The sequence below is a fragment of the Mediterraneibacter catenae genome, from assembly GCF_008691045.1.
Classification (GTDB): Bacteria; Bacillota; Clostridia; order Lachnospirales; family Lachnospiraceae; genus Mediterraneibacter; species Mediterraneibacter ornithocaccae.
Genome location: NZ_VMSO01000019.1, coordinates 1 through 48,847 on the forward strand (window position 1 = coordinate 1; position 48,847 = coordinate 48,847).

Here is a 48,847-nt window from a genome sequence, read left to right on the forward strand (position 1 = left end):
CATCTACTCCATAAAGTTCATCGGATCGACTGGTTCGCCGTCTTTCAATACTTCAAAATACAGATTTGGTCCTTCTACGCTGTAGTATTTTGTCGGTTCGCCGAGTGTACCGATCGTCTCTCCTGCACCGACGTAATCGCCGATTGCAAGCGGCACATCACTGAGCTGTCCGTACACGGCGCTGTAACCGTTGCCCATGTCAAGTGTGACAGTTGTTCCTGTCTGAGCTGTCTCTTCTATATTTGTCACGATCCCTGCGGCGGATGCGCCGATCGTCTCTCCTACTTCTCCGCTGACGATCATCGCCGGATTATACTGATACTGTTCCAGTGTCTGGAAAAATACTGTCTGATCCATGCTGTATCCCATGATCACTGCGCCGCTGGCAGGCCATGCAAGGACGCTGTCCTCGCTGAACCATACGCCTGATGTATCTCCTGTTGATACTGCCGAGCCTTCATCCGTTCCGGTCTCGCCTTCCGATTCGCCGGTGGCGTTTTCCGTGCTGCTCTCTTCCTCTGACTGTCCCTGCAGTCCTTCTTCTGTCTCTTCCACCAGATCATCATCTGCTTCCGGCAGGACGATATCGTCCGTTGTTGTCTCTTCTGTACTATCTGCACTGTCTGTGCCCATATCTTCTGTAAGTTCTTCTGCCTGTTGCCCGGCTTTTGCTGTCTGCTCGTCAATATCACTCTGATAGTTGCTGAACGTATATGCCCCAACCAGTGCAATGACAGCCACAAAGCAGATCACAATACCGACAGCAGCGCCCTTTCCTTTGAGGAAAGACGGTCTTTCATTCTTATTCATTCTCATCACCTCTGGCTATATTTTTGCCAGATAATGACCGTATTATTCCGTGTATTTCAAAAGAATGCAATAAAAATCCAGCTTTAATAAATGAGCTGCCGGTGCGGCAAAACTGTTCCGTTCTGGTCAGAGCAGTTCCGTCTCCTGAATATCATTTCTCAGCTCTGTCCCCTCAAAAAAGAAAGCGATGATCTCTTCATAAGTCTTCCCCTCTTCTGCCATCCGGTCTGCAGTCCAGATACTCATCCCCATGCCGTGACCTTTCCCGGTAGTCGTTATCTTGATCCTGTCTTCTCCATCCTCAGTCAGGGAAAACGCACTCGACGGAAGTGAGAGTGCATCACGGAACTGATCGCCGGTACAGACTGTATTTCCGATTCTGAGCTCTTTCACATAGCCGGCAGAATCGCAGGACTTTATTTCAAAGTCTTTGAAACCATATCCCTGAGCTGCTTTCTCGCCGTCCTCTTCCGCCACGAGGAAATCCCGGCACAGTTTCTGTATCTCCGTATAGGAATATGAAAATGTACCGATCTCATCATCTGCTTCTTTATCCAACGGGCACTCTCTTACTGCGATATACGGATATTCCTCACTCCCGAGCACCTCGGCGGCACTCCGCGTCTTTCCATTGCTTGACTGATGAAACGGTGTCCAGGCGTATGCACCGTTATACATGATGACTGTATCATCCGTCTCCTCTACGGCTCGTATGTACTTCTCATGGTACTCCCGATAATTTTCAGCTCCCCATTTTTCTTCCATCTCATCGCGTGAAAGCCAGCTCTCTGTAAGGATCTTGTCCTCTGAGTTCTCAAGCTTACTGTATATCTGAGTGCGGATCAGGACGGCCTGTGCCTTCATAGTCTCTGCTTCACACTCCTCGGATATTTCGTCTGCCAATATACCTGCGAGATAATCGGTCCATCGGATCTCTGCCAGTCCGTCTGCTTCTTCTGTATCGGGCACTTTCACCTTCACATAAAGATCTCCGCTGTCCACATCCCCTGCATCCGCCCCATTTACAAATACGGTAATGATATAAGGCAGCAATATCAGTATTATGAGGAAAGCAGCAACGGACTTAAATTTCTGTTCTATAGCATATCGGTTCATAAAAAACAGCCCTCCATATATCTAATATATGAAGAGCTGTTCTTACTTTATTCAGTTTTATTGTCCTGCTGACCTGTCATGGTATCCTGTGCCGGATCTGCCGGTACCTGATTTACAGGTGTCGTTCCCCCGGAAACCGGGTCTCCCGGATATACCGGAGGAACCGGCGGCGGTGTAATCCTCGGCTCCATGCCCGGATTAAACTCTCTGTTTCTCATCACAAAGAAGCAGATCGCCTCGTAAAGAGGAACGATTGCCGAGAGTACAGAGTGAACTACCGCCATATTGTGAGTAGTAAATCTTTCATAAATCCGGATGTCTATCAGTATCCGCAGAACAGAATATATAGCGGAATATGCAACAGCCAGAATGATAAATATTATATATATCCCGAGTGATGTCGTCAGGACTGTCATAGCACCCCCGACTCCGCTGCCGTTTATATTGGTGGTTACCGCAGTTCCGATCACTGCCACAATAAGGAATACAAGCAGTACGCCTGCAACAGCATTGTAAATGATAGGCACAACCAGCTTCCATATTCCGGGATTCTTAATACTCTTATTTTTCAGCGGAATTTCACCTGCAAGTTCACCGTGAAAATAATCTCTCGCAAAGGGGATAAAAGCAAGCCATGGATGCTCTCTTCCCATACGTTTTCCGATAGTATACATACCTATTGAATGAAAGATGTAACTTGCCAGCGCTGCAGCAAGGATCAGTGCGATCACGACCAGATAGACTGTCATAAACAATGCAAACAAAGAACTTCCTGTATTGCCGTAGCTGATCGGATAATCGTACTCATAATTATAATTGTACCCAAAATCCATAAAATGCCTCCTATTCTTCCTGGCCGGACGGAACCTCTACTTTCTCAAGATGCCAGATATCCGCCACATACTCTTCGATCGTTCTGTCTGAAGAGAACTTGCCGCAGCATGCAGTCTGCATCATCGCCATCCTTGACCATCTCTGCTGGTCTCTGTATGCCTCCTCCACTCTCTTCTGCGCATCTGCGTAAGAACGGAAATCTTTCAGGATGAAATACATATCCGCTTTGTCCGTAGACTGTGTATTAAGAAGCGAGTTATAAAGGTTCTTGTACATGTTGTGATCGCCGTGTGAGTAAGTGCCGTCCATAAGCTGATCTACGACGCGCTTGAGCTCCCAGTCGTTGAAGTAGATATCCTGCGGGTTGTAGCCGCCGTTGTTCTCGTAGTTGATGACCTCCTCTGAGCTTAAGCCGAAGATGAAAGCGTTCTCCGCTCCGACTTCCTGTACGATCTCCACATTCGCGCCGTCCATGGTTCCCAGTGTCGGGGCTCCGTTGAGCATGAACTTCATGTTTCCTGTACCGGACGCCTCCTTGGAAGCTGTGGAGATCTGCTCGCTGACGTCCGCCGCCGCGAAGATGAGCTCTGCATTGGATACACGGTAATCTTCGATAAATACGACTTTCAGCTTGCCGTTGATGCTGCGGTCATTGTTTACAACCTCTGCAACAGAGTTGATCAGCTTGATCGTCTCTTTCGCCCTTAAATATCCTGCCGCGGCTTTCGCTCCGAAGATGAATGTTCTCGGATAGAAACTCATCTCCGGGTGCTCCTTGATCTGATTGTACAGATACATGATATGCAGGATGTTGAGGAACTGTCTCTTGTACTCGTGGAGACGTTTTACCTGCACGTCGAAGATGGAGCGCGGATCAACGTCGATGCCGTTGTGCTCTTTGATGTATTTCGCAAGACGGACTTTGTTCTTGTATTTGATCTCCATGAACTCGCGTCTCGCCGTCTCATCCTCTACATACGGCTTGAGCTTCGCGATCTGGGAGAGATCCGTGATCCAGCCGTCGCCGATCTTGTCTGTGATCCAGTCTGCAAGCAGCGGGTTGCCGTGAGCAAGGAAACGTCTCTGGGTGATGCCGTTCGTCTTATTGTTGAACTTCTCCGGCATCATCTCGTAGAAGTCTCTGAGCTGCTGTGTCTTGAGGATATCCGTGTGAAGTCTTGCAACTCCGTTTACGGAGAATCCGGCGATGATCGCCATATTTGCCATGCGCACCTGGCCGTCCATGAGGATCGCCATCTTCTTCACCTTGTGCTCGTTGCCCGGATACATCTCGCGGACTTTGATGAGGAAACGGCGGTCGATCTCCTGCACGATCTGGTAGATACGCGGAAGCAGTCTGGAGAACAGGTCGATCGGCCATTTTTCAAGAGCCTCCGCCATGATCGTATGGTTCGTATACGCACAGGTCTTCGTGGTCACATCCCATGCCTCTTCCCAGTTCAGTCCTTCCTGGTCGATGAGAAGTCTCATCAGCTCAGGTACTGCAACTGTCGGGTGAGTATCGTTCATCTGGATCACGACTTTCTCGTAAAGTTTGCGGACGTCGTCGTGTTTCTTCTTATATTTTGCGATCAGCGCCTGAAGGCTTGCAGAGATGAAGAAATACTGCTGTTTCAGACGGAGCTCTTTTCCTGAATAGTGGTTGTCATTCGGATAGAGGACATCGACGATCAGTTTTGCAAGATTCTCCTGCTCCACTGCCTTGTGATAATTACCTCTGTCGAACTCATCCAGCTTAAAGTCCGTAATTGCTTTTGCATCCCACACGCGCAGTGTATTCACCACATGGTTGCCGTATCCTACGATCGGCATGTCATACGGGATAGCCAGAACAGACTCATAATTTTCCTGGATAAAGATGTCCTTTCCCGTTGCAGGATCTTTCTCAAAACGGATATTTCCGCCGAAACGTACTTCTTTCGCATACTCTTCCCTGCGCAGCTCAAACGGATTTCCCTCTCTTAACCAGTCGTCCGGCACTTCCTTCTGGTAACCGTTCTCGATCTTCTGTTTGAACATACCATAACGGTAGCGGATACCGCATCCGTATGCCGGGTAGTTCAGGGTAGCCAGTGAATCCAGGAAACATGCCGCCAGTCTTCCCAGACCCCCGTTTCCGAGAGCTGCGTCTGGTTCCTGATCCTCGATCACGTTCAGATCGATACCCATCTCGTCGAGCGCTTCCTTGACATCCTTGTACACTGTCATGTTGATGAGGTTATTGCCAAGGGCACGACCCATCAGGAATTCCATTGACATGTAATACACTGTCTTGGCGTCTGCTTCATCGTATGCTTTCTGTGTTGCGAACCAGTCATCAAAAATGACGTCCTTCACCGCATAGGAGACAGCCTGAAAAAGCTGCTGCGGCGTTGCTTCTTCGATTGTTTTTCTGTAAAGGGTTCTGATATTGTCCTTTACCGTCTGCTTAAATGTTTCTTTCTCAAATCTTTTGCTGAACATAGCTTTATTATCCTTCCTTTTCCACACCCATTGTAACTGCTTCACCGTTGATCTTCCACTCCTTTACATAGCCTGCCGGCCCGGCTTTCACAACCTCGTTTGCGAGCACTTCTCCGGCAATCTGATCTGCGTATTTTTCGAAGATCGTTTCTGCCTTCTCTGTTCCGTTATAAGTTACGCGGATACGGTCCATGACTTCAAAGTCTGCTTCTTTTCTCATAGTCTGTACTTTACTGATGATCTCACGTACGAAACCTTCTTCCAGAAGATCTTCTGTCAGATTCGTATCAAGGACAACAGTAATGCCGTTATCGTTTTCTGATACATAGCCTTCGATCTGGGCGGTCTCGATTAGCAGGTCTTCGCGGAACAGAGTGATCTCCTGTCCGTTTACATCCAGTTTAAGAGCGCCTGTCTCATTGACCTCATCCATTGCGGCATTGCCGTCAACACTGTCGAGTGCTGCTTTAATACCACCTAACATTTTACCATATTTCGGTCCCACTGTCTTCAACTGTGGTTTAAAATTGTATGAAGTGAAGTCTCTAACATCTTCCGTAAATTTAACATTCTTGACATTCAGCTCGTCTGCAACGATATCCTGATAGAATTCCGGCAGGGTAAATCCGGCCTTCACGAACATCTGCCCGATCGGCTGGCGGTTCTTGATATTGGATGCATTTCTGCATGCACGTCCCATGACGACAAGCTTCAGGACATTGTCCATGTTCTGCTCCAGTTCCGGATCAATCTGCTCTTCGTTCACTTCCGGGAACAGACACAGATGGATACTCTCCGGTGCGTCTTTATCGATGCTTCGCACGAGATTCTGGTAAATCTCTTCTGTCATGAACGGGATCATCGGAGCGGCAGCCTTGGATACTGTCACAAGTGCTGTATACAGTGTCATGTATGCATTAATCTTATCCTGCTCCATTCCTTTTGCCCAAAAACGCTCACGGCTTCTTCTTACATACCAGTTGCTCATGTCATCTACAAACTCCTGGAGCACACGCGCCGCCTCTGGGATGCGGTAATTGCCCAGATTATCATCGACAGCTTTTACCATCGTGTTCATCTTGGAAAGGAGCCATTTATCCATTACGGAAAGTTTTTCATATTCCAGCGTATATTTTGTCGCGTCGAACTCGTCGATATTCGCATAGAGAACAAAGAATGCATAAGTATTCCACAGTGTACCCATGAATTTTCTCTGTCCTTCTGTCACGGCCTTTCCGTGGAAGCGGTTCGGCAGCCACGGAGCGCTGTTGACATAGAAGTACCAGCGGATTGCGTCGGCTCCGTATTTCTCAAGGGCATCGAACGGATCTACCGCATTTCCCTTGGACTTGCTCATCTTCTGGCCGTTCTCGTCCTGCACATGTCCGAGGACGATGACATTCTTGTACGGCGCCTTATTGAAGATCAGTGTGGAGATCGCCAGCAGGGAATAGAACCATCCTCTTGTCTGGTCTACCGCCTCGGAAATGAAGTCTGCCGGGAACTGTTTCTCAAACAGCTCCTGATTCTCGAACGGATAGTGGTGCTGAGCAAAAGGCATGGATCCGCTGTCGAACCAGCAGTCAATAACTTCCGGAACACGGTGCATCTCTTTGCCGCACTTCGGGCACTTGATCGTCACGGCATCGATGTACGGACGGTGCAGTTCGATATCGTCCGGACAGTTGTCGGACATTTCTTTCAGTTCTGCGATGCTTCCGATGGAGTGCATGTGTCCGCACTCACATTCCCAGATATTGAGCGGGGTTCCCCAGTAACGGTTACGGCTGATGCCCCAGTCCTGAACATTCTCGATCCAATCGCCGAAACGTCCTTTACCGATGCTCTCCGGAATCCAGTTAATCGTGTTATTATTCGCGATCAGGTCGTCCCTTACTGCTGTCATCTTGATGAACCAGGACTCGCGCGCATAGTAGATCAGCGGCGTGTCACATCTCCAGCAGTGCGGATAGCTGTGCTCGAACTTCGGCGCATCAAAGAGAAGGCCTCTCGCATCCAGATCTTTTAATACTTCCGGATCTGCCTTCTTCACAAACAGACCTGCGAACGGAGTGGACTCTGCCATATTTCCTTTTTCATCTACAAGCTGTACGAACGGAAGACCGTATTTTCTTCCTACATTCGCATCATCTTCACCGAATGCCGGCGCAATGTGAACGACTCCCGTACCGTCTGTCAGTGTAACATATGTGTCGCATGTCACATAAAATGCCTTTTTGTTCTGCTTTGCAGCAGCGTCGGCCGCGCACTGGTACAGCGGCTCGTACTCTTTGCCCTCAAGATCTGTCCCTTTGTATGTCTCGAGAATCTCGTATGCCGGCTTACCTTCCTCAGCCAGTCTTCCCAGTACTGTGTCAAGAAGAGCACATGCCATATAATAGATATGACCGTCTGCTGCCTTTACTTTTGCATAGTCCTCATTCGGATTCACGCAGAGCGCAAGGTTGGACGGAAGCGTCCACGGTGTGGTCGTCCATGCAAGGATGTAAGCATCCTCCTCTTTCACTTTGAAGCGCACAATCGCGGAGCGCTCCTTTACGTCTTTGTAGCCCTGAGCCACTTCCTGGGCGGACAGCGGCGTACCGCATCTAGGACAGTAGGGAACGATCTTGAACCCTTTGTAGAGAAGGTCTTTCTCCCAGATCTTTTTCAATGCCCACCACTCGGACTCGATAAAGCTGTTGTGATATGTTACATAGGGGTGCTCCATATCAGCCCAGAAGCCGACCGTGCCGGAGAAATCCTCCCACATTCCCTTGTATTTCCATACACTTTCCTTACATTTGTCGATAAACGGCTCCAGGCCATACTCCTCGATCTGATCTTTTCCGTCCAGTCCGAGGGCCTTCTCTACCTCAAGCTCGACCGGCAGTCCGTGGGTATCCCATCCTGCCTTTCTCGGGACCATGTATCCCTTCATCGTGCGGTAACGCGGGATCATGTCCTTGATGACACGTGTGAGCACGTGTCCGATGTGCGGTTTGCCATTTGCAGTCGGCGGACCGTCGTAGAAGATGTAGTCCGGGCATCCCTCACGCTCTTCGATACTCTTCTCAAAGATGTGGTTCTCATCCCAGAACTTCTCGACTTCCTTTTCCCTGCCGACAAAATTCATATCTGTGGGAACTTTCTTGTACATGTTGATTTTCCTTTCTGTCTCCGGTCCGCCGCAGCCATGTATCGATTGCGGACACGCTCTCGCTCGGGACGGAACGCAGCGGACACATATGGCTGCAAAGGACGCAGCCTTAGTGCCGGCGTTCCTTTACGGTCCTTAATCGACACATGGCTGCGTCAGACCTGTCCAGAACGGGGCTTTGAATCAAAACCGGGAGAGATGGGAGCTTTCTGCCTTTTATCGGTGCTTTATCTTTTCTGAAAACATATTTCTGAAAGCATATGTGTTTTCAGCGGATATGAAACACCTGCCGGTATGAGCCGGCTTCCCGGGAGTCCTTTTTATCTGGGGAATTAGGAAACGTTCCGGTTTGCTGGAGCCTGAATGAACAATATATTCGTTAAGGACCGTAGAGTAACGCCGGCACTTAGATCGCGTCTGTTGCGATCTTATGTGTCCGCTGCGTTACGGCCCGAGCGAAAGCGCGTCCGCAACGGATATATTGTTCATTCAGGCTCTGTAAAACGTTATCGTTTCTGATTTAGCAGAAAAAAAGGCTCCCGCCCTGTAAAAGGACGAAAGCCATCTCTCTCGTTTTAACCACCTGTTACAACATACTTGAACTTCTTTGTCCGCATATTCTGTCTTAAATGGGGAGCAATTCTGTTCGCATATGGTATCCTCTAACGCGGGATCCGCGTCAGCCCTTACTGCTCGTGCTGCCTTGTATCTCCGGTGTATTTTGGGGGCTGCGGCTCGGAAGTGATATTCGGAAATATTCTACTTATACCGGGCTCTCACCTCTCCCGGCTCGCTGGAATGTTCGGATAAGACCTACTGTCTCCGTCATAGCCTTTGCTGTTGAAATTCATACAAGGGTAATTATAAGAAGAAAATACCGGTTCGTCAAGACTTTTATATGAATCGCGGTTCTTTCATTTATACAATAGCCTATTTTCTTAAAATGCTTACACATTGATATTTTCGCTTATCCAACTCCGCCCGAATTGCCGGATGTTTTTTATCCAGATTATAAGGGATCAGAATGATAATTGCCAAAATGGTCAGCAGGCAGAATTATACTTGTATTTCCTTATTACAGTTTCTTGTAAATAAAATCTATTAAAGCATGCAGAAAAATGTTATATTACACATATGCAAAAAGGCAGGTGAATTTACTTTGGATCAACAAAAGAAAAAACCATTCCGCCCGATCCCGGGGCTGACCCGTGAAGCAGAGGAACAGCAGCTTTGCGAGATTACGAGAATCGCACAGGACAATCTGGAAAAAACAGAAAAATACAGCGGTCAGCTATCTGATGAACTGCATGAGCTGATGGAGACTTACGGGACAAAAGATAAGGAGGCGCTCGCCCTCTTTCACAATACCCAGGCCCAGCTGCAGGAAACCCGCCGTGATCTGCTGCGCTGTCGGAAAGCGCGGCACAAACCGTATTTCGGCCGGATTGATTTTCGCGATCAGAAGATTCCCTATGCAGAGTCATACTATGTCGGACGCGTCGGCATTTCCAGAAATGGATCTGAACCGGTAGTCATAGACTGGAGGGCGCCCATCGCTTCTGTCTACTATGAAAATACGATAGGAAAATGCAGATATACTGTAAAAAATGAAGGTTCCTGTGAAATCGACCTGAAACGGAAACGGACCTACGAAATCGCAGATGACCGGCTGATCGATTTCTTTGACTCGGACGTGGTGGCAAATGACGAGCTGCTGACAAAATACCTTGCCAAAAATAAAAGCGCCGTACTCGGCGAGATTATTTCCACAGTCCAAAAAGAACAAAATACGGTGATCCGCAGGTCGCCTAAGATGAACCTGATCGTACAGGGGGTCGCCGGATCGGGAAAAACAACAGTAGCAATGCACCGCATATCTTATATTTTATATAATTATGAAGACGATTTCCGTCCGGAGGATTTCTACATCATAGGAAGCAACCGCATTCTTCTGAACTATATTACCAGTGTACTGCCGGATCTCGACGTATACGGAGTCTCCCAAATGACGATGGAACAGCTCTTCGTTCGCCTTCTCTACGAGGACTGGAATCCTGAGATTCACCACATCCGTCACATCGGGAAAAATGAAGAGGCGGTCCGGATCAAAGGAAGCTATAAGTGGTTTCATGACCTGGAAGATTTCTGCCGGGATCTGGAGAGAAGATCCATCCCGGAACAGGAAGTAACCCTGGATAACGGAGTCCGGATCATGCGGAAATCCACAGTCCGGAACTGTCTTAATGACAATCCTCTTGTCTCCATGCAGGGCAAGATCAATATGCTGAACGCGATTCTTCTGTCCCGTCTGGAGAATGAAATAACCGGAAAAGATATCGCCTATCCTCCTGCCCTGCAAAAGGAGCTTTATAAAAAATACAGACGGTATTTCGGCGGGGATGTCTGGAAAGGATCTATATATCAGGTCTACAGTGATTTTCTAAAATCACAGGAATCAAAAGGGATGGCAGTTCCCCTTCCGGACCGTGACTTTGACCTCTATGACCTCGCTGCACTTGCCTATATTTACAAACGAATCAAGGAGACTGACGGAATCCGGGAGGCAAGCCACGTGATCATTGACGAGGCACAGGATTTTGGCATGACGGCATACGGCGCTCTCTACTACTGTCTCCGCGGCTGTACCTATACAATCATGGGCGATGTCTCCCAGAATATTCACTACGGATATGGACTGAACGACTGGGAGGATCTGAAATCCCTGATCCTGAAAAGTACTCCCGGCGGTTTCGGAGTTCTTAAGAAGAGCTACCGCAATACTGTAGAGATCTCAGAATTCGCCACCGGGATATTGCGGCACGGGAGCTTCCCCGTCTATCCGGTCGATCCGATCCGCCGCCACGGCAGCCCTGTCCGTATTACACAGTGCCGTGATGATGAGGACATGATCAGGGAAAGTATAAATACAATCCGCAGATGGCAGACAGACGGCAGGGAGACGATTGCCGTGATCTGCCGGGACGAGGAAGAAGCTTCTGCGGTAAGCGCATTGCTCAGCAAAGAACTGGATCTCGCCGACACTGATCCGGAGACAGCCGAATTCACCGAAGGAATCATGGTACTGCCCGTCGAGTATACAAAAGGACTGGAGTTCGATGCCGTTCTCATCTACCATCCTTCTGCCGAAAGCTATCCGGATAACGATGCTTACGTGAAACTGTTGTATGTTGCCGCCACGCGTGCCCTCCACGAGCTCGCCGCGGTACATACAGGTGATCTGACTGACCTGATCGCCTGTCCTGCTCCGGACCGAAAACAGAAGAGTCTTCCGGAAGAAGAGAAAAATCCAAAAGGGATACTGCCAGAAGACAGCAAAAAGGGACAGACTTCATCCAGTGTTCATAAATCTGACAGACACAATACGCAGGACTCTCCAACCTCCGGCAAAGAGCAGCCTGCATCGAAACGTGCTGCACATCCATACAACAGCGTTCCTGTCAACCCGTCATCCTATCGTTTCGGTTCCGTTCCGGACACGAAACTTCTGAATCTTGGAAAGGAAGTGGCTGTCCATACTGCCGATCTATCAATCCGGGATATAAAACGCACCAGACATTCACTCGAGCTGAGCAGCAACGAAGGGATCCTGCGTCTGACGCCGGTGCATGCATCTGTAATACGGGTACAGTTTATGGGCAGAGATGTGCCCGAACCGCCTCACAGCTTCTGGCACTTTCCTCCCGAACAGGCGCCTGCCTGGTCGGCGCGGGCCGGAAAATCTCTCGCGGAGCTTGCTTCGGGACAAATTAAAATACAGATTGATAAAAGGAGCGGAGCAATCCGCTTCCTGGACCATGAGGGACGGAAACTCCTGACCGAGTCAAGAGTCCTGCCAAGGAAAGTGAAAAACGGGCAGAAGATATGCACATGGAATTATTTTGACTGGGCAAGAGAAGAAAAACTTATGGTAAAAGGAATCCTGAACGAAGATCTGGAGCGCCTAAACAATAAAGCTCGTTATATCAGTTTCGGCGGAAAAATCATGCGAATGCCTCTTATTGTATCTGAATACGGATATGGCCTTGGAATTGCCTCGGAAGAAACCGTCATGTGCTGTGATATCCCGCTGTATGGCACTTATCTTTATACAGAAGGTACCGGGCAGATTGATTATTATTTTATATATGGCAGAGATTATGAAGAAATCCTTGGTCTTTATAAAGTCTTGAAATAAAAACACGGATTGGGGACAGGGTGAAACCTGATTGGGGACGTAGTAAAATTGAATTTTACTACGTCCCCAATCAGGTTTCACCCTGTCCCGTTTATAAATTCTTCACAAAAAGTGCTCTGATTGCATTAAGCACTGCGATGATCATTACACCCACATCTGCGAAGATAGCGAGCCACATATTGGCGATGCCGACTGCTCCGAGCACGAGACAGATCAGCTTGATGCCAATGGCGAACCAGATATTTTCATACACGATACGGAGACATTTTCTTGAGATTCGGATAGCTTTGGATATCTTGATCGGATCATCATCCATCAGCACAATATCTGCCGCCTCTATCGCTGCGTCTGATCCCATGGCTCCCATGGCGATACCTATATCCGCTCGAGAGAGCACCGGTGCGTCATTGATGCCGTCTCCCACAAATGCCAGTTTTCCTTTACCGGTATTTCTTTTCATCAATGCTTCCACCTGGGACACCTTATCCGCCGGCAGAAGCTCTGCATGCACTTCGTCAATCCCCAGATCTGCTGCCACATGTTCTGCTGCCTTTCCGGAATCTCCGGTAAGCATGACCGTCTTCTCTACACCAGCTTTCTTCAGTAACTGTATCGCCTCTTTTGCATGAGGTTTCTCTATATCCGAGATCACGATATGCCCAGCATAACGCCCATCTACCGCCATATGGATGATCGTCCCCGCCCGATGGCAGTCAATCCATTTCACTCCCAATCTGTCCATGAGCTTTGAATTTCCTGCTGCTACATCTATGCCGTCCACTTTTGCCATCACACCGTTTCCGCTGATTTCCTGAATATCTGTCACGCGGCTTCTGTCGATTTGTTTTCCATAAGCTCTCTGCAGGCTCTTACTGATCGGATGGGAGGATGCACTCTCAGCCAGCGCTGCGTATTCCAGCAGATCATCTCTGTCCATCTCGTTGTGGTGTACCTCATTTACCTCGAATACACCCTGTGTCAGTGTACCGGTCTTGTCAAATACGACACATTTCGTCTGAGACAATGTTTCCAGATAATTTGATCCTTTTACAAGTACTCCTGCATTGCTGGCTCCTCCGATACCTGCAAAGAAGCTGAGCGGAATACTGATGACCAGAGCACAGGGACAGCTAATAACAAGAAATGTAAGCGCACGGTAAATCCATATCCCCCATTCTGCCGGGATACCCATTACGAACATCCTTACGATCGGCGGGAGAACTGCAAGAGCAATAGCACTGTAGACCACTGCCGGAGTATAGACCCGTGCAAATTTGGTAATAAAATCTTCAGATTTTGATTTTCTGGAACTTGCATTTTCCACCAAATCCAGAATTTTTGACACTGTAGACTCTCCGAACTCTTTGGTCGTCCTTATCTTCAGCACCCCCGTCATATTGATACATCCACTAATAATCTCATCCCCCTCCTGTGCATCTCTCGGCAGGCTCTCCCCCGTCAGCGCACTCGTATTAAGAGTAGACTCCCCTTCTATGACAATACCATCAATAGGAACTTTCTCCCCGGGCTGCACTATAATCACAGAGCCTATCTCAACTTCATCCGGGTCGATCTGCTCAAGTTTGCCTCCTATTTCAATATTTGCATAATCAGGACGTATGTCCATCAGATCACTGATATTTCTACGGCTTTTTCCCACTGCATAGCTCTGGAACCACTCGCCGATCTGATAGAACAACATAACTGCTATAGCCTCCACATAATCTCCGTTTTCGTGATCGGCCACTTCACTGTATATCGCAATAGCGATCGCGCCGATCGTGGCCACCGCCATCAACAGGCTCTCATCAAATGGTTGACGGTTCTTGATTCCCTTAAATGCTTTGATCAGAATATCATAGCCAATCACCAGATATGGAATCAGATAGAGAATGAATCTCAGAGGCCCGCCGAATGGCAGAAAATTAAATCCGATCAGCAGAGCTGCAGAAATCAGGATTCTGATCAGCATTTTTTTCTGTTTTTTATTCATATGTCATTCCTTCCTCTTGCAATATATTTATAATTAAACAGATGCTTAATTATTTATTTGTATCTTATATTTAATCCCGGAACCGCATTGGACTCCGGGACAATCTTATCCTAGAAAAAGATCTCGCAGTCATCTTCCACTTTCTTGCAGTTTTTAAGCACCTCCTGCATGACTGTCTTTGCATCATGCCCCTCTTCAAACTCTACATTCATCTTCAGTGTCATGAAGTTTACAACCGCATCCTTTACTCCTGCCGTCTCCTTTGCAGCCTGCTCCATCTTATTTGCACAGTTCGCACAGTCAACATCAATCTTATAGCTCTTTTTCATTTTCGTTATCTCCTTTAATTAAACAATTATTTAATCGTTGACTATAATGTACTTCTGATTTTATAATAAGTCAAGAGCTGTACGGATGTTATTTCCGTTTGGGCGAAATATATTTCTGATTGGAGCAATGACTTATGAAAGAACAGAATCTGCCCCACGATCACGGGCATAATAATGAAGAATTAATAAGGAAACATCTCCCGGGCGAGGCGGAGATTGCCGGAGTATCCGAAGCTATGAAACAACTCGGGGATCCCAGCAGGCTGCGTATCTTCTGGCTTTTGTGCCACTGCGAGGAATGCGTACTCAATATTGCTGCTATTGTAAATATGACAAGTCCTGCAGTCTCTCATCATCTGAGAATTTTAAAGAGCAGCGGACTCATCGTCAGCCGCCGGGAAGGAAAGGAAATGTATTACAGAACGGCAGATACCGAGCTGGCACAGATGCTTCATCACATGATAGAAAAGCTGGGAAAGATAACCTGCCCGGAGGAATACATCTGATATGGGAAAAGAACTGTATACAATTATTGAAAAACTGAAAGATGTACCGGAGGGAATCTGCGTTAATATCCGGCATTCCCTCGGAACATCTGACATTGTAAAGACAGCATCCTCAGAAGGTATGACTGACAGTTCCAGGCTGAAGTCGGAAACTTACGAACTGTATCCCGGAATTGAACTGTCTTTTCACTGCTATCTGGCAGATCATTTTCATATCCGGCACTGCCATGGTATCTCTGTCTTGTCCATTGACCACTGTCGTGCCGGAAGAATCGGATGGGAAATGAAAGGAGGCTTAAGCCTGTATTTCGGAAGTGGCGACCTGTCTTTCCACTATACGGATAAATGCTCCGACTCTGAAATCACGCTTCCTCTCGGATATTATGAAGGACTTTCCATTGCCCTCGACCTGCCGGTACTTCAGGATAGCCTTCCTGAGCTTCTTAACGATGCGGGTGTGGATGTCAGGGACCTCTGCCTGAAATTCTGCGGAGACAGGGAGACTGCCGCGCTTCCTGCAAGCAGCCGGATCGAGCACATCTTTTCCGAAGTATATGACCTTCCGGAACAGACGAAACTACCTTACCTGAAGCTGAAATGCCAGGAGCTTCTTATGTTCCTTAACATGGCGGAACCTGCAATGGAAAACGCACTTGATGCCCACTACTCCGAACAGGTCAGCCTTATCCGCCAGATCCATGACCAGATGACAGAGCATCCGGAAAAGAGATACACGATCGATGAACTGGCAAAGGAATATCTGATCAATACTGCCGCGCTGAAAAGCATATTTAAGTCCGTATACGGGATGCCGGTTGCCGCGTATATGAAGCACTACCGCATCATGAAAGCGGCCGGGCTGCTCCGGAACAGCAACGAAAGTATCGCCTCCGTTGCCCGTGCAGTGGGGTACGAAAGCCAGAGCAAGTTTTCGGCTGCTTTTAAGGATATCATGAAAATACTGCCCACGGATTACCGCAGACAGTATACGCATGTATAAATTATCGGTCTCGTTTAGTCTTCTGTCTCATATATACTCTCTGCCTTCTACGTGCTGATCCTCTATGGCGTCTGCGGCGTCTAACAGCCCTGCGCCTGACTATGATGACAGAAAAGATGATCAGCAGCAGAACAGCTCCTGCCACTGATCCGGCTGCGATGCGCACCGGCATTGGCAGGGATGCAATCATTTGCAGAAGATTTGTCTCTTTGCTATCTGTTCCTGAAGCAGTATCAGGTTCGACGAGTTTAAGTTTTGTCGAGTATCCGGTTGTATCCTCCACGTATTCCGCAGTCAGCGTGGCCTGGACATTCCCTACTGGTTGTCCGTTATAAAGAAATGTAATACTGCCTTCCGCATGTTTTTCGTCAGTAATTGTAATCTCATAATCCAGGTCGTCCGCACCGGCATTGTCCGGCAGAAGCACGTACGGATCATCTTCCGTATATGACTTAATCTCCTCCGGCTTGTCGGCTTCGCTCAGCGGCACTTTGGAAAAATTATCAAACGAATAATCAAAAATTGCCTTTGTGTCTGCATATGCGTCTCCGTCATCTTTGAGCACTACTGCGACAAGCTGTAACTTCCCGTTATCTGCCGTTGTCACAAGAGTTGTCCTCGACTCATCCGTATATCCCGTCTTTCCTCCAGTACAATATTTATAATAATTCTGGTTATCGCTCCAGAGCATTTTATGATGCTGCTGGAACGTCCTCGTCTCATTTACCAGATTCGTAGTACCTATCGTGTAATTCAGTGTCTGGGCAATCGTGCGGAACTCTTCGTGCTGATACAGTTCAGAAGTAATCAGTGCCATATCATGCGCCGTTGTATAATGGTGTTCGTCATGCAGCCCATTGGCATTCACCCAGTTGGAACCTGTACATCCAAGCTCGGCACTTCGGTCATTCATCGTCTGGATAAACGTATTATAATCACCGCCCATCTGCTTTCCGACATTCTCTGCCACCGCATAAGAGACTTCATTGGCAGATGCAAGCAGAATTGCATATAAGGCATCCTTCATACTTATAATTTCATTCGGACGCATCCCGATGCTTGCATAATCAGATCTCAATATATCGATACTGTCCTGAGAAAAAAGTACCTCGTCATCAGGGTCAGAGTTCTCGAGGGCTATAAGGACAGTGAGCAGTTTGGTTATACTGGCAGGATAGTGCTTCTCGTCTATCTTTTTTCCATAAAGAATAGCCCCGCTGTTCATATCCATTACTATGGCCGAATTCCCATAGACTTTCGGTCCTTCAGGCCACCCGGCAATATTATTCGTCTCCGGAACTGTTTCATAAGAAGCCTGCTTCTGCTTCTCAAAATCCGAAAGTTCCGTCTCTTGCGCCGCATGCCCCATTTCTGCTGTCTGACCTGCCTGTGGTTCTGCATATACATCAGATACGGGAATTATTATCATCATGATCAGCAGCAGCACTGCGGTCATACGTTTTAAGGCTATCCCCATCTCATTCCTCCGACATAAAATGTAAATTTTTCTTAATTATAGTCAATTTGACATGGGGTTGCAAGGAGTGTTTAGCATCAGTCCTCTATCTGGATATATTTAGTTCATAGACCTGGATCAGCGCACCCTCCGCTTCTATCCTGATTCCCGGCTCTTCCGGATAATATCTTGTGCTGAATACATACTCTCCGTCATTCACGAATACTTCCACGGACGACTCGTCTGCCAGTATCCTGACATCAGTTACAGTATTCATATCCGCATATCTCACTCGACGTCCGCATGAAACTTTGTTGTTTCTATTATTTATAAATTCAATTACCAATCTTTTATTTTTATATTCGATCACTAATTCATCGGACAACACCGCCCGGAACTGATCCTTCTGAATATTAAATATAACCGCCTCATAGACAGTATATTTTTTTGTTTCCAGATAGTTTTCTGTTTCTTCAGATAATATTTTTATTTCTTCAACTTCTCTTATCGGTCTTTGTCTGATGATCCCGTCTTTTACGAATACTTCTCTCGGGAACGTAAAGCAGTGCTGCCATCCATCATCTGTTGTCCTGTTGGAATACTCCTCACAGTCAGGCATTCCCATCCATCCGATCTGAACCCTTCTGCCGTCCTCTGTCTCAAAGCTCTGAGGAGCGTAATAGTCAAATCCGTAATCCCACAGTCTGTAATCTGACAGGCTGTACTTCCCGTGGATATCTCCGTCCACAAGAAAGTATCCCGACTGGTAGACATTACGGTCTTTCCATTCTTCTCCCTCGAGTCCCTGCACGGACGCGGAGAATACCTTTACTCCGTCCACTTCAAAGTAATCCGGACACTCCCACATATATCCGAATTTCTCCTCCGTCTCCACACGACTGTCGAGCTGCCAGTTTATCTTATCCTCCGACCGGAAGATGAGCGCCTGTCCCGCATCATCCTTTGTGCGGGCGCCCTGGAGCATATAGTATGTCCCGCTTTCTTTCCAGACTTTCGGATCCCTTACATGGAGGGTCAGATCTGACGGATAATCACTGTTGCGCATGAGAAGCTTTTTTCTGCTGAAATGCATCCCGTCCGGGCTTGTGACCAGAACCGTATTGGCCTCCCGGCCGCTGTTGATGTAGTCGTAATCCTCCCTGTCTTCAAGCTTAACGTTGCCGGTGTAATACAGATACATCTCCCCGCCTTCGATGAAGGCACATCCGGAATATACACCGCTGCAGTCAAACGGCTGATCCGGATAGAGCGTTACTCCCTGATATTCCCATTCGATCATATCCTGACTTGTATAATGTCCCCACATCTTGACTCCGCCCTCTGCGTCAAAGGGTGAATACTGGAAAAATGCATGATAGATTCCTTTAAACTGGCAGAGTCCGTTCGGATCATTGAGCCATCCGACAGGAGGCATCAGATGCAGTCTCTGTCTATAGCACTCATTTTTATTTCCGTCCTCCTCTGCAATGGCGGTCAGTTTCATTAAATCTTTCGTCAGTGCGTTCATAATTCATATCTCCCTGTTTTAAAACGGCGCCGGTTCCCATAAAGTCAGGTCCTGGCGCCAATATTACTTATCGTTTTCTTTACTTATTTTTTCAGGTTCATGATAGTCTGGTCGATTGCCGCCGGTCCCGGTTCCGCTTTCGTCACCTCTGCGAAATCATCCGCATTTGTCAGGATAACCATAGTAGTCGCCGGGTAACCTGCTGCACGTATCGTGTCCAGATCTGCCTCGATCAATACATCCCCCGCATGTACCTTTGCGCCGTCGGATACTTTCTTTGTAAAGCCTTTACCTTCCATTTTGACCGTATCGACTCCTACATGGATCAGGAGCTCACCGCCGCTCTGTGTGGTAAGGCATACTGCATGTCCTGTATCGAACACATTGAGCACTTCCGCGTCGCACGGTGCCACGATTTTCCCGTCCTCCGGCTCTACGGCAACTGTTGTCCCGAGCATCTCGGATGCAAATGTCTCATCAGTCACTTCTGCGAGCGGGATCACTTTACCCTTTACAGGGCTCTTGATCTCCTCTTCTGCCGGAACCGCTTTGACACTGTCGTTTTCATCTGTTTCTTCCATAACAGATGAAGCTCCTTCTGCGGCATGATCTGCGATCGCCGCACCTGCCGCTGCACCGGACGCGGTGCCGCCGGCTGCCGTCTCCGGCTTTGCGTCACGATAGATCAGGAATGAGATAACAAATGCAACGCCAACCGCGATGATCATTTCTATCAGATACTGTACCGGCTGTTCCAGACAGAGCAGGATACCGAAGATACCGGTCACTCCGGTGCCCTTTGCCCCAAGGTGTACGATAGATGCATACAGTGCGCCGCATCCGCCGCCGATACATCCTGCGATGAATGGTTTGAAGAATCTTAAGTTCACACCGAAGATTGCCGGCTCCGTTATTCCCATGAATGCACTTAAGGATGACGGAAGCGCCAGTGACTTGATCTTCTTATCTTTTGATTTCAGTGCGACTGCGAGAGCCGCTGCTCCCTGAGCCACATTTGCTGCGCTTGCGAGCGGCAGCCAGTATGTAACGCCGTACTGTGCGATCTGTCCGATATCAATAGCTGTGTACATCTGATGAATACCTGTCACGACAGTCGGTGCGTACAGAGCACCCATGATGAGACTTCCGATTCCGAGAGGCAGTGTGAGCAACCACTGGATGCCGCCCAGTATCGCATTTTCCGCCCATACGAAGACCGGTCCGATAATTGATAATGTAAGATATCCGGTAACAAATACACTGACAAGCGGCGTCACAAAGAGGTCGAGCACTTCCGGTACGATCTTGTGCAGCTTCTTCTCAATAACAGAGAGGAGCCATACCGCGATGACTACAGGGATGACATGCCCCTGATATCCTACCATGTCTATATCATACAGTCCGAAGAATACTGACTGTGTCTGCTGTACTCCCTCCGTTGCCACCGTATATGCGTTCTGCAGTGACGGGTTGATCATGATCATACCGATGACCGCGCCCAGATACGGATTGGCGCCGAAAGCCTTCGCTGCGGAGAATGCAATGAGGATCTGCAGGAATGTATATGCCGTGTTGCTGAACAGATTTGCAAACACATAGATCGAACTGCTCGTGTCCATATTGATGAAACCGTTGTTTATCATGAAGTCCAGAGAATTCATGATACCCATGAGGAAACCGCTGGCCACGATGGCCGGAATGATCGGTACAAAGATATCGCCCAGCAGCTTGATCGCCCTCATAAATACATTCTGCTTCTGTGCTGCGGCTTCCTTCGCCTCAGCCTTTGAGCTGGCAGTAATGCCCGCAATAGAGATGAACTCGTCAAATACTTTGTTTACTGTTCCTGTTCCGAGAATAATCTGAAGCTGTCCGGATGCCTCGAACACTCCCTTTACTCCCTCTACATTTTCTATGGCTGTCTTATCTGCCTTGCTGTTATCGGCAATGACAAGGCGGAGCCTTGTTGCACAGTGTGCGGCAGACACGATATTCTTGCCGCCGCCTACTTTATCCAGTATATCCTGTGCGGTCTTTCTGTAATCCATAGTGACTCTCCCTTCCTTTGTGTAATCGATTTCATATTTTCATATAAATAATATCGGTAAAAATGTCATTTGTAAAGAGGGCATTTTTACCGATATTTCATGTTTAATTTTGTGCATATTGCACTTCTTACGGAGAATATATGGTGTTACGTGATAATCCGTACCCTTCTTATCGCGTTTTTATATTTCGCTATATGTGAAATCGATATCTCATTTTATCACCCGGCAATACATACCGTACCTGTGGATTACTCTACCAGGCGAAACCCCAGCTTCATCTCGATCGGGATCTTCTCTCCCCGCTCGATCACATCGAGGAGCAGTTCTGCCCCGCGGATCCCGCTTGTCTTATACCCGAAATGCACTGTAGAGATACCGCCTGTCACTGCCTTTAAAAACTGGTTGTCACCAAAACCTGTCACCTGTATTTCCGAGTGATCCAGAATATACTGCATCCTTGTAGCTGAACCGACCGCGGACCGGGGTATTTCCTTTCTTCGGTGTGCAAGAAGAGCCTCAATTGCCCCGGCTGCAATAGTGTCTGTAGCACATGAAATAATCCTGATATCATCCCTGCTCTCCAGAAGATCCATAGCCGCACGATATCCGGCGTCCATTGTAAAATCGGCTGTTCTTATATACTCCGGTTCGAGCTCGATCCCTTCTGCCTTAAGTCCCGAACGGAACCCGTCTTCACGGGCTATTCCGACAGCTTTATCTTCTTTTGTCACACCGATATATGCTGCTTTTCCATACTTACTTCCGGAAGGTGCTGTATCAGCGCTGCCTGCTGACGGAGATTTCAGCCGGGCTGCCACCAGTTTTCCCATAGCTTTTCCTGCTCCGTGATCATCATGATAGATACAGTTTGCATATTTCGTATACTGTCCTACCACAACGACAGGAACCTTTGCGTTCTTCAGAAACTTTCTGTGATCCCCCGTGATAACTGTTCCGATCAGAACAATGCCATCCACCGGATAACTCTCAAACAGTTTCAGATAGGTAATTTCTTTAACCGGATCGTTATCCGTGCTGGCCAGGAGCATCTGGTATCCGCGGCTGGAGAGGACCTGTTCGATTCCTGCAGTGACGCGGCTAATCGTCTCGGAATTGATCTTAGGCACGACAACACCCACAAGACATGCCTTCTTCGTGCGCAGTATCCTCGCCTGCGCAGAAGGCTGATATCCAGTCTCTTCAATCACTTTTCTGATCTGATCTTTCTTCTCTTCGCTGATATAACCTCCATTTAAATATCTCGATACAGCAGCACTTGATACTCCGGCAAGCTGTGCGATCTCCTTGATCGTCATGACGATTATCCCTCTTTCATTTTCTGTAATATCCGAATATAGATTTTCCCGGTATGCCACCTTATTACACACCGTGTTTTCTTCAAGTATATAATCGCCGCAATCGATTTGCAACGCTTATATTTGCGCTGTCGGTCCGATTGCGGCGATACTGATTTATATTCTGTATCAAATTTTTTTCTTTAATTCCTCAAAATACTGACGTGCCAGTTCATGCCAGTCTTTCCATCCGTCATCACCTCTCCTGTCTGGCAGCCCATAATTGTCTTGCAGATATTTTCCCATATAATCTGTCACCTTCCTGGCCCCGAGTATATTGAGATGATCACCTTTATCGTAACTGTCCTTCTTCCAGTCGATGCCTATATCACGGTATTTAAGATTCAGGTCGATATACGGAAGGTCCTTTTCTTTTGCATACTCTTCCAGCGCATTGTGCTTCTTATAGTCGTAGTTCTTAGGCGACGGAGCGCTCATAAGCACAAGCTCGGCACCGTTCTTCCTGCACAGATTTCTTATTTTTTCCATATAAATCCGTACAACTTCCGGAATATCCGTTTTGTCTTTTGTCTCTTTCATATATTCCTCATCGCCCTCATACGATACGACTTTATTTCGTATCTCAAAGCCTTTATATGCATTTTGCAATATGCCCGGACCGTCAAACAGTGCTTTCCACGCATTGTGAAACTTAAATATCGGGAAATAATAGCTGAGAGGCTCTGTCAGTGACATCTGGAGATTTTTCAGAAATCCCGGATCACGGAACATCGTATTCGTCTCGAGAAGCACCATCTTAGGCGACTGTGTTCTAAACGCGGTCTTCAGTACATAATAAGTCTCCTGTATCCGCTGCCCCGGCTGACCGCAGTCGTATGCAGCGATTCCCGTCTTATCCCACAGATCCATCGGGGAGACTGACGTATAGCTTTCGCTGTCCCCGGCTACCAGAAGATCAATCGTATGTTTCTTCTCGGCACTGACAGATGCAAATACACGGCTCCGTCCGCTTACCGATCCATTTATATTTTTTGCCACGATCTGTATTCCGGCAGAACATGTTCCCATCAGCAGCACAAATATTAATAAAAACAGAATAATTCGCTTCTTTTTCTTCAAATCTTCCTCCTTTTCGGACATATCTTAATCATTTTAAAATCCTGCATAAATCATATCTATGGTCTGGTAACCGTCCCCGTATGCAGAGACTACTATTACTGCAAGCATCAATGCATAGCAAAGAGCCCAGCGGACAAATACCGGTCTGCGGAAAAGACTTTTTCTCACATCTGTCCCTCTTTCTTTGACGGAGCCGACCACTGCCACAACAACACACCCGACCGCTATGGCGATCATATCAGCCCTTCCGAGCCCCAGATTAAACAGACTTCCATCCGTAAGTGCATTGAGATCAAAGTCTGTAAAAATACTTCTGAACATGGAGATTCCTGCACGCAGGCCATCTGCTCTGAAGAACAGTTCACCTGCAAATATGATAACCCATGTCTTTGCAATCCGGACAAATTTAAGCCATACAGACTGGTCACTGATATGAAATGTATTGAGGATCCGGTCCCTCACCGGTTCCACCGCTATTCCCAGAAGAATCAGAGTAAAATAATACATTCCGTAAAAGATGTAACTCCATCTTGCCCCATGCCACAAACCATTGCATATCCACACAGGAAAAAGTGCTATGGCAGACGTCCCCAGCATCGTTATATATTTTCCTAAATGCTTTCTTCCGTACTGATTCCACTTTTTTACCGGGGATGACATGGATACCGGATAGAAAATGTATGTCTTAAACCATGTCCCCAGACTGATGTGCCATCTGCGCCAGAATTCTGCTGCGCTCTGGGCACAGAACGGCTGACGGAAATTCTCCGGAAGTCTGATTCCGAACAGCTCTCCGCTCCCGATAATGATGTCCATACATCCGGAGAATTCCATATAGAGCTGTATTGTATATGCAATAGCCCCTGCTGCTATAACGACACCGCTGTACGATGTATAATTACTAAAAATCATACCTACGGCAATCGCCAGCCTGTCAGCGATCACCTTTTTCTTAAACAATCCCCAGAATATTCTGATATACCCGCTGGTCAGATTGTCCATATTAAGCGGTCTTCCCTCATACAGGGTATCGCTTGTATCCGAATATCTGCAGATTGGTCCTTCCATGATCTGTGGAAAAAATGCAAGGAACAGAGCCGTCTTTTCCAGTTTTCCCTCTGCCCGGATCTTTCCCCAGTATACATCCGCCATATAACCAATCGCCTGCAGTGTGTAAAACGAGATTCCGATCGGCATCAGGATCTTTTTCTGTTCCAGAGTAAACGGCAGTACATTACCCAAAATGCCTGTTACGTTGCTCACAAAGAAATTGTAGTATTTCAGATATGCAAGTATACCGAGGAGTGCCAGCACGCCAAATGCAAGCACCCGCCTGGATTTTTGCTGATATATCCCTTTTATTTTCTTTTTTTCGCTTCTGTCGGCAGACGCCAGTTCTGTCTTCTGTTCTGATTTGAGCCATTCAAGCCAGATTCCGATACAATGTACGAACACTGTAGTTCCCAGCAGATAGACGATCAGATTTCTGCTGATCAGCCAGAAGAACAGATAGCTGAACACCAGCAGAACCCGCCTGCGCCATCTCTGCGGAACAATCTGATATGCTGCCAGACACAGCGGCAGAAATACAAAACCGTATACCAATGATTCATATGTCATATACTAGTTCTCCTGAAGTCTCAGTACCATCTTGTAGATTGCTTCTGCTGAATTAAAATTGTCCGGTATCATCTCTGATGCTTCGATTTCAATATCATATGCATCTTCCAGCTCCGATACAAGCGTGATCACACCGAATGAATCCAGCAGCCTGCCGTCGATCAGTGCTTTTTCATTTTCATAATCAATGCTGTCATCAATCTCCATCAGTATATTCATCAGTTTTTCCATTGTGGTATTCCTCCTTATATCTTATAAATCCTGTTTATATTTATTTAAAAATTTACCGCACTAAGTTCTGCTTCATTGATCAGAATATTATCTGCTGAGCTTTCCGTCTCTTTAAGAGATTCATCGGGCATATTCCATATATAGGTGGGCTGATGATCTCTCAAAAGCGACCAGCCTGTATTCCTATCGTATGAAACAACAGCAGGCAGTGAATGGCTTAAGAAAAGTGCCATTCCTTCCATCGCCGAATATGCACCTGTTCTTTCAAATACAAGCACTCTTCCGGTCCGTACATCCGCAAGCTCCACATCACTGCACAGAACGTCATTCATCGTACAAAGCGCTCCGCAGACTGTCCATTTCTTCCTCTGTCCTCTGTTGTCTCCCGGAATAACCTGGATATCCGGATGGTACATCCCCCTGATCTGTCCGTCATAGTTAAGCTGATGATTTCCTCCGTCTACAATACAGTAGTGCGTGTCTTTATTTTTCTTCACATCTCTGATCTCTGTCAGGTAATATCCGCATTCTGCCGCGAACGCTCTGCCCTGTTCTATTGTCACATTTCCCTTCCACTGCATAGAACCGATTGCTTCTCTTAAGCTGTCAAGTCCTTCATCTGTATAAGTCTTCGCCTCTTTTCCCTTAAAATACGGCACAGCTGTTCCGGGACCGTATTCCAGATGTTCAATCCTTACCTTCCATTCATTCCGCATTTTCAGCAGTAATTTATCAAGCATTTCAAGCTCTTCCTGAAACTGTCTGACCCTGCGCTTCTGCGTTCCCGAGAAGTAATGTATTCCCTCGATTTCCAGATACGGACTCATGTTTACGATACTGATCACGCTCCGTAATGTGTCCTCATCCATACCGAACTGACTTCCGTTCGTAAGCCTCGGATAAAGTCTGAGCACTTTCATATGCGCGTCGCTCCACTCGAGAAAATAATGCAGCTGTTTCACGGATTCTACCGTATACCTGCACCGGTCCTGGCAAATATCCAGTATTTTGTATATATCCTCCTTTTTCTTGAGTACTCCGGATATGAAGAGCTTCTCCGGAGGAATCTCCAGCCGGCGGCATATTTCGAACTCTCCCATTGAGCATACTTCAATCCGGTCCACCTTCTCGGCCATCTGTCTTGTCAGAAACGGATTTGCTTTCATCGCATAACAAAGTCCCGTCTTATCTCCAAGCGCTCCTCTCAGCCTGTCTGTCTGACGTTTAAGTATATCAAGATCAAATATATATAGCGGTGTACCATAACGGGCTGCCGCATATTCCAACTGTTCTCTTCGCATATTTTCTCCTTCCTTATTTTCTTTTTTACAGTGTTGCTGTTTCTATACCTGTGCTGCCATTTTCTTCAAATAGTTTCTGTCTGTTTTGCCGTTTTTATTGAGTGGCATGACCTGCATCCGGATCAGTTTCGGCGGGACCATATAGACAGGAAGTTTCTCCTTAAGTTTCTTCCTGATCCCTGACGGTTCTATTTCTCCCATATAAAACCCGATGATACGGTTTTTCTCCTCCTGGAATATACAGCAGCTCCTCTGCACATTCTCAACTGCATTCATGGCACTCTCTATCTCCTCCAGCTCGATTCTGTGCCCCATATGTTTGATCTGGAAATCTTTCCTTCCTGCAAATACAAGCCTTCCCTCTTTGTCGTAATATCCCAGATCACCGGTCCTGTAAATTCTCTGCAGTTCTCCGCCTCCGACCGGGTACATAACAAACTGTTTATCTGTCTGTTCCTCATTTCTGTAATATCCCTGTGCAAGCGACTCTCCTGCGGCACAGATTTCTCCCGGAACACCAGGAACAGCAATTTCCTGTTCCGCCTCATCAAGGAGAAATACTGTTCTGCCCGGAAATGCATTACCGATCGGTATCTTCTCTCCATCTTCGTACTCTCTCTCTACCCTGTAATATGTACAGTTACAGGTAATCTCTGTCGGTCCGTACAGATTCACGAATCTGGCATTCGGAAGAGCTTCCTGCCACAGCCTGAGCTGCTTAGGCGGCATAGCCTCACCGCTGAACATAACCTTATTCACATGCTCCGGTACACGGTATTTCAGTCCTTTAAGTGAAGAAACAAGCGTCAGTGCCGATACCGCCCAGGTCAGTGTCGTGACCCTTCTCTCACAGAGATAATCCAGGAGTCTCGGAGGTGTGGAAAAATACTCCTTCGGAATGAGCGCCAGCTCCGCTCCTGTCATCAGCGAAGAATAAATGTCCTTCACAGAGACATCAAAATCAAACGGGGCCTGGTTGCCGATCACATCGTCGTGACTGATTCCGAATATCTCTGTGAAGTGTCCGATAAACCGGATTACAGCCCCGTGACTTACTGCCACTGCCTTCGGCGTTCCGGTGGATCCCGATGTAAACAGTCCGTATAAAATGTCCGTCTCCTTCGCATTCTCCCGGATTGCGGCAAGTATGTCTTCCCGAATTTCTTCCTCTGCAAGATCTTCTGCAAGTACACATTTTCCTGTAACCATCTCACCTGAAAGGAATTTCCTCGTCTGCCGATCCGTTATTATGATTTCTGCTTCCAGAGTCTGAAATATCTTCTCCAGACGCTCCGGAGGATTGTCCGGATTGACCGGGACATAAAAACATCCGGCATAGACAGCTCCCAGCATAGCTGCCAGTGTAAGCGGGCTTTTCTCCATCATCACGGGAACCGGACTGCCCGGTACTGTATACCGGCTTATTGCACTTCCAATCCGTTTTGCCGTGACTGTCAGTTCATGCCATGTCATCGAACAACGGCCGTCGGTCACTGCTGTACTGTATCCATAACGATCTTCTGTGTCGTGCAGAAAATCAAGAATATTCTTCTTCTGTTTTATCTGATTGATTTGTATCATGTTGTCACCCCTTGCTTTTAAGATGGCTCCATTATGATTGATGTTTTTTAATATGCATTGTACAGATTCTTAAGGTATTTTTAATTAAAAAGGGATATTTTATGAAAGCATATGATACAACAATATAAAAAAACCACCGGAGATTAAGATTATTTCAAAATCTTCGGTGGTTTAATAACTGCTGCATTTTATAATTCTCTGTAATCTTCGTTTTTCACAAAGAATTTTCAACTTTTTGATAGATATCTTATCAATGCCATAGTATTTAATAAGACAACAATATCTTTATTTCTCTATTTTACAAATCATGATCGGGAAACTACAAAAGAAACAATTCCTATTACGATCAGGATCGGGAATGCGATATATATAAGCCCAGCTATAACCATTCCAACCAATATTACCGGGATCAGGATAACAGTCAATAGAATCTTTAAAATCCCCCATGTTGCCTTAATCCCAAATAAGAACAGCTTCCCAAAAATCCAGAGCAGACATATTAAAAATAGTATGGTCAACATTTTATCACCCCTTTCATTCTTGCTGTAACTCCACAATTTCATTATAATAAATATCTTCTCCTTAGTGATATAGTCACAGAAACGGAATCATATTCATTATATAATAGGACCGATATACTGGGAGGAAAACTAATATGAATAAAACCAAAAAGAAACGAAAAGCATTTGTTCAGCAGCCCGACTGCGTAGCATGCAGCTGCTGCGTGAAAGTCTGCCCGCTGGGGGCAATACGAGTCATAGCGGGAATCATGGCACAGGTAGATATGGCCAAGTGTGTCGGCTGTGGAAAATGTGCGAAAGAATGTCCTGCCAGCGTAATCGAAATCCGGGAGGTGGGAACATGAAAAAGAAATGGTATGATTATTTATGGATCTTCTCTCTCACTTATCTGATCCTGGGATTCTTCAATATCCTGTTCGCATGGCTGGGCCTGATCTGCTTTTTTGTTCCCCTGATCATTTCACTGGTTAAAGGAACAAAAGGATACTGCAACCGCTACTGCAGCAGAGGACAGTTATTTGGGCTGCTGGGCGGCCGCTTTGGTCTTTCCCGTAAGAAAGATATTCCAAGGTGGATGAAACGCAAATGGTTCAGATACGGATTTTTGGTGTTCTTCTTTACAATGTTTTTCCTGATGCTCTGGAATACTTATCTGGTATTTTCAGGTGCTCGGGATCTGAAGCAGGCAGTGACGCTGCTGTGGACCTTTAACGTTCCGTGGCATTGGGCTTATCACGGCACATTGTTCCATAAAGGTGTTGCCCAGTTCTCTTTCGGCTTTTACAGTGTAATGCTTACATCCACAGTGCTTGGCCTGATCACCATGGTGCTCTTTAAGCCCCGCAGTTGGTGTGTCTACTGCCCTATGGGAACAATGACACAGCTAATCTGCAAAGCAAAAAACATGAACAAAGAGATTTAACTCTCAGCTATTTCAGAGTAAGCTCAGTATTTTCTCAGACAGGCGGATAATCTCCGCCTGTTTTTCTTTCACTGATGCCGATGTGTCTTCTTCCCCGGTCAGTGATGCATACAGATGGATTGTGTTGGCATGATTCCAGATTTCATTACGGTGGTTTTCTCCGGAAGTATCCGGATTTCCCTGTCTTTTTTTCTGAGGCAGCTCACCAGAACCATTATGATCAAAACAAGCTCTATCAATACTATATACTGCACAGTCATCCTCCTCATTATCTGTATTTTTTTGCCGCTTCCCTCAGAGAATCTAACTGAACCGACAGGGTAAGACCCCTTAGCTTTACTCGATCTTCACAAACTTATCCGCGCCCTGCCTGCAGACAGGGCATTTAAAATCCGGCGTCATAGGGCCTTCATGTATGTAGCCGCAGACACTGCATTTCCATTTTTCCGTACTTTCTTCCTTTTTCTTTTCATTAAATGAGATCGTGTTTAATAAACGCTCTATCGCTTCAGCCGGAACATCCGGATAGCTTTTGATCTGTTCCAGAAAAGCTCTGGTATTTGCGCTCTGAGGCAGCATAAATTCCGACTCGCGGCACAGATCTTCCGCCATGAGCCTGGAGGATTTTTCCACAGCGGCGCTCAGCGCGCCGGGCATCTGCGCAGCTATATTTTCCGCCTTGGCCTTGCTCTGGATCAATGCCCTCAAAGCTTCCACCGTAGTATCTTCCTTTGGCTGCTGGGGCGGATATTCCTCCGGCACCATTGAAATAGCCGAAGAAGGACATGCAGCAGCGCAGGCACCGCATCCGATACATTTCTCCACATCGATAATACTGTTTTCTGTATCGGTCGCGCCTGTAGGACAGACATAGAGGCAAAGACAATCCTTGGTACACAGTCTTAAATTCCGGACAGCATAATTTTTACTCATCAGTTTGTCCTCCCTTCTGCTTTTTCAAATTTCCATGCCGGTACTTTGCAGACCGGGCAAAGTGTCGGCGGTTCATCTCCGACATAGACAAAGCCGCAGACACTGCAGATATAAACGCAGGTATTCTCAAGCATTTTATCGCCTTCTGCTTCGTAACGGGCGAGCAACGACTGCAGCATCCTTGTTACTTTTTCACTCCACGTCAGTGCCCGCAGCGCCCCTCTGTCATGTTCTCTGCCTGCCACTGCATTTCCATAGGGATATCTCTCTTCCAGGTCCTTATTGACAAGGGCGAGGAGCTCTTCTGTGCCTGTCTCCTCTATGGGCTTTGCTTTGCTTCTAAAAAATTCAGCCAGTTTTTTAAAGTCCTCCGACTGTTCCGGAAGGTACTGCTTTTCGCAGCCACGCGCCAGATTAGAACAGATAATGCTCATCTCCATGGGAGACAGCTCCCTTTCGACTTCCGGCTTCGGAAGTTTCGCCGCATCTTCCGTTTTCTGCTCCTTCAATCTGAACGCGTCCTTGCCTGCGCGGCAGATCGGACACTTCCAGTCATCGGGCAGATCTTCCCATCTGCCGTTTTTCTCTTCATCGTAGATATAGCCGCAGATAGAACAGACATATTGTTTCATATACGTTCGCCTCCCTTTGTAATGAAAATTTTTCACGATAAATTATTGATTTCAGTATATGATATTTCGTGGGATCTTTCAACAAACATCAGTGGAACTGCGCAGTGGAATTACGCACAAAAGTATCATCTTTCTTTCCAAGATGCCGCTGGAGTGTTTTACCATTCTAAGACATAAATTAAAAAAAGCCGAACCCCTCGTTTTTCCAAGGAATTCGACTTCTCTTCTACGTTCCCGAGGTGATTCGAACACCCGACCTACCGGTTAGGTATCAACCGTATGTAAGCAAAATCAAACTAGATAAAAGGCATTTTTCAGGCACTCCTTTGCGGGTGATTAGCAGGAGAGGTGAATTTAGGTGGAAGGTTGATTGTTCGCCCCTATTAACACGTAAAACAATATATCCTGTACTCTTATATTTGTTATTACAACATCACATCTCATTTTTAAATTTTGTAATCTTACTACACGCTTATTTAATCTGAAAATTATGTAAAAATATCTATATTCAAAAATCTACAACTGCTATGTAACAGAGGCATCTGCCTCATTTATAAAATATCTCCGTCATTTTATCAATCAATGACGGAGATAAGTATTTCTATAACTTAGATTCTGACATAACCGGTAGCCGGTCCCGAACCGACTTTGGCGATATAGCCACTCTTTACCAACTCCGTCAAAGTGCGTTCTACCGTTGTTTTACTGATGTCAGGGCAGGCATCCAGGATTTCCTTTTTCGTGATTTTTCCAACCTTCTGGTCAATCATGGCTCGGATTCGTTCCGGCTTGGAAAGTGTACGATTTTTCAAATGTTCCACACGGCTTTCAAATTCATTGTATGCTTTCAGCGTAATACCAAGATAATATTTTACAAAAGGTTCGTAGCTGTTCTCATTTTCATGCCAGCCGGTTGAACTTGCCTGCAATGCTTCATAATAGGTTTCTTTAGTTTTTTCAATCAGCATTTCCATACTGATGTACTTCCCGACAATATATCCGGCTTTATAGAAGAGCAGAAGGGTCAGCAGGCGGCTCATGCGTCCATTCCCGTCATTAAAAGGATGGATACAGAGAAAATCCAAAATAAACATGGGAATCAGAAGAAGTTTATCAATATGATCAGCTTCCCAGGCTTCCCAAAATTCTCTGCAAAGTTCCTCCATCGCTTCTGCGGTCTGAAATGCCGGAACCGGAATAAACCGTGCCTTTTGATTTCCTTCTGCATCTGTTTCAGCAATGACATTATCAGTGTTTTTATAACTTCCGCCAGCAGCTTTCTGAGAGTAAGAATACAAATCCCGATGCAGCTGCAAAATCAGATTGGAGCGGGGAACAATGTATTCATAACTTTCGTGAATGGTAGCAAGCACTTCGCGATAGCCTGCAATTTCCTGTTCAGAACGGTTTCGGGGTTCTGCTTTTTGGCTTACCAGTTCCTCCAACCGCTTATTCGTTGTATAAATACCTTCGATACGGTTGGAAGCTCCCGTACTTTGAATCAATGCAACTTCCAGAAGGGTTTTCAGTTCGTCAATATTGGCTTCAAGAAATAACTCCTGCCTCCCTTTGTGTTCATGGATACTGGAAACCATTTGCACGATCTCCGGTGTCAAAAGTTTTTCCGGTTCTTTTTTATAATCAAATAACCGCATGGTATCTACCTCATTTCCAACTTATCTCCGTCATTTTATCCCAAAATGACGGAGATTTCAATATAATGACGGAGATAAAAACTCTCTCCTGTTCTTTATTATGGGACAGTATCAGAGAAATGTGACCGTCAGATATGACGTAAGCTCATAAGGGTTGTGCCCGATTTCATCCAGAGAGTAACGGTACTCGTCATATTCCGGATGGGTGAATTCAATATTATCCACCTGCCTCCGCAAATCATTTTCCAAAGCCGTATAATCTTCATCTGCTCCCAGGATGTCCTTATCTCCCGCAGTAAAGGAAGTACCAAGAACAACCTGGGGCCTCCCTGCTCCGAACCCTTAAATGGATTCAGATTTGCCATATAAATATCCCCTCTGCGGCAAACCCAGTTTTCTTTCATCATCTATCTTCCTCCTTATGTGTGCGGGATGTAATGAAAAGCCGCTGAAAATGAAATCTCTGGCGACTTTTCCACAAAAGTTATGATCTTTCTCACATTTGTCCACGACACCCCTGAGAATACGGAGGATAACTCCGGTGGGAAATCATCAGGCGGCGGCTTGCGAACCGCTCCATAGGAATCTAATCTCCCCGCCTTCCTTATGGCCGGGCTGCGAATTACAGAAGTATCATTATTCCCTGCCCGGATTATCTCCCTTCCGGATGCAAAACCGGAATCAATAGGACAGGCGCAGCCATCCTGTCCCCCAAAAATTTCTGCCCATAATTATTAAGAAATGCGTTCTGTATTGAGTGAACAAACTCTCAGGAAATGATATGTCTGTTCCATGGATAAATCCGTTGGAATATAAATTCATTTCTGGTATAATAGGTGAAAATGGAGGCAATGATGAATATGAGCATTCAATCAGATGTAGAAATATTATCTGTACAGGCAGTAGAGTATTACGCACAAAAGCATCATCTATCCGAAGCCGAAGTCTTTGATCTCTTCTGTAAACATCAGGTTTTTGAAAAAATACTGATACAGCACGAAACGCTTCATCAATTAGATACGACAGAGACTTTTCAATATGTAGAAGAAATCATCAAAAAAAATGCTCCAGAACTGGTGCTTTACCACGGCTCCAACATCGCATTTGAGAAGATTGATCTTGCGAAATCCCGTAACCGCCGTGACTTTGGCCGGGGATTTTACTGTACGGTATTAGAAACTCAGGCAGAAAAATGGGCCAGACGGCTTTATCTGCGCTCCCGTCAGGGCGGCAGATATGTTTACCGTTATCTATTTCGACAGACAGATGATCTGAAGATCAAGCACTTTGCTGCTCTGGATCAGGAATGGTTGGAATTTATCAAAGAGAACCGCACCAAAGGCGGCATCCAGCACGCATACGATGTGGTAGTTGGACCTGTTGCAGATGACAATACAATGGAGACAGTACAGTTATACCTGTCAGGTATTTTAAAAGCTGAGGAAGCTGTAGAAAGGCTTCGCTATAATAAAGTCAACAACCAAGTGTCTTTCCATACACCGCTTGCCCTGGAGCACCTGACATTGGAATCCCGAAAGGAGGTTTCGTAAGCCATGGAAGGAAAATATTTTTTTAACAACAAAGATATAACGATGAACCTGTGTATCCAGATCCGGGATGTGATTGATATTATCAAGGAAAGGGACCATCTTTCTTTCCAAGATGCCGCTGGAGCCTTCTACCATTCTAAGACGTATCAGGCTCTGCAGAATACTGAAAATACGCTTTGGGCGGAGTCAGCAGGATATATCGCAGATCGGTTCTATGAAGAGCAGGAACAGAAAGAATTATAGGCAATCTGAAATTGTACAGCATATTTAAGTCGGGAACTCCCCATCACGGGAAGTTCCCTTTTTTACTTGCATGAGAGAGTATGATCATAAAAGCGTAATTGCTCCATGTATTCATAACAATTTTTACTTTGATTTATTTTCATTGAAATAGCGACGTACAACTTTTTGATTAGCAGGATTTTTTGAAGAAATTTTGCTCTGATTAGCAAATTGTGAACTGCTAATCGCCGTTAGGTTCTGTGTTCGGATTTTTTCTAAAAATGAAAGAAGCCGAAAACCTCGATTTTTCAAGGAATTTCGGCTTCTCTTCTACGTTCCCGAGGTGATTCGAACACCCGACCTACCGCTTAGGAGAAGCCCCCCAGGCCTCGAGTCACGATGTCCCAATGTCCATAAAATCCTTATTTTTCAACGACTTCCAGCATTCTAAAGTTCTTCCCAGTGAATGGAAAAAAGTATGGAAAACTGGCTTTATACAGCGTTCATTTTCACCCTAATTTGCAGAAACTCTGAAAATCGGGCATAGGTCTGAATCCAGAGGTCTTAGTACCCGGTTCAATACCTGTCATTGATGCGCTGTCTGATATGCTTATTATATCTCGTATTCAAAAATCACTCAATCATTTGTTACAAAGTAGGTGGTCTCGCCAATTGCGGACCTTGTTGTCTGTTCTTGGAATGCTTTCTTCTTATCATCTTACTTGCCCTCCTGACTTGAAAAATGAGGCTGAGTCACAGCGGTAATCCGGCGGCTCAGCCTCGCATATATCTCTGAACCGATTAAAGATTTTTCGCCAGAGTCTTCAATAATGCAGCAATCTCCGGATTGGCAAGAAGCTTCAAAAGCAGTTCCTGATCCGCCTGCTGCTGTGTCTGTTCGGTTACTTCCACATCAACTTCCGTAACCTTAGTTTCTTCCTTAACTTCTTCGACCGGAGTTTCTTCTTCGGTTTCAGCTCTTGATGCGTAAAACGCATCTTCCAGACGCTGAGCATTAACCCTGCGGTCGTCATCCAGGATGTGGGAATACTGATCAGTTACCATCTTGGCCTGAGCATGTCCGCTGTCACCCTGAACTGCTTTAATATCGCCGCCGTTCAGTTTCAGCTTATAAGTAATAGAAGAGTGCCTGAGTGAATGGAAAACTACATGAGGAAGATCATTATCAACGATCAGCTGATGAAAAGCACGGTTAATAATCTGACCTTCAACAGGGCGTCCGTTCGTTGTAGCAAATACCAGACCGTAATCGAAATATTCCGGTCCGAAGAGTTCCTTCAGCTCGTCCTGGCTTTCTTTGTGCTTCACCAGCATCTCAGCCACAGTCTTAGGAAGAAATACCTTTCTAACGGAAGTCTTGGTCTTGGGTGTCTTCAGCACCAGTCGTGTATTGGTAGCCTTGATCACCGGTGGGAACTTGAAGATTACATCCTTATCGCTAAGGGCTTCCATAGCCTCGCGATTTGCTCTCTGCAGTTCCTTGTTTACATAGATAAAAGCCTTACCTTCATCAATGCTTGTCTGGGAAATATCTACACAATCCCAGGTCAGGCCCAGCATCTCGCCCATTCGAAGAGAACAGGAAAATGCCAGATTGATGGCAAGCTTCAGCATGTCATCTTCACATGCATCCAGTGCCTTGATCAGTGTTGTAGTATCCCAGATAGCACGCTCTTTCTTTTCTTCCTTTGGAAGAGTCGCATGCTCAACCGGATTTCTCGGAATCAGCTCCCATTTCACTGCCTGAGAAAATGCTGTGCTGAGCATCTTATGAATCTCACGGATTCTGCTCGGCGTTACATATTCTGTTCTGCAGGTATGGAACTTGGTTGATACCGATTTTACTTTCAGGAGATCACGATAATACTTATCCATGATTCTTGGCGTAATATCCGCAATCTTCATATCACCGATAATCGGGCTGACGTAATTTGCAATCATGCTCTTACGTGCTTCATAGGTTGAGAGTGCCCAGGTATTCACACCATAAATAGCAATATACTCTTCAAGCAACTCATCCAGAGTTTTACAGGAAGGGATTACAAATGTTCCCTGATCCTGTTGATACTCAACTTCATTTTTTCGTTTCTTTGCTTCGGCAAGAGTGGGATAGGTTTCCCATTTCTGTCTCTTAACGCCGTTTTCATCTGTGTAGTTATATACAACAGCATATTTCTTTTTTCGTTTTACTATTGAAGCCAACTGTTTACCTCCTGTTCATCAGGCGATTATTCGTACCTACAGCGCAGATTACATCTATTGTTTATAGATATACAAATTCTATCTATCATCTTTTTTGTCCTCTCCTCTGATTATTTTTTCCATTTCCCCTTGTATATTGCTTTTTATTTGGGCCGGATCTATGATACTCATCAATCCAATCTGCTGCAGTCTTACCATCAATATCTACAATCTTCTCATCCGCTCCTGCATCCTTAAGAATTTTCTTTATATCCCAAGTATATTTGTCTCTGTTATCTGAAAAGTGACCATTCATACATGCTTTCATGAGTGCAGTAAAACCATTGGCATCTTGCTGATTTATACTAGTTCGCTCATCTTTACATAAAGCGCTTACAAATTTTTTTCTTCCGTCATATGCTGCAATCATTAGCGGCATATTCCCTTCATTCTTTTGTCGTACTTTTCCTGCATCATATGGGTTTCTACTTCCTACGTTTGGATTCGCTTTACAATCTTCCAGCAGAAATAAAAAAAGGTCGTAATCATTTGCTTGAATGGCATGAGAGAGGGCCGGAAAATATCTTCGTCCGCAATCACGCTTGAGGAATGTGAGTTTGATTTTAGATACCAATATGCGCTGCATACTACCAGTTATGAAAACCAGCCTTTGAGTGACCGTACGTTCAGCAGATTTCGCGAGAGAAACGCCGCATACGAACTGGTTACTGGAAGGGATCTTATTCACGACTGTATCGTTTCTCTTGCGGAAAACATTCGAAAATATATGGATATTGCTCCGATAATCAAGCGGATGGACAGTATGATGATTGAGTCCAACATCCGTCAGATGGGGCGTTTGGAACTTTTATATACTTGTCTCGCAAACCTCGTTCGTGAAATAGCACGCAATGGACAAACGGAGCTTTTTGAAGGACTGAACGATTATGAAGACCCGAATAACAGAAACCGCATAGTTTACCATGATCAGTCCACACCACAGAATGAAAAAATCCAAAAGGTCATTAACGATGCCATTTCCCTGCTGCCTAAATGTAAGGATGAGTATGGTCAGACGGATGATTATCAGCTTTTGCAGAGGGCCATCGATGAACAGACCAAAAATGATGATAAAGGCAACCGGATTCCAAAGGCCAAGGAAGACGGGATGACTCCTGATATTTTGCAAAATCCATCAGATCCGGATGCAACCTACAGAAGCAAGGCAGGCAAACCCCACAAAGGCTATTCTGCAAACCTTGTTGAAGCTGTAGATGAAAAAGGATCTGTAATCGTTGACTACCAGTATGACGTTAACACAAGAAGCGATGCTTCATTTATCAAAGAATATCTGGAAAACGCTGAAGTTTCAGAAGAAACATCTGCCCTCATTACGGACGGTGCATATGCCAGCGAAGAAACTTCCAGGCTGGCTGCCGATAAAAACATGGACCTTTTAACTACAGGACTTCTTGGGCGCAAACCCAAAGAGATACTGGGACAGTTTGAGCTTGATGAAACTGGACATAAAATAACCAGCTGTCCGGCAGGCAACGTTCCTAAAAGCGGTTCTTATATAAAACAAACGGATTCCATACGAGTATCTTTCTATAAACATCAGTGCGAAGGCTGCCCTTACCAAAGCAAATGTAATCCTAATGTAAAAGAAAGGACAGCCAGCCTGATTATTCCACTAAAATCAAGAAGACGAATTCTGGAGTCTACAGAACTAATGAATGATGAAATCCGAACATTCATAGGACGAATTCGCAATGGAGTGGAAACAGTTCCATCTATACTCAGAAATAAATACACGGTGGACAAAATGCCGGTAAGAGGAAAGCTGAAGACAAAGCAGTTCTTTGGCTTTAAAGTTGCTGCCCTAAATTTCAGTAAATTAATACGTTTTACTAAAGGCAAGTTAAGATGCAGAAGCTTTGAGCTGGCGTAAAGGGATAAATCCCCTTGTTATCATGATGCATCATTGAAAAACATAGTTTTATTCAGTTGTCAAAGAACAAAAGTAACTGTATGCGTGCCAAAAGCCATTGAACAATCGACTTTTGACACCTACATCATAAAATAAAAAATAAAAATAATTATAGGACGTATATTTTGTATAAAAACTATGCTATAATATACTTCACCGTACTAAAGGGGGAGTAAGATATTAACTCATATGAGGTCAATCTGTTTTCCAGCACTTTGAATACTTACTAACTTCATAAGACTATTATCTATCCAACTCCGCATTCCTTTTTGGCATGTAGTTTTTTGATTTATGAGGAAAAATCAGATGAATTTTGAAAGCATAGATACTCAATATGATATTAAGCGCCCGAATAATACGATTTTAAAATCATCTATTTTAAAATATCGATCCGGCAGACCCAAAATCAAGGATGAGCAAACATACACTTTATATTTATTTCCAGCCACATCGACTATACAACTTTGGATCCGCACAACTGGTTGCTCTTATTCTCAAAAAGGAAGTTGTTCGATGTGTGACTACTGGATTGGAGAGCATTTAGCAGCGCCTCATTCAGTTGTATATGATGCGCTCGCTCCTTACAAAGGTATGTATCAAACGCTTATTCTTAATACATGCGGGAGTCCCCTGGATGAAAATGAACTCTCTCTTTCAGAGCAAGCTCTAATATGGCAAACGATTAATGCAATGGGTTTTTCTGTAGTAATTATTGAAACGCATGCATACTCTGTAACTCCCGAAAAATTATCTGTTTTACAAAAGCATATCAATGCCTATTTAGTAATAGAAATGGGATTGGAAAGTTCTAATTCTGATGTTTTATTTTATTGTTTAAATAAGCCCGTATCTTTAGAACTAATCCAAAAGAAAATTGAACTTATTCACGATTATGACTTCGGCGCATGTGTGAATATTCTTCTCGGTTCTCCTTTTCTTGCAATAAAGGATCGTATAGATGACTGCATTAACAGTATACACGATGTGCTTAATGCAGGAACTGATACCTGTGTAATTTTTCCAGTAAACATTAAGGAATATACGTTGGTCCATCACTTATATATTAACGGATTATACCAACCTGTTATGGGACGAGAACTTGTTGACGTCTTAAGTTCTTTTTCGGAATACGAATTATCCAAAATAAATATTGCATGGATAAAACCCCATAAGCAGATGAATAGTGCATATGCAAATCCGATTATTGCACCTTACTTCTGCCCTAAGTGTGAACAACCTTTTTTCGATTTATTAGATAAATATCTTGCAACGTATGATGGCTCAAAACGATTATCTCTCGTGAAGCAAATGGATATAGTTACTCAATGCTGTAAGTCAACATTACAATACTTATTACAAAATGATAAAACTACTCAAGAATATGTATCTTTAGGGTATAGCTTTTTATCTACAGATAATAATCAAAAAGGAAAAGATTAAAGAAATGACAATCACAGAACATTTTTCCAATACATGCCTAAGAATGAATAACAAAATAGCGTTAGTAGATATCAAAAAACAATATACTTTTATTGATATCTATAATTACGCAGGAAAGATTTCTGCCTATATTCATAAAAATTATCAGTTATGTGGTGATGGAATCGGAATCTTCATAAATGGCTCTGCTGAAAGTTTGATTCTAATATTAGGCATCATCTGTAGTGGCAATTATTACATTCCTATAAATAGTGAAAATCCACAAGAATTAATAAACGAAACCATAGCTTTAACTAATCCCAAGTTATTGTTATCGCCCAATAATTGTAAAACAGCTACTTTGATACCTTCAGGTACACCATTAGTTTTTATAAATGAAATACTAAATTGTACTCAAGAATTATTATTTAAAAATGTAACTGACGAAAGTCCTTTATATGCAATATTAACATCCGGAAGTACTGGCCACCCAAAAATCATTCTGAAAAATCATTTATCAATGGATGAGTTTATTATTAATTTCACCCACTGTTTTGATATTGATGAGACAGAGAATATAGGGAATCAAATACCCTTTTACTCAGATGCAGCACAAAAAGAATTATATTTATTAATATATACGGGTTGCCGTATTACAATGATTCCACAATATTATTTTGCATTGCCTTATGCGTTAGTAAGTTATATAAATTCGCATAATATAACAATTTTACCCTGGGTTCCCTCGGCTTTTGATGTTATTGTCAAGTTTAACATTCTAAAAAAGGATACATTTAATGGTTTAAAATGCACTTTCTGGGTTGGCGAAAGAATTAAACGCACCTCTATTGAGTATTGGAGAAATCATTTTCCTCATGTTCGACACGTTAATATTTATGGGATGTCGGAATTAGCCGGAATATGTACATATTATAATATGAATACAGAACTTCCTGAAATCATTCCTATTGGAACGCCACTTCCACATTGCACCTTAACCTTTTGGGATGGTGAATCTATATCTAGTCAAGGCGAATTACTTATATCTAGTTGCTCGCTTGCCACCTCAATTATTACAGAGCGAGGATTACAAACAATAGATACTGTCACCTTATGCTACAATCATCATTTTTTAAGATTCTATAAAACAGGCGATTATGGCTATTTAGATCAATCAGGGAATTATGTAATAACTGGTCGAAGAGATAATATGATCAAAATTAATGGATACAGAATTGATACTTCTGATATCGAGAGAACGCTTGAACGTAACACACTGGTAGATAATACTTCAATTATTTTTTATGATAATCAATTATTCGCATTTGTTGCACTCTCAGATGATTTTCCAGAAGCAAGAAAAGCTTTACGCGAATTCGCATCGCAAAATTTACCTCGTTACTCACAACCGCACACTTATTATTTCCTTTCCTCTATTCCACTTAATAAGAATGGTAAAAAGGACAAGACTAGCTTACTCAATAAATTAGTATTAGGAGAATTTAACCATGGAAACCCTCAATAACATATTGAAATCTGTAAATCCAGATGTTGATTATTATAAAGAAACAAGGCTTATAGAAGACAGAGTGCTCGATTCAGTTCAAATAGTATATTTAATCACTTTAATTTCCGAAGAATATAGCATTGAAATCTCACCTGAAGATTTATTACCAGAAAATTTTAACTCGATGGATGCAATATATGCATTAATAAAAAGGTATGAAAAATGATTCAAAACATCAATGAATTAGCAAGACTAGAAACCCCATTCTACGTATTCGATATTGATCAGGTACTAGAACACATCGAAAGAATAAAATATGCTTTCATCAACTGTAGTCTGTGTTTTTGCATAAAAGCTAATCCTTTTCTAGTTCCATATGTAGAAAAATACGTTGATCGCTTTGAAGTATGTAGTCCTGGTGAATTACAAATCTGCAAACATTATGGTATTTCGCCTAATAAAATTTTCTATACAGGGGTATATAAAAGCCCGCAAGATATATCAGAAGCAATTGCATACGGAGTCAAACTTTTTTCATGTGAAAGTTTATATCAAATTGATTACTTTTCGAGTTTGACTATTTCACAAAAGAACTCATTGCAGATTTTTCTCAGATATGGCCCCAAAAACCAATTTGGACTTTCTTATGAGGATTTATTAATGGCTATCGCCAATAGAGAGGTTAATAATCTTAATATTGTCGGTGTACATTATTTTGAGAAATCTCAAAAAAGAGAATCCACAATTATTGAAAAGGAGCTGAACGAATTATCAAAACTTTGTAGCAATATAGCAAAAGATTATAATTTCTTTTTCAATGAGCTTGAATATGGAATCGGTTTAGATATTGACTACTTTTCTGATAATCCTCTGGATCAAGCCTATAGATTACTTCAGGAAAGCAGCCAGCCTATTCATACTTGCAATTTCAAACATGTAACTATAGAAATGGGACGCTTTATTACAGCTTTATGCGGTTATTATTGTTCAAAAATAGTTGATATAAAACGGAAGAATAATACAAATTATGCGGTTATTGACGGTGGTAGCCATCAGATGCATTACGATGGGCAACTAATGGGGATGAAATTGCCACATGTGGAATTAATCTCAAACCATAAAAAGAGTAGCAGTAAATGGACAATCTGCGGTAGTTTATGCACTCACAACGACGTTATTGTTCGAAATATTCCTCTCGACGGAGTCACTATCGGTGATATCTTATTATTTAAATATATAGGAGCATATTCTGTAACAGAAGGCATGGCTTTATTCTTATCTCGAGATATCCCTGCCATATACATATATCAAAGAAATAGTGGTATACAGTGCATACGAAAAAAATCTAATACTTATATGCTAAACATTAACAACATTAACTAATAGAGGTGTGCAATGGATTATTCAAAAATTAGAATTAAAGGAGCTCGACAAAACAATCTAAAAAATATAGATGTTGAAATACCTAAGTATAAGTGGATATCTGTCTGTGGTGTGTCAGGTTCAGGAAAATCTTCATTAGTTCATGATGTAATTTATGCTCAAGCACAACATGATTTTCTTGAATCTATCAATTCTTATGCTAGAAGAAATTTTCCAAAAACATCAAGCGTAGATGCGGATTCTATATACGGATTATCACCTAGTATTGTAATCGACCAAAATACTTTTCCTAATACACCGCGATCAACCATTGGAACCTATACTGATATTTATACACATGTACGTTTACTGTTTTCAAGAGCTGGAATTCCTCATTATAATGCTTCTGCCTTCTCATTTAATAGTCCAGAAGGAGTATGTGAGCATTGTAATGGGTTAGGTGAATCTATGGAGATAGATTTACCATCCCTCATTGACTTAGACAAGTCATTAAACGAAGGAGCAATTAAACATAAAACCTGGAAAGTAAATGGACGTTATTGGAATATCATCAGTGCAATAGAAAAATTTGACATGGATAAACCTGTAAAAGATTTTTCTGAAGAAGAATTAAATCTCCTCTTATATTCTCCTGCTTTTGTTTATGAAGAAAAGGAAGGAAAACACATACAGACATTTACATATGAAGGTATCGTAAGCCGAATGAAAAAAAGATTGAATGATGAGCGTGGCTTATCTGCGGCCACTTATGATATGCAATTTTTTACAAGTGGTAAATGTCCTATATGCAATGGAACTCGCTTAAATGCAAAAGCACGTGAAGTTCAGCTTTCAAATGGTTTGAAAATTCAAGACTTAGTAAATATGGAGTTCTATGACCTATACAATACTTTAGAAAGCATCCATGGTACAGTTGAGGACCATATAATTCCGTCTATATTAAAGGATATAAAATGTCTTATCGATGTAGGAGTCGGCTATTTAACATTAAACAGATCCGCTTCAACTCTTTCCGGTGGCGAGGCTCACAAAGTAAAACTTGCAAGGCAGATAGGCAATTCTTTATCTGACATGATTTATATTCTTGATGAGCCAACTGCTGGTTTACATCCTCGTGATATTGATAGAATCAAATCTATATGCCACGGAATCGTAAACAAACACAATACACTCATTATTATCGACCATAATGTACAAATGTTACGTGAATCAAACTATATGATTGATATAGGTCCAGGCTCAGGAAAAAATGGTGGGATGATTATAGCCGAAGGAAACACCAGTGAAATATTCAAAACTGGAGAAGGAATAACAGTAACTACGATTAATAATTTACATCCTCAAGTTAAAGAAAAATGCAGAACCACGAAGCGTTATTTAGACATCAAAAATTTCTCTCAAAGAAATTTTAATGATTTTTCAGTAAAAATCCCTTTGGGAATATTCACCACTATAACGGGGGCTTCAGGTTCTGGAAAAAGTACATTGCTCGATGAAATAGCTCTCAGAATTCCTGAAGCAACTGTAGTCGGACAAGGCAATATCGGTCAAAATATAAGAGGAAACATCGGAACTTACTCAAAGGTATTTGATAAAATCCGAAAATACTATGCTAAAGAGACAAACTCTGATGCCTCTCTTTTCTCATTCAATAGTGCTGGTGCTTGTCCATGCTGCGGTGGAATTGGATATACGGTTACCGATATGCATTTTATGGGTGATATTAAATCAATTTGTGAAGAATGTAATGGAAAGCGTTATAATCCAGATGTTTTAAAACTAAAAGTACGCAATTTGAGTATCACTGACATACTCGATATGACAATTGATGAAGCGTTAATATGGTTCGAAAACGAAAAGGATATCGTAACCACATTAAAAGATATTTCAGATGTTGGTCTAGGCTATATAACCATAGGCCAACCATTAACCACATTATCTGGCGGTGAAATGCAACGTCTCAAGTTATCCAGTAAACTAAGAGGGAAAAAGGGTGTCTTTTTAATAGATGAACCTACGAAAGGATTACATGTAAAAGATATACTTTCATTAATTCAGATGCTTAATAAGATTGTTGATAATGGAAATACTGTAATTGTAGTAGAACATAACATGGATATTATATGTCAGTCAGACTGGATTATTGATTTAGGTCCAGAAGGTGGAAAAAATGGCGGTACTCTACTTTTTGCCGGAACTCCTATATCCATGTATCAAAGTTGTATGTCATATACTGCAAAATACCTAAGAGATTATATTAATCAGTATGGAGGCCCCCATGAATAAGCTGCAATTTATGCGTAAATATTCATTTGATGAGAATGATTCGATAAATCCATTACTTGCCAAATGGAATAACATAGCTCGTAATAAACGACCAATTATTGGCAATGAGCTAAAATCTACCGTATGTCAAAGCGGAAAAACTGCACAAATTTGGATTCAAAGTGATGCGTGTAGATTTAGTAAATTAGGTGCATGTACATGCTGTGATTATTTTCAAGGACAACCTGATGTTGACCAAGTAAATGCTTTTGTTTCCGCACTTTCTCAAATGGATCCAAGTAGCAATACTATCGTTTTAAATACTTGCGGAAGCGTTCTGGACAAGTCTGAACTAAAAACAGAAACATTGGTACTTATTATTGATGAAATAGCAAAAACCAACGTATCGACTGTTGTTCTAGAAACCCACCTGAATACCATTACAGAAGAAATATTAAAAATACTATTACCATATAAAAATATACTTGATATATATTTTGAAATTGGTATTGAAACACTTAACAGAGATATCAATCAGTTTATTTTAAACAAATTGCCTTTTGATAGAAATATTAATCGTGTAATAGGATTAATCCACTCTTATGGGTTTAGGGTAACTGGAAATGTTATGACTGGCTTCCCTTTTTTGGATTATGCTTCGCAAGTCTTAGACAGTGTTACAACAATAAGAACACTTTTAGATACAGGCATCGATTTTATTGTCTTATTTCCAATAAACATAAAAAAATATACTTTTATGTATGATTTGTATGATAATGGATTTTATAAAGTTGTTAATGGAAGAATACTTATTGATATCCTCACACATTTTTCACAGGAAGAACTTGAATATATTAATGTTGGTTGGTATGGGGAACCAAGAATTGATATTCCAGGTTACAAATCAGACGACATGATTGTCCCTTATTACTGTGAAAAGTGTTATAAGCAAATGATGCAACTATGGTTAGATTATAATTGTGCATGGGAAGGTTCTGAACGTGAACAAATATTATCGAACATGAAAGCTATTGTTTGTAGCTGTAACTATGATCAACTTATTACAACTCATAAAGTTGAGATTGACTTTGACTCATTAGACAAAGCTTACCAACATTTTTATTCATCAACAGATATGGAGGAGTAGTTGCAAATGAAAAAAGTAACTCCTAATGAAATAGATAAAATATGCACTCTTATAAGCAATTATATTTACGACAACGAAAAAATAGTAATCGGCGTATCCGGAGGAATTGACTCAGATGTTGTAGCCCGTCTTTGTGTAAGAGCAGTTGGCAGCGAGCGAGTACATCTATTTTTCGTCAAACAAGAAGGTACCCCTGAAAAAAGATTACTAACAGTAAATAACCTCGCGGAAGAATTACACTGTTCTCTTAGCATCTTTTCATTAGAAAACATGAATACAGATTTAATAGAGGAACTTCATAACGGCGACAAAGTAAATTTCAATCCTGATAGTTTTATGGATTACCACCGTGCGAAATGTTCACTTAGGGTGGCTATTTTCTCTGCATATCAAGATAATGATTTTATATTTTGCTCTACAACAAACAGAACTGAATATATGACCGGAGCCTGTATGCCTTATGGAGATATGTTAGGTAACATCCGTCCTATTATCCATCTATATAAAACTCAGGTTAATGAATTGGCAAAATTATTGGGAACAAGTGAAAGTGTACTCAATCAGGCTCCTTCCGCAGATTTTTGGGAGGGGGAAGATGATATGGATGATTTATCCTATATGTTACTTAACAAGCGACAAGTTCCAGGATACCGTAGATTTTCTCTTGAAGAGATGGATTCTGCGCAATCTATAAAAAGACAACTTTCTGGTACCAAGATTGATTTAGCTCTTGAAGGCTTTAATAGTCAATTGAGCATTGATGAAATATCTGAGATTTCCGGTCTTAATATCGAAATCTGCCATAGATTAAATTCATTGATTGAAGGGGCAAAATTAACAAGACATAGAAAACAAATGGTTGAACTGGAGTCATTAAATTAGTATGGGAAAACATAGCATTAAAAATCCTGATTCTTTCTCTGATTGTATAGAAATGTTAGTTGGCAATCAAGCAGAACAAAATTACAATTTTGACATCTTGTCAGAAAGATGTTTCAGAATGATTGTTGGTTCCAATGCAAAAACCTGGATTAGTACCCAACTTTCAATAGAAGAATCACTGAATAACATATATGTAAATACTGGGTTTAAATTTAATTTGCATAAAGCTAATTTATTATCTTTGCATGATCTTCATTCCATTTCACTGATAGGTGCCGTTTTCGGACCTATGGATAAAAATGCCTTTAATCAAACTGTTGAAGATATGTATTTTTTAGGGGGTAAACATTTTATCTTTCTAGCTGGTGAAACAGAAGAATTTTTTATTCTCCATGATCCAGATAGTTCTCCTTATATATTAATAGATAAAAATCAGTTTTTATCCTCTATTTCAAAGGAAAATATATATTGTATCACTCTTGATGAATATCGTAAAAAGTCTATTAGTTACAGGGAAATAGTTAAAAAGTATTTATCAGATGAAACGCATTTAGTGATAAAAGATATTCCGCCTTTATTTAATAAAGGGATCGGAGGTCTCGCAAGTTATAAGTATGGACTCCGTCTATATCTATTTTATATTAAAGAATTAATAGATTTGTTGACTTCGAGCGAAAAAACAAAATCATTATCATTAGAAGTAGAGAATTTTTTATTATTTGCAGCTGATGGATATCAGCAATGTACATGGGACCATTTTCTGTCCATTAAAGAAAGAGGTGAACAGCTATTACATCATTTAGCTGAATTATATGTCCAGTAATAACATGTTTTACATAAAGCCAAATGAACTAGTAACGCCATGCTATCTGTTCGATATTGATAAATTACATGAAGAATTAGCAGGATTACAGCAATATATTCCAAAAGAAAATATAATATATTCTATTAAAGCGAATCCCTTCATTATAAGTTATTTATCTGATGAAG

General features: G+C 43.4%; 37 protein-coding genes and 2 pseudogenes. 16 read left to right on the plus strand and 23 right to left on the minus strand.

Features of this window, described 5'->3' with window-relative positions; all coding sequences use genetic code 11:
• Positions 1 to 3 precede the first annotated feature (3 nt).
• The 5 genes from FNY66_RS12160 to ileS all read right to left on the minus strand — a co-directional run bounded on the left by FNY66_RS12160 (position 4) and on the right by ileS (position 8,404).
• Positions 4 to 810 (minus strand): M23 family metallopeptidase, encoded by an 807-nt coding sequence (locus tag FNY66_RS12160; protein ID WP_150311312.1) that lies wholly within the window; start codon positions 808 to 810, stop codon positions 4 to 6.
• 126 nt (positions 811 to 936) lie between these two features.
• Entirely contained in the window at positions 937 to 1,926 is a 990-nt protein-coding gene (locus FNY66_RS12165; protein ID WP_087149919.1) for a SpoIID/LytB domain-containing protein, read from the minus strand.
• A 47-nt stretch (positions 1,927 to 1,973) separates the two neighbouring features.
• Entirely contained in the window at positions 1,974 to 2,759 is a 786-nt protein-coding gene (locus tag FNY66_RS12170; protein ID WP_087149918.1) for a hypothetical protein, read from the minus strand.
• A 10-nt stretch (positions 2,760 to 2,769) separates the two neighbouring features.
• Positions 2,770 to 5,244: a glycogen/starch/alpha-glucan phosphorylase gene (locus FNY66_RS12175; RefSeq protein WP_150311313.1), complete on the minus strand. Its 2,475-nt coding sequence runs from the start codon at positions 5,242 to 5,244 to the stop codon at positions 2,770 to 2,772.
• A gap of 7 nt (positions 5,245 to 5,251) precedes the next feature.
• Positions 5,252 to 8,404, minus strand: a complete 3,153-nt coding sequence (gene ileS, locus FNY66_RS12180) for an isoleucine--tRNA ligase (protein WP_150311314.1) — start codon at positions 8,402 to 8,404, stop codon at positions 5,252 to 5,254.
• A gap of 1,159 nt (positions 8,405 to 9,563) precedes the next feature.
• Here ileS and FNY66_RS12185 point away from each other — a divergent pair.
• Complete coding sequence (locus tag FNY66_RS12185; protein WP_229409513.1) at positions 9,564 to 12,599, plus strand: ATP-binding domain-containing protein; 3,036 nt, start codon at positions 9,564 to 9,566, stop codon at positions 12,597 to 12,599.
• A 91-nt stretch (positions 12,600 to 12,690) separates the two neighbouring features.
• On the opposite strand, the gene FNY66_RS12190 is transcribed toward FNY66_RS12185, so the two are convergent.
• Together FNY66_RS12190 and FNY66_RS12195 are read right to left on the minus strand one after the other, a co-directional pair.
• Positions 12,691 to 14,592, minus strand: a complete 1,902-nt coding sequence (locus tag FNY66_RS12190) for a heavy metal translocating P-type ATPase (protein ID WP_150311316.1) — start codon at positions 14,590 to 14,592, stop codon at positions 12,691 to 12,693.
• A gap of 110 nt (positions 14,593 to 14,702) precedes the next feature.
• A complete protein-coding gene (locus FNY66_RS12195; RefSeq protein WP_150311317.1) occupies positions 14,703 to 14,921 on the minus strand; it encodes a cation transporter in 219 nt (72 codons plus the stop codon).
• A 134-nt stretch (positions 14,922 to 15,055) separates the two neighbouring features.
• On the opposite strand from FNY66_RS12195, the gene FNY66_RS12200 reads away from it, so the two are divergent.
• A complete protein-coding gene (locus FNY66_RS12200; RefSeq protein WP_150311318.1) occupies positions 15,056 to 15,427 on the plus strand; it encodes an ArsR/SmtB family transcription factor in 372 nt (123 codons plus the stop codon).
• Between the two features lies 1 nt (position 15,428).
• The gene (locus FNY66_RS12205; RefSeq protein WP_150311319.1) at positions 15,429 to 16,427 is read left to right on the plus strand and encodes a helix-turn-helix transcriptional regulator; all 999 of its coding nucleotides are present in this window, start codon (positions 15,429 to 15,431) and stop codon (positions 16,425 to 16,427) included.
• A gap of 1 nt (position 16,428) precedes the next feature.
• Here the strand turns inward: FNY66_RS12205 and FNY66_RS12210 are convergent, their stop codons facing one another.
• From FNY66_RS12210 to FNY66_RS12250, 9 genes are all read right to left on the minus strand, one after another.
• Entirely contained in the window at positions 16,429 to 17,904 is a 1,476-nt protein-coding gene (locus tag FNY66_RS12210; protein WP_150311320.1) for a D-alanyl-D-alanine carboxypeptidase family protein, read from the minus strand.
• Positions 17,905 to 17,989: 85 nt separating this feature from the next.
• Positions 17,990 to 19,411, minus strand: coding sequence for a glycoside hydrolase family 32 protein (locus FNY66_RS12215; protein WP_150311321.1), 1,422 nt, complete (start codon positions 19,409 to 19,411; stop codon positions 17,990 to 17,992).
• An 83-nt stretch (positions 19,412 to 19,494) separates the two neighbouring features.
• Positions 19,495 to 21,459 carry a PTS beta-glucoside transporter subunit IIBCA gene (locus FNY66_RS12220; protein WP_150311322.1) on the minus strand — a complete coding sequence of 655 codons (1,965 nt, stop codon included), beginning with the start codon at positions 21,457 to 21,459 and terminating at the stop codon, positions 19,495 to 19,497.
• A 248-nt stretch (positions 21,460 to 21,707) separates the two neighbouring features.
• Positions 21,708 to 22,775 (minus strand): LacI family DNA-binding transcriptional regulator, encoded by a 1,068-nt coding sequence (locus FNY66_RS12225; RefSeq protein WP_150311323.1) that lies wholly within the window; start codon positions 22,773 to 22,775, stop codon positions 21,708 to 21,710.
• A gap of 168 nt (positions 22,776 to 22,943) precedes the next feature.
• Entirely contained in the window at positions 22,944 to 23,894 is a 951-nt protein-coding gene (locus FNY66_RS12230; protein ID WP_150311324.1) for an SGNH/GDSL hydrolase family protein, read from the minus strand.
• A gap of 33 nt (positions 23,895 to 23,927) precedes the next feature.
• Entirely contained in the window at positions 23,928 to 25,514 is a 1,587-nt protein-coding gene (locus tag FNY66_RS12235) for an MBOAT family O-acyltransferase (RefSeq protein ID WP_150311325.1), read from the minus strand.
• A gap of 3 nt (positions 25,515 to 25,517) precedes the next feature.
• Entirely contained in the window at positions 25,518 to 25,745 is a 228-nt protein-coding gene (locus FNY66_RS12240; RefSeq protein ID WP_087149904.1) for an acyl carrier protein, read from the minus strand.
• Between the two features lie 44 nt (positions 25,746 to 25,789).
• Positions 25,790 to 27,046, minus strand: a complete 1,257-nt coding sequence (locus FNY66_RS12245) for a type III PLP-dependent enzyme domain-containing protein (protein WP_150311326.1) — start codon at positions 27,044 to 27,046, stop codon at positions 25,790 to 25,792.
• 42 nt (positions 27,047 to 27,088) lie between these two features.
• Complete coding sequence (locus FNY66_RS12250) at positions 27,089 to 28,627, minus strand: amino acid adenylation domain-containing protein (protein WP_150311327.1); 1,539 nt, start codon at positions 28,625 to 28,627, stop codon at positions 27,089 to 27,091.
• Positions 28,628 to 29,282: 655 nt separating this feature from the next.
• Between FNY66_RS12250 and FNY66_RS12260 the strand changes: the two genes are divergently transcribed.
• Positions 29,283 to 29,492: a 4Fe-4S binding protein gene (locus FNY66_RS12260; protein WP_150311328.1), complete on the plus strand. Its 210-nt coding sequence runs from the start codon at positions 29,283 to 29,285 to the stop codon at positions 29,490 to 29,492.
• Complete coding sequence (locus FNY66_RS12265; protein ID WP_150311329.1) at positions 29,489 to 30,070, plus strand: 4Fe-4S binding protein; 582 nt, start codon at positions 29,489 to 29,491, stop codon at positions 30,068 to 30,070. Before FNY66_RS12260 ends, FNY66_RS12265 begins: the two co-directional genes overlap by 4 nt.
• A 336-nt stretch (positions 30,071 to 30,406) precedes the next feature.
• Here the strand turns inward: FNY66_RS12265 and FNY66_RS12275 are convergent, their stop codons facing one another.
• From FNY66_RS12275 to FNY66_RS16280, 5 genes and pseudogenes are all read right to left on the minus strand, one after another.
• Positions 30,407 to 31,003, minus strand: coding sequence for a rubredoxin-like domain-containing protein (locus FNY66_RS12275; RefSeq protein WP_202879163.1), 597 nt, complete (start codon positions 31,001 to 31,003; stop codon positions 30,407 to 30,409).
• On the minus strand, positions 31,003 to 31,635 hold the full coding sequence (locus FNY66_RS12280; RefSeq protein WP_150311330.1) for a rubredoxin-like domain-containing protein: 633 nt from the start codon (positions 31,633 to 31,635) through the stop codon (positions 31,003 to 31,005). Before FNY66_RS12280 ends, FNY66_RS12275 begins: the two co-directional genes overlap by 1 nt.
• Positions 31,636 to 32,243: 608 nt before the next feature.
• Positions 32,244 to 33,290 carry a Fic family protein gene (locus FNY66_RS12285; protein ID WP_150311331.1) on the minus strand — a complete coding sequence of 349 codons (1,047 nt, stop codon included), beginning with the start codon at positions 33,288 to 33,290 and terminating at the stop codon, positions 32,244 to 32,246.
• Positions 33,291 to 33,407: 117 nt separating this feature from the next.
• Positions 33,408 to 33,620, minus strand: a pseudogene (locus FNY66_RS16195) (CD1108 family mobile element protein); the annotation flags it as partial.
• Between the two features lie 8 nt (positions 33,621 to 33,628).
• Positions 33,629 to 33,697: pseudogene (locus FNY66_RS16280) on the minus strand (type II toxin-antitoxin system PemK/MazF family toxin); the annotation flags it as partial.
• A 453-nt stretch (positions 33,698 to 34,150) separates the two neighbouring features.
• Between FNY66_RS16280 and FNY66_RS12300 the strand changes: the two are divergent.
• Entirely contained in the window at positions 34,151 to 34,840 is a 690-nt protein-coding gene (locus FNY66_RS12300) for a DUF3990 domain-containing protein (protein ID WP_190324837.1), read from the plus strand.
• Between the two features lie 3 nt (positions 34,841 to 34,843).
• Positions 34,844 to 35,083, plus strand: a complete 240-nt coding sequence (locus tag FNY66_RS12305) for a hypothetical protein (protein ID WP_150311333.1) — start codon at positions 34,844 to 34,846, stop codon at positions 35,081 to 35,083.
• 780 nt (positions 35,084 to 35,863) lie between these two features.
• Here the strand turns inward: FNY66_RS12305 and FNY66_RS12310 are convergent.
• A complete protein-coding gene (locus tag FNY66_RS12310) occupies positions 35,864 to 37,285 on the minus strand; it encodes a site-specific integrase (protein ID WP_150311334.1) in 1,422 nt (473 codons plus the stop codon).
• Positions 37,286 to 37,370: 85 nt separating this feature from the next.
• On the minus strand, positions 37,371 to 38,012 hold the full coding sequence (locus FNY66_RS12315; RefSeq protein WP_229409514.1) for an ankyrin repeat domain-containing protein: 642 nt from the start codon (positions 38,010 to 38,012) through the stop codon (positions 37,371 to 37,373).
• A gap of 75 nt (positions 38,013 to 38,087) precedes the next feature.
• Between FNY66_RS12315 and FNY66_RS12320 the strand changes: the two genes are divergently transcribed.
• The 9 genes from FNY66_RS12320 (at position 38,088) to FNY66_RS12360 (ending at position 48,680) form a co-directional block, all read left to right on the plus strand.
• A complete protein-coding gene (locus tag FNY66_RS12320) occupies positions 38,088 to 39,215 on the plus strand; it encodes a transposase (protein WP_190324838.1) in 1,128 nt (375 codons plus the stop codon).
• Positions 39,216 to 39,560: 345 nt separating this feature from the next.
• Entirely contained in the window at positions 39,561 to 40,694 is a 1,134-nt protein-coding gene (locus FNY66_RS12325) for a hypothetical protein (RefSeq protein ID WP_150311336.1), read from the plus strand.
• Between the two features lie 4 nt (positions 40,695 to 40,698).
• A complete protein-coding gene (locus FNY66_RS12330) occupies positions 40,699 to 42,198 on the plus strand; it encodes an AMP-binding protein (RefSeq protein WP_150311337.1) in 1,500 nt (499 codons plus the stop codon).
• Positions 42,182 to 42,406, plus strand: a complete 225-nt coding sequence (locus FNY66_RS12335) for an acyl carrier protein (protein WP_150311338.1) — start codon at positions 42,182 to 42,184, stop codon at positions 42,404 to 42,406. Before FNY66_RS12330 ends, FNY66_RS12335 begins: the two co-directional genes overlap by 17 nt.
• On the plus strand, positions 42,403 to 43,563 hold the full coding sequence (locus tag FNY66_RS12340; protein WP_150311339.1) for a diaminopimelate decarboxylase family protein: 1,161 nt from the start codon (positions 42,403 to 42,405) through the stop codon (positions 43,561 to 43,563). Before FNY66_RS12335 ends, FNY66_RS12340 begins: the two co-directional genes overlap by 4 nt.
• Before the next feature lie 12 nt (positions 43,564 to 43,575).
• Complete coding sequence (locus FNY66_RS12345; RefSeq protein WP_150311340.1) at positions 43,576 to 45,849, plus strand: ATP-binding cassette domain-containing protein; 2,274 nt, start codon at positions 43,576 to 43,578, stop codon at positions 45,847 to 45,849.
• Positions 45,842 to 46,975 carry a hypothetical protein gene (locus FNY66_RS12350; protein WP_150311341.1) on the plus strand — a complete coding sequence of 378 codons (1,134 nt, stop codon included), beginning with the start codon at positions 45,842 to 45,844 and terminating at the stop codon, positions 46,973 to 46,975. Before FNY66_RS12345 ends, FNY66_RS12350 begins: the two co-directional genes overlap by 8 nt.
• Positions 46,976 to 46,981: 6 nt before the next feature.
• Complete coding sequence (nadE, locus tag FNY66_RS12355) at positions 46,982 to 47,857, plus strand: NAD(+) synthase (protein ID WP_150311342.1); 876 nt, start codon at positions 46,982 to 46,984, stop codon at positions 47,855 to 47,857.
• A gap of 1 nt (position 47,858) precedes the next feature.
• Positions 47,859 to 48,680: a hypothetical protein gene (locus tag FNY66_RS12360; RefSeq protein WP_150311343.1), complete on the plus strand. Its 822-nt coding sequence runs from the start codon at positions 47,859 to 47,861 to the stop codon at positions 48,678 to 48,680.
• The last annotated feature ends 167 nt before the right edge of the window (positions 48,681 to 48,847 follow it).

Coding starts and splice junctions, on each gene's coding strand:
- FNY66_RS12275 (WP_202879163.1), bottom strand. CDS start 31,003: ATGAGTAAAAATTATGCTGTCCGGAATTTAAGACTGTGTACCAAGGAT.
- FNY66_RS12190 (WP_150311316.1), bottom strand. CDS start 14,592: ATGAATAAAAAACAGAAAAAAATGCTGATCAGAATCCTGATTTCTGCA.
- FNY66_RS12285 (WP_150311331.1), bottom strand. CDS start 33,290: ATGCGGTTATTTGATTATAAAAAAGAACCGGAAAAACTTTTGACACCG.
- FNY66_RS12350 (WP_150311341.1), top strand. CDS start 45,842: ATGAATAAGCTGCAATTTATGCGTAAATATTCATTTGATGAGAATGAT.
- FNY66_RS12250 (WP_150311327.1), bottom strand. CDS start 28,627: ATGATACAAATCAATCAGATAAAACAGAAGAAGAATATTCTTGATTTT.
- FNY66_RS12225 (WP_150311323.1), bottom strand. CDS start 22,775: ATGACGATCAAGGAGATCGCACAGCTTGCCGGAGTATCAAGTGCTGCT.
- nadE (WP_150311342.1), top strand. CDS start 46,982: ATGAAAAAAGTAACTCCTAATGAAATAGATAAAATATGCACTCTTATA.
- FNY66_RS12345 (WP_150311340.1), top strand. CDS start 43,576: ATGGATTATTCAAAAATTAGAATTAAAGGAGCTCGACAAAACAATCTA.
- FNY66_RS12335 (WP_150311338.1), top strand. CDS start 42,182: ATGGAAACCCTCAATAACATATTGAAATCTGTAAATCCAGATGTTGAT.
- FNY66_RS12260 (WP_150311328.1), top strand. CDS start 29,283: ATGAATAAAACCAAAAAGAAACGAAAAGCATTTGTTCAGCAGCCCGAC.
- FNY66_RS12340 (WP_150311339.1), top strand. CDS start 42,403: ATGATTCAAAACATCAATGAATTAGCAAGACTAGAAACCCCATTCTAC.
- FNY66_RS12160 (WP_150311312.1), bottom strand. CDS start 810: ATGAATAAGAATGAAAGACCGTCTTTCCTCAAAGGAAAGGGCGCTGCT.
- FNY66_RS12325 (WP_150311336.1), top strand. CDS start 39,561: ATGAATTTTGAAAGCATAGATACTCAATATGATATTAAGCGCCCGAAT.
- FNY66_RS12210 (WP_150311320.1), bottom strand. CDS start 17,904: ATGGGGATAGCCTTAAAACGTATGACCGCAGTGCTGCTGCTGATCATG.
- FNY66_RS12360 (WP_150311343.1), top strand. CDS start 47,859: ATGGGAAAACATAGCATTAAAAATCCTGATTCTTTCTCTGATTGTATA.
- FNY66_RS12205 (WP_150311319.1), top strand. CDS start 15,429: ATGGGAAAAGAACTGTATACAATTATTGAAAAACTGAAAGATGTACCG.
- FNY66_RS12240 (WP_087149904.1), bottom strand. CDS start 25,745: ATGGAAAAACTGATGAATATACTGATGGAGATTGATGACAGCATTGAT.
- FNY66_RS12305 (WP_150311333.1), top strand. CDS start 34,844: ATGGAAGGAAAATATTTTTTTAACAACAAAGATATAACGATGAACCTG.
- FNY66_RS12320 (WP_190324838.1), top strand. CDS start 38,088: ATGATGATTGAGTCCAACATCCGTCAGATGGGGCGTTTGGAACTTTTA.
- FNY66_RS12235 (WP_150311325.1), bottom strand. CDS start 25,514: ATGACATATGAATCATTGGTATACGGTTTTGTATTTCTGCCGCTGTGT.
- FNY66_RS12330 (WP_150311337.1), top strand. CDS start 40,699: ATGACAATCACAGAACATTTTTCCAATACATGCCTAAGAATGAATAAC.
- FNY66_RS12175 (WP_150311313.1), bottom strand. CDS start 5,244: ATGTTCAGCAAAAGATTTGAGAAAGAAACATTTAAGCAGACGGTAAAG.
- FNY66_RS12280 (WP_150311330.1), bottom strand. CDS start 31,635: ATGAAACAATATGTCTGTTCTATCTGCGGCTATATCTACGATGAAGAG.
- FNY66_RS12215 (WP_150311321.1), bottom strand. CDS start 19,411: ATGAACGCACTGACGAAAGATTTAATGAAACTGACCGCCATTGCAGAG.
- FNY66_RS12200 (WP_150311318.1), top strand. CDS start 15,056: ATGAAAGAACAGAATCTGCCCCACGATCACGGGCATAATAATGAAGAA.
- FNY66_RS12220 (WP_150311322.1), bottom strand. CDS start 21,459: ATGGATTACAGAAAGACCGCACAGGATATACTGGATAAAGTAGGCGGC.
- FNY66_RS12165 (WP_087149919.1), bottom strand. CDS start 1,926: ATGAACCGATATGCTATAGAACAGAAATTTAAGTCCGTTGCTGCTTTC.
- FNY66_RS12170 (WP_087149918.1), bottom strand. CDS start 2,759: ATGGATTTTGGGTACAATTATAATTATGAGTACGATTATCCGATCAGC.
- FNY66_RS12265 (WP_150311329.1), top strand. CDS start 29,489: ATGAAAAAGAAATGGTATGATTATTTATGGATCTTCTCTCTCACTTAT.
- FNY66_RS12300 (WP_190324837.1), top strand. CDS start 34,151: ATGAGCATTCAATCAGATGTAGAAATATTATCTGTACAGGCAGTAGAG.
- ileS (WP_150311314.1), bottom strand. CDS start 8,404: ATGTACAAGAAAGTTCCCACAGATATGAATTTTGTCGGCAGGGAAAAG.
- FNY66_RS12195 (WP_150311317.1), bottom strand. CDS start 14,921: ATGAAAAAGAGCTATAAGATTGATGTTGACTGTGCGAACTGTGCAAAT.
- FNY66_RS12245 (WP_150311326.1), bottom strand. CDS start 27,046: ATGCGAAGAGAACAGTTGGAATATGCGGCAGCCCGTTATGGTACACCG.